Source organism: Falsochrobactrum shanghaiense, assembly GCF_003149535.1.
In the GTDB taxonomy this organism is placed as follows: domain Bacteria; phylum Pseudomonadota; class Alphaproteobacteria; order Rhizobiales; family Rhizobiaceae; genus Brucella; species Brucella shanghaiense.
The window spans coordinates 514,254-566,826 of the sequence record NZ_QGDB01000003.1 but is presented as its reverse complement, the minus strand read 5'-3'; the positions used below and the strand labels follow the sequence as shown (position 1 = coordinate 566,826).

Sequence of the window (52,573 nt, the reverse complement as noted above, 5' to 3'; positions counted from 1 at the left end):
TCAGATTGCGGATGGTCAAATCGACCGTAGGCAGAACGAAATAGCCACCATCCACATTGTTGTCGGATGCTGCGGCCTTCACTTCCACGTCAGAGCCGGTGCGGGCAAAGTGAGAAAGGGCCTTGCGTTCGATCTCGTTCTGCTCGTCCTTGTTGCCACCACCGCCGAGGCGGCCAGCCTTCTTCTCGATTTCATCAAGGCGATCATTCAGAGCTTTCAGATCAGGATTTTCGCCCTCGACCTTTTTGAGACGCTCGTCCAGTGACGCCCGCAGATCATCAAGCGATTTGGTGACGATGGAAACCGGATCGTCATCCTCGCCCTTGCGGGTGATGCTCACGCTGCCGAGCAGCGCTTCTTTCATGACATGCTGCATGTCAGTTCCTTCCAATCTGCGCGGCTGCGCGTTGAATGGCAGCGGCGATATTCAGCGCCAGAACTGCCGATTTGGCCGAAGTCACCTTCGCGCCGGGATGCATCGGGATCGTCACGAGAGACGCTTCCAGAAGCTCAAGAGATTTGATGGTGCGCCCGCCGCCGGTACGCGGGCTGGAGCTTTTTGTGATGAAGCCGATAGAGACACCGCGAACGGCACCGGACTTGACCAGCGCTTGCACTTCGCGGGCACGGATCACCTCATCGACCAGAAGCTTGCCGGTGAGGTGCAGGCCATCCGACTTTTCTTCGGCAATGTCCCACGTCCCCACAGGATCGTTCATGTCGTGGCCGAACAGGATCGGGATAGGCATCTTGGCGGATTTGAACGCGCCGGGTTCAATCCAATCGCCAATGCGATCAGGAGTGCCGAATTTCCAAGCCAGACCGGAAATCAGACCCGCGTCACCGGCGATCATCTTGGTTTCAACGAACAGCCGATCCATCACGCTACCTCACGGAAATGAGCGCGGTTGCTGGCGAAGGCATCAATCTGGGCTTCCACCCACGACACAGCCAGAAGACGCAGAACGTTCTTGTGATTGAACGGGAGGGATTTGCCGTCTTCGGTGATTTCCCACTTGGTCACGAGGCGAGCCAGACTGTTCAAACGGGCGCGCTCACGATCCTCGCCGGACACAGTGCCGTCAGAGCGGGTGCGCTCCATCAGTTCATCTGTCATGGCGATACGGGCGTCATGCGCCGTCTTGCTGTCCGGGCCGACGATCCATAGCTTGATCCCGGTCGGCTCTCCGGTGACAGGATTGACCAGCTCACATTCGCGGCCCCGGTCCTGATCGGTCACATTGTTGAGGATGTCATCAAGCGTCATCGGTCGGTTCTTCCTCGTCGGTTACTGAATTTTTAGTAGACGGGGTATCGTTCTCATGAACGGACCCTGGCTGGCTCGATCCAGTGTTCGGGTTTTCAAATGTGTCGCCATCCGCTACCGGCTCCAGATCAAGCCAATCTCTGGCCTCGTTGCGGGTCAGCACCATGGACGAACGCAACGAACTGATTGCAGTCGCACGGGCCGTCAGATCGACATTGGTGAAGTCGTCACGGTCGAAGCGGATGGCGTGGTTCTTGCGCTCGTCCTTGGTGAACAAGGCGCGGCGCAATGCGCCTTCCAGTGCTCGCAGCCATGGCTCAAGGCAAAGCTGGAGGAACTGGCGGTGCATCTCGGCACTATTCGACCAAGTGGCTTTCGTCAGATCGCCAAGAAGGGTCGCCGGGAGATTGAAGGCGCGGGCGATTTCTTGAAGCTGGAAAAGGCGAAGCTGCTGAAACTGCGCATCGACACTGGAAAGCTGCATCTGCTTCCACTGCGCGCCATCCCACAGAATGCCGGACTTGCCGGAATTATCGGCACCGTCCATCATCGTTCGCCACATGGCGATCATGTTCTTTGCGCCCTCATGACCGAGGGGCTTGGGCGTTTCGATCACACCGCCGGGACGCGCCCCGGTGCCGAATAGCTTGGCCGCGTGGCGTTCCATCACAATGGCAACGCCGATGGCTTCACGGCACAATGTCAGCGGGGATTTGTCAAATGTGCCGCGCAGATGAATGATTTCGCTGGCATCCTGCAGGACGCCATTCACACGATAACGCGGCTGCAAGGTATCGTCGGGATAATCGACATTGATGAAACCGGGACGATACCGGATCAGTTCAAGGGGCCGTCCATCCATGCTGCGGGAGACACGGGCAAGCCCGCCCTGATCCCGGCAAAGTGCATCGACCATGATCGAGCGGATGAATTCGAAACCGGAAGTCCACTCGTTCGCCTCGCTGCGCAGCAGATCAACGGCAGGATGACCGGGAACTTCCTTCTCCGATCCATCGGCGGCAATTTCCACCACCTTCACATTGAGGCTGGCAGCGGCTTCGGAAATGGTACGAACCGCAGTGGCAACGGCAGGGACGCGCAAGGCTATCTCGGTCGAAACCGCCACACCCGTTGCAGTCGGCGCACCCTGTCCAAGCATCTCAAGGATTTGCTCGTCAGTCAGTGCTTTTTTGCGGTAAAAGGGCCATATCTTCATGGCCCTTAATGTCGCTTGTAAAACCCGAAAATGTTATCGGATAGAATGGGTTAAACTATGTTTGTATGGGGCGCGCTCGAAAGAATGCCTCAAGGTCATCGGCATGGGCGCAATATCGTGTCCCCATCTTCTTTACCGGGCTTCCCTCCAGATTGACAAGAGTGTGTCTGACATAATCGGCAGATGTGCCGATCTGGGCGGCAATGGCTTCCGCCGTCCAGATGATCCGAGTTCGTGGCCGTGGTGGAGCCATCATCTTGTCCAGCTTCTCCGGGGTGAGTTGATATCTAGCAGCCGTCGTCATCTAGCATCTCCTCCGGCGTTTTGCTGGCCCACTGGATGATACGCCCTTCAGCTTCGTATTCACGAATAACCTGCCGATGATCGATAGTGGCAGGCGAACGGATAGACTTAAGATGAATGCGCTTACCGTCAGGAAGCAATGATGTGAATGTCACGACCCAACAGTCATCGCCGCCTTCCATAATAGGGATTTCTTTTGCCACGGCCTCGACAACCGGCACAGGCTTTTTTGGTGTCCGGCTCCTGCGTACCTCAACCACCGGACCTTTCCGCGCTTCCCTGCCAAACAGCTTTGCTGACATGCGGCGTTCAAGTTCTTCGTCGCTCATATCGCTCATAGCAGCGCCCCCGGTCCCTTTTCCTCTATCTCACGAATAAGCCTGTAGGCAGCTTCGCGCTGCGCCAGCCACTCAAGGGCCTGCTCCTGCAACTCGGCTGGGAATGTACTGACTGCCTCATGGAAGAGGTCTGCAATCTGGTCTTGTTCATTTTCCATCAATTCGACCTCGCACGGATAAGGCGGGCTTCAGTTGCCGCCAGACTGGCTTCGAGCGCAGTTAATGCGAACCGCTGGCGCAGTTCCTGGATAACAGGATGCGGCTTCATATGGTCGGGCGTGGTCGCCAGCCAACGAGCCGCTTCGGTCACGCGGGGGTTGGTCGGGGTCATTCCACCCCCTCCTGAACCTTGAATGATTGCAGATGGCCGGAAGCCCACTTGGCAAATTCTGCGACCTGCGCAAGATTTTTCATGTGCTTTTCAACCTGATCTGCGCGTAATGTCAGAGTGTAGAACTCAGCTTCAGCTTCCTTCTCCTCGTCACATGCATTTCGAAGTTCCATGAGCGTCAGTGTGTCTTGAATGCTTTCTTTCTCAATATCCACATAGCGCCCCAGCCAATTGTTCTCACGTTCAAGACACTCGGAAGCGCTATCGAGATAGCTAATGATGAGTGCCAATACTTCGGTGTATGTTGCGAGTGGTTCAGTGCTCATGCTGTCTTCCTTTCTTGGAAGCGGGCAACTGTTCCATCGCCCTTACGATTTGGAATGTTGTAGATGGCTTCTATCGCTGCCTTGCGGATCAGGTGCGGCATTGCATCGATCACGTTTGACGGCTTGGCTTCTGCCCATGCGAAAAGATCAAGCTGGCTCATGCGGCACCTCCGATTATCTTGCTGGCGATCCACTGCGATTTCTTCTCTGCCGGATTTATCGGATCGCCTGTCATCCGGTCCAATGCTCGCCATGCTTCCGCATGGGTTTCGAAAGGGCCAGCCAGCATCTGTGCGCCGCCTGCCACGTAGTATTTGCCGTCTGGCTGTTCGATCACGGTCATGCGCGATCCTCCATCCGATATTGGGACAACCATTTCGAGGCGAAGGAACAGAACTCGGACCCATTCCTGATGTTATCCATTACCTTCTGAATTCGCAGGTCATGAAACAGGACCGTGACGAATTCTCTTTCCTGTTGGGCGTCACTTTCGTCCATACCGCCGCGCTCAAGGCCCATCTTGATACTTTCCTCGCGATCCTCGCGACCTTCGGCTATTTCCCCTTCAAGCCATTTGAGATTCTTCTCAAGCACGGTGGCCAATAGAGCGAGGTTCTTCACCAAGTCAGAGAAGGCCTCCGCTTCGGTCATCGTCACATTCTCGGTCATGCTGCGCCTCCATTCCCGTTCTTGCGGCAGTCATCGAACGCCATGCGGTTCAGTTCCGCCTGCACGGCGCGGGCAAAACGATCAACCATTGCTCGACACTCCGCATCTGGAAAGCCGATGACAGTATATCTGGCATGTAACCGCCTGCACTCGGTTTGCCACCATTTGGCCGCGGACTTAGCGTCCCGACGATCCAAGTTTATTGCCGCGCGTTCAATCGCTGCAACTTCCGCCTCAACAGGAAACAGTATCACGTTCATGCTGCGTTCCTCCGTGCCTCTGGAATGGAATTATAACTATCGTCACTCCCATGAGGCGCTGCCTCTTGGAACTCCGCTGGGGGATGCTCCCCCAGACCCGCGCTACGTTCGCCGTTGGCGACCGAGAGGGGCTTCGAAATGCTGGAATTGTCGGCGTCAAGAATGCTGCCACTTGTGTTTGAGACAAGAGTGTCGCCACTTGTATATATATCTACTCGCGATTGTTCTGTCTCACACCGTCTCCGATACCAAGTAGCACGAGAAATCCCTTCGGCTTCCCATGGCTTCAGATGCGTGATTGTTGACGCGGCATGGGATTTCCGATCCTTGCTGCCACGCATACGACGAAGATGCTCTTGCCTTTCCCGATCTCTTTGACGTTTCCGCTCTTTCGCCAGCTTATTTCGTTCCTGCCGAGAAATGTCGCAGGCACCGATAGTGCTCAGTCCGATTGAAGTTCGCTCCTTGAAAGTGATCATAAGCAGACCGGCCACGCCATCGGCAGTGATCATCATCTTGCGTTTTGCTGCTTGGATTTCAGCATTCACTATTTCTGCCGTGCTGGCCCATGGTGCCCATTTCGCACACCAACTTGTCATGCACTGGCCTTCAACCTTGGAGAGGGATGCAGCCAGAATATAATTTAGGCAGAAATCCCTATCGTCTGTGTCAGAAGGGTCGGGGATCATTCCGCCATGTCGGGATCGAATGACCTTTTCAACTTCACGCAATCTCATAAGCTCACGCGAAGGCTTCCAGTCGTGACGGCGGGTCTTCGTGCGTCCGATCTGGCCTAATGCAAGCTTTTCCATACGGGTCAGTTGATCTAACCTGTTCTTCAAGGGGAGTTTTCCTGTCATCGGTCATACCTCCGCTCATAACGGTCCCAGAGACGATCTGCGCGGTTGCAGCACATGAGCGAAAGCTTCTGCCAGAAGCGGATACGGAGAATGGAAATCAGCCTCATCGTCCCGCCTCCAATGCTGATAGCCACTGATCTTTAATCCGGCTGCTGCGCTCTCGGACTTCGTTCATGATGAAGAACATGTCTTCAATGTCTTGCTTTCCGAGATACCAATAATCAGGCCGTCCGGTCACTTGGGTAGGCACGTGCGTGAAATTGTCTGTCAGCATCCTGTTCATGATTGAAACGGCGCTTTGCAAATCCAGAACTGGACTTTCCATATCCATGACTTGCTCATGCTGGGTGCGAGCGATTTTCTTGTCAGCCATCAGCTTGCCCTCCCGGCCTGATAGGCGATTGCTTCCCTCTGATTTTCGATGTTCCCGAACATGATCGGGTAGCCGTTGCCGCGTGTGGCTGGCAGGATGACCGCCATAAATTCACCGTCCATCCATTGGTTCAAAGCTTCCGAAAGCTCGCGGGACAATCGGTTAACTCGCATGACTGGCGATTCTGTTGCGCCCTCTGGGGAATTTGTGGTATTGCTATCCATGTTCTTCATACCTGTAGTTGGGTTTGAACCATGGCTCGGAGAGGTTGCCGCCTCTGCCGGGCCTTTTGCTTTCTGGGTTGCCTTCATCACGAAAGCCTTTCTGGAAGATTGTTCAGTACTGTCATTGCAGTGGGTGAAATATCGCCAGCGTGTGTACGGCAGACGCGGATCAATGCCTCTTTGGTGCGGCAGTAACTACGGCTATCGTATCTGGACTGGCCGTTCCTCTCTCCCGCACGGTATTGAAGTATCCACTGAATACCATCTCGACACGCAGTCACCCGCCAACGGTCATTCAGGACCGCAATAACACCGTGATAATTGGCATCGCTCTCGCGGTGGCTTGGTGTCTGGGTCATGCGGCTTTCCCCTTGAAGAAGGCGACCAGTTCGCCGCGCTCGATAACCCAGCGATCACCTATTTTTTGGGCAGGTAATTGGCCCTGTTTCAACATGTAAGCAGTGGCTGCGAAGCTCTGGCCAATGGCTTTTGATATGCCATCAATGCCCCAGATCAGTTCCAATGCTGTTTCTTTTGCCATAGAAAAGTTCTCCGATTGTTCATGAGTGCAACTTGCCATCACAAGACTTTATTAACCGAGATTGGCGATGAGTGCAAGTCGCCCTATTGCATTTTCTGGTGGCAAGTTGCACTCATTAAGAATGAACGAGAAAACAAAGTACCCAAGTGAACTCGCAGAACGTTTTCAAATCCGGCTCCCACCGGGATTAAGGGATCGCATCAAAGTGTATGCTGAAGCCCATGGCCGCTCCATGAACACAGAGATCGTACGAATACTCGAAAGAGAATTTCCAGAACCGTGGGATATGACAGGGCGCGTCAATGAGCTGGTAGAAATGCTGAAGGCCGTTAAGGCTGGCGATCAAAACGACGATAATGTGCAAAGAATTGCAATGCTCATTGAAGAAACGATCAATGGCATTGTCTCAGGCCGAATTCGCGGCGTTGACGAACATGCGAGAAATGCAATCGGCACGACATGGGGCGAATACCAAATGGATCTTGCACAAAATAACGATTTCAATACCAGCTTGGACCCTGAGGAAGCCGAATCGCTACACCATTCAGGAACTACCGCCAAGTACGTCTGGCCAGATGGCACAATCGGCCCAAAACCTGATGACCCATTTGGTAGCTCTGAACGCGTTTCAACGCGAAATCCCAAAGATTATGACGATCCAGATTTCCCGGACTAAGCCATGTCGATCCGCAAGCGTGAATGGACCACTCCCAAGGGTGAACTGAAAACGGCATGGGTTGTGGATTACAAGGATTTGCAGGGTAAGCGCCGACTGAAAACCTTTGCCCGGAAGAAAGAGGCAGACGCCTTTGCCGCCACCGCGTCAGTTGAAGTGCGCGAGGGTGTTCATGTCGCTGACAGTGCAACCGCGACCGTAGATGAAGCGACAAAGCTCTGGATAGCGAGCATCAGGGGTTCAGGCCTTGAGCGATCCACTGTTGAAGACTACGAGCGGACTCACCGACTGCACATATCCCCATTCATAGGATCATTGAAGCTTACCGCGCTGAACACCATTCGGCTGCGGGCTTTTGAGGATGAATTGCGCTTGGCTGAAAGATCAGCATTCACGATCAAGCGGACTATTACGAGTTTGGGGACGATGCTGGCCGACGCGCAGGAGAGGGGCCTTGTCATCAGGAATGCGGCCAGAGAAATGCAGTCCCGGCGCTCGACCAGTGCAAATCGGTCAGAGAAGCGCCAGAAGGGCCGTTTGAAGGTCGGGATTGATATTCCAGCCAGAGAAGAGATTTCAGCGCTCCTTGGTGCTGTTTCTGGTCGCTGGAGGCCTTTCATCATCACGGCGGTATTCACCGGGCTTCGGGCGTCTGAGCTTCGGGGCCTTCGCTGGCAAGATGTGGACTTTGATAAGCGCACTGTTCGGGTCCATCAGCGAGCAGATCGCTACGACAATATAGGCGCACCAAAATCGATTGCAGGCGAAAGAACCATGCCTGTTCCGCCATTACTGATTAATGCGCTGCGGGAATGGAAGCTTCAATGCCCGAAACGGAAAACCGCTAAGCTCGACGCCGAGGGCAATCCTGTCATGGTTCTTGATCTGGTTTTCCCGAATGGCGCTGGCAACGTGGAAGGCCTGCGGAATATCCTGCGGCGCGGAGTTCATCCAGCATGGATGGCGGCAGGCATCACGGTTGAGACCGGAGAAGTTGATAAAGACGGCAATCCGATCCTTGGTCCGAAATACACAGGAATGCACTGCTTGCGGCACTGGTATGCGTCGTGGTGTATCAATCGCAAGGAAGACGGCGGACTGGAATTGCCACCGAAATTGGTTCAGGAGCGCATGGGCCATTCCACAATTGCAATGACAATGGACACATATGGCCACCTTTTCCCGCGTAATGATGACGGGAAAGAACTTGAGCAAGCAGCCGATGCGATCTTTACAGGCGCAAATTGATGCGACATAGATGCAACATGGCGCTCTAAAAGCCCAGAAATAGGCGCGTCGCACTTCATTTGGGATCAGGGGGTCGGAGGTTCGAATCCTCTCGCTCCGACCATTTTTGAGATAATCCACCGACATTGATATATCCTGATCAGCAATCCATGGCGCGCCTCTTTATCGCGTTGACATGATGCGGCGTGTAAACTATTGCCTTGATGAAATTATCGCCTCTCAGGAGGTTAAAGCATGAACCAGGGTTCTTGAAATGGTTGCACGTATTTATCGTCCAGCTAAGACCGCGATGCAGTCTGGCAAGGCCAAAACCGATCGCTGGGTTCTGGAATATGAACCGGAAAAGCCCCGTGAAGTCGAGCCGCTGATGGGCTACACGTCTTCGCGCGATATGAGAAGCCAGATCCGCCTGTTCTTCGACACGCGTGAGGATGCTGTAGAATACGCGACCCGCAATGGTATCGCCTATCGGGTTTTTGAACCGCATGAAACCGAGCGGCGCAAGATTTCCTATTCCGATAACTTCCGTTTCGACCGCTCCCAGCCGTGGACGCATTAAAACTTCTTCCGCCTGAAAACTTATTCAGGCGGTGAATTTGATGCTGGCCGCATTTGTGGAATCTGGTTAAGAAATATTAATCGAGTTCACAGGCAAATGCCTCTGGATGAGAGGTCCCGTAGCTCAGCTGGATAGAGCACCGGCCTTCTAAGCCGACGGTCACAGGTTCGAATCCTGTCGGGATCGCCATCATCTTTTCTTTGCGACGACAGCCTGAATCGATGGATTCCAAACGCTCGATCTCTGCGCAAGAGGACTATCGGTTCCTCTGGATAATCCGGGATCTATACTCGTTCAGGATTGGATTTCCCGGTTCAGTGCTCCGGTTGACTTCGGGCCTTTTATCCCGGGGCATTTTATATTGAGGGCGATCACGCCCTCTCGTATTACGCTCTGCCTCGCGGGAGCGGTTCGAGGAACGCGCCTCGCGCCTGTCCCGCCGCGGACGGTCATCGCGGTAATAACGCCCGGATCGGTAGTGCTGGGAACGATAGCGTGGCCCGGTGCGGTAGATAACGGCGGAGCTTTCATAACGGCCATAGGCGGGGCCGTAGTCTCTATAGCCATCGTAATAATATGAATCGCTCACGCATCCGGACAGGACAAGCGACAGCAAAGCAACAGTTGCGGCTGAAACAAGAGCTTTGAGAGTCATGGGGATATTCCTGTTACTATTTCGGATGTAGCCGTATTTTGATCTTCCAACCGACCAATCGCAAATCACAATAAAAATCCGGGTGCTGCAAAAAGCCAGATGAGAGCGCATCCCGAAAACTGCGTAACGGTTTTTCAAAAGATGCGCATTTAAACAAACGCTTGGAACGCCTATTTGTTCCAATCAGATCGCAACGTGCTCCAAATGAATAAAGATAATATCGTAACTACGACCTAGAGCATGTCTCCCAAAAGTGGGTACCGGTTTTGGGATAAAGACATGCGTAAAAACAAAGAGTTAAAGCATGTTGTATGAATACGATAAAACGCAACACGCTTTAGCGGTGCTCGTCCGCGTTCTGTTCTATCCAGTTTCGCGCCGCCTCCCATGAAGGGAAAGCCTTGCGCTCGTCATGGAGGGCGTAAGCGACCCAGCGGCTATCCGGGTTTGCGGAGTCCTCCTTCATGATGGTGCCGATACGCCGTCCCCGAAGGTCATGAACCGGATAGATCATCATCGATGCTCCTCGTTGAAGCTGAATTCAACCGCGAAAACCCTCACAGAGCAAGCGTATTTCGTATAGGCAGGGACTTGCCATAAATGCGCTTCAACTTCGCTCGCTTGAACGCGTGATGTTGAACCCAGCCGGCAGATGATATTATCGCAGCGATCTTTTCATGATCAGTGGCCCGTCTGGCTGTGGGGCGGTGAACCGCATGATAATGCGGATCGTTCTTGATCTGACCTCGGTCTTGCTTGCACATTCTATCAGTGCCTGCTGCGCGCTGATGGCAAATTGCTCACCAGCCCGGCGCACGGGCTGATATTCGACAGCGACGATCTGGACCAGTTCGCCTTCGCTGTTATAGGTGACTTCGAATGTCGCGGACGCCCTTTGATAGTCGCCCCCGTCGGGCAATTGCCAGCATTTGCTCGCCATTTCCGTCACGATCTCGGCATCGGTGGCCGCGATCGAATGGGTGGCGGATAATATGAGTGCAAGAATGCCCAGCAGGCCGGTTTTATTCATGCGCTTTCCAGGTGAATCAGGTTTGCATATTCAATCATGTTCACAAGGTAAGGATGAATGGCCTTGATTGCCAGCAAGGAGGCGGGAATAGTATAAGTCCGGGCCTTTTCAAGCTGTACTGCATGAAAAGCCGCAGCATTGTGATGAAACTGCGGCATTGTCCGGAGCGACGACCTGCTACTCTGGCGTTGCTTCGCTTTGGGGCTGTTCTTTTTGCTTCGTTTTTGCCGTTTTATTGGAAGAGCTTTTTTTGCTCTTTTTTTCCGGCGTGCCCTTTAGTTCCGCGGCGAAATCAACGGAAGAAAGAGCGGAATTCGCCAGCACCTGATGGATGATTTCAATGAACTTCACTTCATCATCGATGAAGATCGATCCCTGCCGGGGTCTGGAGAAACGGTTAAGCCCTGTAAATGAAAGCGTTTTGCTTTCCGGATCGTAGGCGATGGTATTGATTTTCGCTATACGCATTGATCTGATCTCCATGCTTCTCGCTTAGGTGACCCGATAAGACTGTCATAATCAATAGGCACGATTATTATAATCGAATTGAAGATCAGCCAATGCGTCCGCTCAGGCCTTCTTGAGAAATTCGGTGCGCAGAACAAGCCCCTTGACCTGTTTGGTGTTGCAATCGACTTCCTCCGGATTGCCGGTCAGGCGAATGCCCTTGATCAATGTTCCGCGCTTGATCGTCGTCGAGGTGCCTTTCACCTTCAGATCTTTGATGAGGGTGACGGAATCTCCGTCGGAAAGCTGGGCGCCATTGCTGTCGCGTACAATTTCATCGGACATAGGTAAACTCGGCTTGTGATTGGTTGATGTTTCACCAAGCTTATACGAGGCGGGGCAGAGCGCTGCAAGGCTTCCCTGAAGTCGCATTGGCCCCGCCGCATTTTGCGGCGGGGCTATGATAGACCTGCAATACACGCGGTCAGTGCATATGACTTTACCGGTCACCGCCGCGCGAAGGGCGAAAATGGCGGTGGCCGCGATGGCGCGGGCGGTCCCAATGGCGGTCATGATGACGCCAATGACCACGATTCCAGTGGCGGCGATGCCAACGGTCGTCGCGGTCGTTAAGGGCTGCACCGATTGCAACACCGGCGATCAGCGGAATCCCGATAAGAGCGGCATTTCGCCCGAAATCATCGGAATATCGCCCTGACGTTCCTTCGCGCATAGCCAGATAACGGGACGAGGCCCAACCCGATAATCCGCCATAACTCACCTGACACCAGCTATAGCCGGTTGAGCAGCCATGCACCGTAAGAGGCGCGCGGTTGGGAATGCTGCCAATGACGCCGTAACCGGTTCCCGGCCCGGTGCGCACATTAAGATCGGCTGTGACAATTGCATTTGCAGCCTGGGCAGCACCGGCAGAGAACAAGCCGACTGCAACAATTGCGGCCTTGAAGTAGAGTTTCATAACGGTTCTCCCTGAAGAGCTTCATTCATGATAAACGAAGCAGCACGGTCCGAGGTTCCTTCAATGCGGCTTGAAGCATTGAACGCGCACCGAACGGCAGGGAAAGCAGCCTTACCGCCGCCGGTGGCGAATGATGACGACTATCGCGAAAATGGCAAGGCAGATTGCGATGACACCTTGCACGACAAATATCCAGCTCATAATGGCATTTCCTTCATGCGCCTGATCGCGCAACGGGCGGAAGGGTAAGTTCAGTCTTCCGGCCCGAAATACTTGCTTTTCAATGCGGCCATGTCACCATTTTCGTACATGCCGATAATTGCAATCGACGCGGGTTTGACAAGGTCGCTGCGGCGGGGGAAGGCCAGCCCATACTTGTCGGGGCTGAAACTGTTGCCAATGACCTCGATCGGTTCCTCGGGATGCTGGTGTTCATAATATTCGAGCACGGGACTATCGCCGACGATTGCGGCAATTTCATTATTGGTCAGCGCAGCTACCGCTTCCGGAAGATGATCGAAAGGGACGATGGCGATGGAACGATCCTTCATCAATTGCTCGGAGACGCTGCCGCTGCGTACGCCGACGGTCTTGTTCTGGAGATCGGCGAGGCTCGTAATGTTATTGGTTATATGGGCCACCGTCATGACACTGGTGACGGAGGAGGTGACATAGGCCACGACGGCTATGCCGAAGACCAGCCAGAAGGCTTGCCAGATACGGCCGATCCACCCAAACAGGTTCTTGCGCGAGCTCTTGCCGGTCGTCGCGATGGAGACGACATGGTAGAAGCTTTCCGCAAGGCCCTCATGCCATGATCTTGCGAAGCTGTTGTCGAAATGCCGGTCGAACAAAGTCAACAGAAGCGTTGCAACCAGAATAACGATGCCGATCCAGGCATAGGTGGCCAGATGGCCGGCATCTTCGAGATTGCTTATCAACTCGCCCCAGCTGTTGCCGGCATCGGTATGAACCATGATCCGCAGGCCCGCATCGAACCAGGGATGGGTGAAATCGACCTGTTCCGCCCGCTTTTCCGTAATCGTCAGATTGGTGACGCCTGCGTCGACCTCATTGTCGGATACAGCCTGAACCAGAGCGCCATAATTGGGATATTCAACGAATTGCGAAGCGAGATTGAGCCGGGATGCGATATTCTGCCATAGATCGATCGCCATGCCGCCAAAAACGCCGCCATCCTCGGTGACGAAGGGTTCGCTGACATATACCCCGACTTTTACCGACCGGGCAGGTGAATCCTGCGCGCTGGCAGGCAGGCCGGACAAGGCAAGGAAGAAGATTACACAAACGCAGCGTATCGCGAGGCGCAACAGGTTTCTATCTGAATTATTAGACAGCACTGCTCTATACCGACTCTCTATTGGATATTGGGGGCAAGTATAGATATTCTCAGCGTGCAGGGAAGTAGAGCCGTGCCTTTATTTGCTGTCGTTGGTTAATACTCGAGCGCATCCCGAAAAGTGTGAAAGGGTTTTCGGAATGCGCTGCGGATGCAGTTGTTCAGATTGCTGCAAATCCTTTTTCCAGATCGGCAATCAGGTCGGCTACATCCTCAAGGCCGATCTGCAGCCGGATGATCGGACCCGGATAATTGTTTTTTGCAATCGTGCGGTCGTTGACATTGACTTCATTGGCAAGACTTTCATAGCCGCCCCATGAATAGCCGAGCCCGAAAATTTCAAGGGCATTGAGGAATGCATGCGCTTGGGTGCGATCACCCTTCGCCAGAACGAAGGCGAACACGCCCGACGAGCCGCTAAAGTCGCGTTTCCAGATCGCATGTCCGGGATGGCTTTCAAGCGCGGGATGCAGAACGCGCTCCACTGCCGGATGGCCTTCCAGCCATTTGGCGATTTCCAGAGCACTCTTGCGGTGATGTTCCAGCCTTACGCCCATCGTACGCAGGCCACGCAATATCTGATACGTATCGTCCGGTGCGGCGCACAGGCCCAATGTGCCGTGGGTTTCCAGCAGTTGCGGCCAGCACTTTTCATTGGCGGAAATGGTTCCGAACAGGATGTCGGCATGGCCGGAAGGGTATTTGGTCGCGGCATGAATGCTGATGTCCACACCAAAATCGAGTGCCCTGAAATAGATCGGCGTCGCCCATGTGTTGTCCATCATGACGATGGCCCCGCCTTTGTGCGCGGCCTCCGCAATGGCTGGAATGTCCTGCACTTCGAAAGTGTTGGAGGCGGGGGATTCCGTAAAGACGACTTTCGTATTGGGCCGCATCAATCCGGCGATGGCCGCGCCGATTTCCGGGGCGTAATATTCCACCTCGATGCCCATGCGTTTGAGGATGGTATCGGCAAAATGGCGGGTCGGATTATAGATGGAGTCGACGAACAATACGTGGTCGCCGGGCGAAAGGAAGCCAAGCAGGGGAACCGTGACCGCAGCCAGCCCCGAAGGCACGCAGACCGTTCCGGCAGAGCCTTCGAGGGCGTCGATCGCCTTGCACAATGCATCGCTGGTCGGCGTTCCGCGGGTGCCATAGGTGTATTTCTGCCCGCCGCTGGCCATGGTCTGGGCATCGGGAAACAGAACGGTCGAAGCACGTACGACAGGCGGGTTGACGAAGCCGTGATAGTCCTGCGGCGCATAACCATCATGGGCAAGTCGTGTGTTTATACCCAGCTTTTCTGTCTTGTCCTGCTTGTTAGCCACGAAATTGCCTCCACGCCATGTTGCTTGCTCACCCGCCGGTCCATTCAGGGTCCGGCAGGATTACTGCTGCACGATCCTTAAACCGAAGTCAATTTGCGTTAAAATCGTGCAATTCCTGGAAGCCGCATTGAATTATTCAAAGAGGAGCGCCTGTGACAGAGACAAAAGCCAAGGACATTCTCCTCCATCCGCTTCGCGTGGCTTTGCAATTGATGCATGCGCTTTTAAAGCCTGCCTATAGAGGGGCGCCGCCGTCCTGGACGATCGAAATGACTGCGGTCATCGCGGTTTTGCCGTTCATTCTTCTTGTTCTTCACATCTGGGATGCTGAAATCATCCGCAGCGCCATGTCCAGTGAGTTCATGTTGATGAAATTGCTGCGCTCCACGACGGACCTGATTCGCACCCTTGTCTGGCTTGGCATCGCTCTTGCCGTCTGGCTTGCAACCGCATGGTTGCTTTCTCCATCGGTCCGCGTGGGTTTTAAGGAACGGCTCGTCCGATGGCATGGCTGGGCAACCTTGTTGCTCCTATCGATTGTCGTCGGAAGCATCCCGCTTGAAACAGGAAAATTCGTTATAGGGCGGGCGCGGCCCGTGCTTCTCGATGAAAAGGGGGCCGCCTCTTTCACTCCTTTTGCGGGTCAGCATGCTTATGAAAGCTTTCCGTCCGGCCATTCGATGATGGCGGGTATCCTGTTGGTATCGCTTTGGATATTCCTCCCCCGCTGGCGCATCGTTACCATGCCCGTCTGCCTGCTTTTTGCTGTCAGCAGACTTGCCGCCGGGGCGCATTATCCAACTGACATTGTCGCCGGGCTTGCGATCGGCATTCTCGCTGCATGGTGGGTGGCGCGGTTTCTGGCCACGCGAAATATTATTTTTTCTCTGGACGACGAGCAGGCTTTTCCAAAGGTCTGAATTGGCCTGGAATGAACGGACGCAAAAATGCACAAGCGTGCCGAAAAGCTTTTAAATCATTATTTTATTTACATTATTAGAAAGAGGGCAATTTCAGGCTTCAACTGCCTTTCTCATCGAACTTGTTTACCCGGAAATAGGGAAACCATGTAAAATCTTGCGGGTTGTGTTCGGTTTTTTCTTCGGAATCGGTGTTTTTCTCTGCGTTATTAGCTTGACCAAAGCCAAAATATCGCCTTCGATAGAGTTGTGAAGGCGGCAGGTATGTCACCATGCCCAAAATTAAACAATAAGGGCCGGTCCACGGTTCTGGGTGAGGGGAAATTGCCTGCATAAACAGAGGCTTGGGGGGATCACCAGATTCTTCTTATGCTCTTGCAAAAACAAGCAACAAGGACGTCGGGCCTGATCCGGTTCGGCGGCCTCCAGGGAACATAAAAGGTTGCAGGCCAGATGAAAAAAATTGTTTTGACGGGTGTAGTGGGTGTGGCGGCGCTGTTGGGCGCAGCATCGGGGGCATCGGCGGATACGCTTTCCGATGTAAAAGCAAAAGGGTTTCTGCAATGTGGCGTCAATACCGGCCTTCTGGGCTTTGCGTCACCGGACGACAAGGGCGAGTGGTCGGGTTTTGATGCCGATTATTGCCGCGCGGTGGCCGCTGCGATCTTCGGCGATCCGACCAAGGTGAAATTCACGCCGCTCAATGCCAAAGAACGCTTTACCGCGCTTCAGTCGGGCGAAGTGGATGTGTTGATCCGCAACACGACCTGGACCATTGGCCGCGATACTTCACTCGGTCTCGATTTCACCGGCGTGAATTATTATGACGGTCAGGGTTTCATGATCAATTCCAAGAAACTCTCGGGCATCAATTCCGCCTTGCAGCTTTCCGGTGCCTCGATCTGCGTGCAGGCCGGCACGACGACAGAGCTGAACATGGCCGACTATTTCCGCGCCAATAAGATGGAATATAATCCGGTGGTCTTCGAAAAGCTCGAAGAAGCCAATGCCGCCTATGATTCGGGCCGCTGCGATGCCTATACCACCGACCAGTCGGGCCTTTATGCAACCCGCCTGACGCTGGCCAATCCGGATGATCATGTCGTCCTGCCGGAAATCATCTCCAAGGAACCGCTTGGGCCAGCCGTACGGCAAGGCGACTCGCAATGGGCTGACGTCATCCGCTGGACGCATTTTGCGCTGCTCAATGCGGAGGAATTCGGCATCACCCAGGCCAATGTCGAGGAAATGAAGAATTCCGACAACCCTGAAATCAAACGCCTTCTGGGTTCCGAAGCGGATACCAAGATCGGCACCGACCTCGGACTGAGCAATGACTGGGTTGTGAACATTCTCAAGGGTGTCGGCAATTATGGCGAGGTTTTCGAGCGCAATCTGGGCAGCAGCAGTCCGCTCAAGATTGCCCGCGGCATCAATGCCCAGTGGACCAAGGGCGGCCTGCAATACGGGATGCCAATCCGTTAGAAAAGACCTCTTGACCAGCCGTTATCAGGCGGGCGCTTCATGCTCCCGCCGGATTTCGCGGCTCTGGAGCATGTCCGGCAAAAGCGTGAAACGGCTTTGCGTCCGGATAATGCGTCAACCGCTCTGCAGGTCTGTTAATCCGCACCTTGCGGCACGCTCTGCAAGGCAGAATGGTTCGGCATTACATGCATTCGCCTGATTGAGCCCATTCCGGCTTTTCCAGGCGATGCTGTAGCCGAAAGAAGACAGGAAACATATGGCTTCCTTTTCTGCACGCGAAAAACGCTACGAAAGTAGCCGAAGTTCACTCCTGTATGATCCGCGCATTCGCGGGATCTTCTATCAGGTTGTGGTTTTTGCTGCCGTGGTGGCGGTAATCTACTGGATCGTGGGCAATACGGTCACCAATCTTCATCGCGCCAACATTGCTTCCGGTTTCGGCTTTCTCAAAGGCCGCGCGGGTTTCGATGTCAGCCAGTCGCTGATCCCCTATTCGAGTGACTCCACCTATGGGCGGGCCATACTGGTTGGTCTTCTGAACACGCTTTATGTGGCAATTCTGGGCATTGTCACCGCCTCGATCATCGGCTTTCTGGTTGGTGTCGGACGGCTGTCCCAGAACTGGCTGATACGCAAGATCTGCATGGTTTACGTGGAGATTTTTCGCAATATCCCGCCGCTGCTGGTTATTTTCTTCTGGTATTTCGGCGTCTTGTCCGTCTTGCCGCAGGCGCGTGAAAGCCTGGCCCTGCCATTTGGCAGCTATCTCAACAATCGCGGCTTCTTCTTTCCCGCTCCTGTATGGGGCGAGGGGGCATGGCTGCTGCCGGTGGCCCTTCTGCTCGGCATCCTCGCTTCGCTGATCGTCGCAAGATGGGCCTATCGCCGGCAGATGGCGACCGGCCAGCCTTTTCACACATTGCGAGTATCCGCCGCATTGATTATTGGCCTGCCGCTGCTGGCACTGATAGCCACGGGCTTTCCCGTTTCCTTTGAATTTCCCACGCTTGGAACCTTCAATCTGACGGGCGGCACCCAGATCAAGCCGGAGTTTCTGGCATTGTTTCTGGCGCTCTCCTTTTACACTGCGGCATTCATCGCTGAAACGGTACGCGCAGGCGTGCTCGGGGTCAGCAAGGGGCAGAGCGAAGCGGCTTTCGCGCTTGGTCTTCGTCCTCGCGCGACCATGCGCCTCGTCATCGTGCCGCAGGCCTTGCGCATTATTATTCCTCCGCTTTCGAGCCAATATCTGAACCTGACCAAGAACTCTTCGCTGGCGATCGCCATTGGCTATCCGGATCTCGTTGCGATTGGCGGAACGATCCTCAATCAGACCGGACAATCCGTGGAGGTCGTGGCCATATGGATGGTGATCTATCTCGGCATCAGCCTGGTTACGTCCGGCCTGATGAACTGGTTCAACGCAAAAATGGCGCTGGTGGAGAGATAAGATGCAAACTGGCAATCTCCAATATGTCCGTACACAGATGGCCGACGAGGAAGCGCCGCCGCATTCGGTGCAAGGGATTTCGCACTGGCTGCGCGTCAATCTCTTCGCCACGCCGGTCGATGCGGCCATGTCGATACTGGCGCTTCTCGCATTGGCCTGGTTTCTGCCTTCCGCCATCGAATGGCTGTTCATCAATGCGGCATGGACGGGAAGTAACCGCGAAGCCTGTCTGACCGTTGCGCAAGGGGGCACCCAGCCGGAAGGATGGTCCGGCGCCTGCTGGGCTTTCGTGAACGCAAAATACCAGCAGTTTCTCTATGGGCGCTATCCGGTGGACGAGCGTTGGCGCGTCAATCTTACCGCGATCATATTCGTGGCCCTGCTGGTGCCGCTGCTCATTCCCAAAGTGCCTCGCAAGGGGCTTAATGCGATCCTGTTTTTCCTTGTGTTTCCGGTTGTCGCCTTCTTCCTTCTGGTCGGCGGCTGGTTCGGCCTGCGTTATGTCGAAACCCCGCTCTGGGGCGGTCTGCTCGTCACGCTGGTTCTCTCATTTGTTGGTATAGCGGTTTCGCTGCCATTGGGTATTTTGCTGGCGCTCGGCAGGCGTTCGCATCTGCCGGTCATCAAGAGCCTTTCCATTATCTTCATCGAAATGGTGCGCGGTGTACCGCTGGTGACGGTGTTGTTCATGGCCAGCGTGATGCTTCCGCTTTTTCTGCCGCCGGGGGTGACATTCGACAAGCTCATGCGTGCTCTGATCGGCGTGGCGCTGTTTGCCTCGGCCTATATGGCGGAAGTGGTGCGCGGCGGTCTTCAGGCGATCCCGCGCGGGCAATATGAAGGCGCGGATGCGCTGGGCCTGAGCTACTGGCAGAAAACCGGACTGATCGTCCTGCCGCAGGCGCTGAAGCTGGTGATTCCGGGGATCGTCAATACCTTCATCGGTCTCTTCAAGGATACCAGCCTCGTCTACATCATCGGCATGTTCGATCTGCTCGGCATCGTCCGGCAGAACTTCTCCGATGCCAATTGGGCTTCTCCGCAGACGCCCGCAACCGGTCTCATTTTCGCAGGCTTCGTTTTCTGGATATTTTGTTTCGCCATGTCGCGATACTCTATATTCATGGAACGACGGCTGGATACGGGCCACAAGCGTTAAAGGCATTTCCGTCAAAGCCGGAACCGGCTTTGTGTCAGGAAGTGCTAAACAGAACTGATAGAGTGGATTAGCCGCTCCAGAATAAGGAATAATGGCAATGAGTGCACAAGCAAGCACCGCCCAGCAATCTGGCATCGATCTGGATCGGTCCAAAATGGAAATCTCGAAGACCGACGTGTCGATCGAGATCACCAATATGCACAAATGGTACGGCGAGTTTCATGTGCTGCGCGACATTAATCTCAAGGTCATGCGCGGCGAGCGTATCGTGGTTGCCGGTCCCTCCGGTTCGGGCAAATCGACCATGATCCGCTGCATCAACCGCCTTGAAGAGCACCAGAAGGGCAAAATCGTTGTTGAGGGCGTCGAGCTGACCAACGACCTTAAAAAGATTGACGAAGTGCGCCGCGAAGTCGGAATGGTGTTTCAGCACTTCAACCTCTTTCCGCATCTCACCATTCTGGAAAACTGCACGCTGGCTCCGATCTGGGTGCGCAAGATGCCCAAGAAAAAGGCGGAAGAAGTCGCCATGCATTATCTGGAACGCGTCAAAATTCCGGAACAGGCGAACAAATATCCCGGCCAGCTCTCGGGTGGTCAGCAGCAGCGCGTGGCGATCGCGCGTGCGCTTTGCATGAACCCGAAGATCATGCTGTTCGATGAGCCGACCTCGGCGCTTGATCCTGAAATGGTCAAGGAAGTGCTGGATACGATGGTGGGCCTGGCTTCTGAAGGCATGACCATGATCTGCGTGACGCACGAAATGGGCTTCGCGCGGCAGGTTGCCAACCGGGTGATCTTCATGGATCAGGGGCAGATTGTAGAACAGAATTCGCCCAACGAATTCTTCGACAACCCGCAGCATGAACGCACGAAACTGTTCCTGAGCCAGATTCTGCATTGACCGGTCTGGAAGACTAGGCCTCGTTTAAAACACCCGCCAGATAAACAGGCGGGTGTTTTGATTTGGAGCGCATCCTAAACCGGTACCCCTTTTGGGATACATGCTCTAATCGTCCTGCGGACCTTCGCAAAACTGGATGCGATTGCCGAACGGGTCGATGACCCGCATCACCCGGCCCCAGGGTTCATCTTCGATGCCGGGCCGCATGAAGCGATAGCCGCGGCTGTTGATTTCCTGATGCAGCGCTTCGACGCCCTGCATCCTCACAAAAACATTCGCTCCGGGACTGCCATCGCCATGATGTTCGCTAAGATGAAGGATCAGCCCGTCGCGTGAAACCTGCATATAAAGCGGCATATGTGGCGCGAAGCGATGCTCCCAATCGAGCGTGAAGCCGAGGAAATCGAGATAAAACTCCCTTGCCTTGTCTATATCGAATATACGCAGGATCGGGCAGGTCTGCTCAAAGCTGATTTTCATTTTGCGCACCCTTGTGACTGGGCATAGGGAGAGGCAACATCGCCACCAGTCTTGCGATTTGTCTTTGGATCGCTGCCGTCAACCGTTCAGCGCCGCTATGGCATCATAACCATAAAGCCAGTCGAGATCTTTCATAAAGCTGTCGACATTGCGTGTGGCAAACAGCATGTTGCGGCCAAGTGCGAAGATGCCCGTCGCATGATAGGCAAAGCGATTAAGCTGGCCGCGCCTGGCAACCGCCGCAAGCCGCGCCTTGCGCACGGCATCGAAGCGCGCCAATGCGGCTTCTCGATCCCAGGCATCCAGCGCGTGAGCCAGTGCAGCTGCGTCTTCGATTGCCATCGCCGCTCCCTGTGCTGCAAAGGGTGTCACGGCATGCGCTGCATCGCCGAGCAGAATAGTGCGATCCTTGCAGACAAAATGCGTATCGGCCATTTCAAACAGCGGCCAGTAAGTCCATTCGGGTGCTGCGAGAATCACGTCGCGAACCGGCAGGCCCCAGTCACGGTAGATTGCCTGCAATTGCTCGCGCTGGCCTGTCTTCGACCAGACCTGACCCGGATTCCGGCCTGCGGTAATGGCGACGAAATTAAAATAGTCTCCACCCTTGACCGGATAGGCAATGAAATGGGCCTGCTTGCCCAGCCATGCGGAAACGGCCTTTTTCTGTGGCAGCGCATTGGTAAAAGACGGGGGCAGGGCGCTTGCGGCAATTGTGGTGCGCCAGGCAATATAGCCGCTGAAACGCGCATCGCCATGCCCTGCGCGCCTGCGCTCGACGGACCAAACGCCATCGCATCCCAAAAGATAATCGCCTTTGACCGCTTCGGTCCTGCCGCCGCGTCTTACCTCGGCCTCGATCTGGTCGTCGACGAGGTCATGCCGCAGGATTTCCGCATCAAGATTGAGCTGGATTGCGGGATTTTCGGCACAGGCCGAAAGCAGGGCCGCTTGAAGATCGGCCCTGTGGCAAACAAGATAGGGATACGCCCAACGTTCAAGCGCCTTGTCCCCAAGCGCCATGGGAAGCAGGGGGCGGGCAGTGCGGCCATCGACAAGAAACAGCGCTTGCGGTGTTACAGCGGAAAGGTCAAGCTTTTCGATGACCCCGAGGCGTTGCAGATGGCGTGTTGCATTGGGGGCCAGTTGCAGACCGGCTCCCACTTCCGAAAGAGTGAGAGCTTTCTCGAAAAGCTGCACCTGCCAGCCGCGTTGCGCAAGTTCCAGCGCGGCGCTTAATCCTGCAACACCGGCCCCGGCAATTAGAATGCGCCCTTTATTGCCCTTGCTCATATGTTCGACGGCCTCGGTGGCGCTGTGTGTGATCAGGCGGCTTTTTCGGCTGGTGCTTTGTAAATGCAGTCAGCCGGAGTGGTCTCATCGGCCTGCAATTGCGGATTGAAGCGATAAAGCGTGGAGCAGTAAGGGCAGACGATTTCGCTTTCATCGCCCATATCGAGATAGACATGCGGATGGTCGAATGGCGGAGTAGCGCCAACGCACTTGAATTCCTTCACGCCAATTTCGATGGCGTTATGGCCGGCGTTATTTTGAAAATGTGGGATAATATGATCGGACATGATAGGCTCCGTTACCTGTGGATCGCGACATTCTGTTTTGCGAGGGTGTAGCGCGAATGACTTGTTTCTGGAAGCGTTTTCAACAATTCTGGGGGTATTTCAAGCGCTTTGCTATCAAACTGTCATATGACAGCCATAGTGTTACCCTCGCGCCGGAGTGGGCCGGCAGGAGCCGGGACAGGAAAAATGAACGAAAACAGCATTATGGCAGCTCAGAGCGAAAACATCACCGCCGATACGGACAAGGATCATTCCGCGATGCAAAATCCGGGCGAGGCCATTATCGAACACAATGTGTTGAGCGATGAAGAATCCGCTGCGCTGATGCAGAGCCCGGATCGTTTTGTTAACCGCGAGTTTTCCTGGCTTCAGTTCAACCGCCGCGTTCTCGAAGAGGCGGGTAATGCGCGTCAGCCATTGCTTGAGCGTCTGCGCTTCCTGTCGATCTCTGCCGGAAACCTTGACGAATTCTTCATGGTCCGAATCGCGGGCCTTGCCGCGCAGGTGCGCGCAGGGGTGGCCTTGCGCAGCGCCGATGGGCATACGCCCGAAGAACAGCTTGATTTCGTGCTGGATGAAGTCGGCCGCCTGCAAGAAGAACAGCAGAAATGTCTGCGCGCGCTTCGCGACGAACTCATCAAGGAAAATATTGAGATAGTCCGCCCTTCAGCCCTGTCGAAACAGGAGAAGAATTGGCTGGAAGATCATTTCCTTGAGACGATTTTTCCGGTTCTGACGCCGCTGTCCATCGATCCGGCCCATCCTTTCCCCTTCATTCCCAATCTGGGATTCTCCATTGCGCTGCAACTGGCGCGCCGTCTGGATAGTCATCCGATGACGGCCTTGCTGCGTATTCCGGTGGCGCTCAGGCGCTTTATCCAGCTTCCGTCAGAACAGCAGAATGCCTTCCGTTTCATCCGTGTCGAGGACGTGGTGAGCCTGTTCATCGGCAGGCTGTTTCCCGGTTACGAGGTGCGCGGGGCGGGTACATTCCGCATCATTCGCGATAGCGATATTGAAGTCGAGGAAGAGGCGGAGGATCTGGTCCGCCTTTTCGAAACCGCGCTCAAGCGCCGCCGTCGCGGGCAGGTGATCCGCATTGAATTCGATGCGGAGATTCCGGAAGCATTGCGGGTTTTCGTCGCAACCGAACTGGGGGTCTCAGAGAACCGCATCAGCGTTCTTGAAGGTCTGCTGGCGCTCAGCATGATCTCCGAGATCGTTTCCATCCCGCGCGACGATCTGAAATTCGTGGCCTATAATCCGCGTTTTCCCGAACGTATCCGCGAGCATGGCGGTGATTGCTTTGCGGCGATTCGCGAAAAGGACATTGTCGTCCATCATCCTTACGAATCCTTCGATGTCGTCGTGCAGTTCCTGCGTCAGGCGGCGGCCGACCCGGATGTGCTGGCGATCAAGCAGACGCTTTATCGCACCTCCAATGACAGCCCCATCGTGCGTGCTCTGGTCGATGCCGCAGAGGCGGGCAAGTCGGTGACGGCGCTAGTGGAACTCAAGGCACGCTTCGATGAAGAGGCGAATATTCGCTGGGCGCGCGATCTGGAACGGGCGGGTGTGCAGGTGGTTTTCGGCTTTATCGAATTGAAAACGCACGCAAAAATGTCGCTGGTCGTGCGCCGCGAGGATCAGAAGCTGCGCTCTTACGTGCATCTTGGCACCGGCAATTATCATCCGATCACCGCGCGTATCTATACCGACCTGTCATTCTTCACGTCCGATCCGGAAATCGCCCATGACGTGGCGCATATCTTCAATTTCATTACCGGCTATGCGCAACCGGATGAGGAAATGAAGATCGCCATTTCGCCGCTGACTTTGCGTGCGCGAATCCTCAAGCATATCGAGGACGAAATCGCCCATGCGAAAGCCGGGCGGCCTGCGGCGATCTGGATGAAGATGAATTCACTCGTCGATCCACAGATTATTGATATGCTCTATACGGCAAGCCAGGCGGGGGTTCAGATCGATCTTGTCGTGCGCGGTATTTGCTGCCTGCGGCCCGGTGTTTCCGGCCTGTCGGACAATATCCGCGCAAAGTCGATTGTCGGGCGTTTTCTGGAGCATAGCCGTATTTTCTGCTTTGGAAACGGGGATGATCTGCCGTCCGACAAGGCCATTATCTATATCGCTTCCGCCGATATGATGCCGCGCAATCTCGACCGTCGCGTTGAGACTCTGGTGCCCATCACCAATGCCACGGTGCACCAGCAAATCCTGTCGCAAATCATGTTTGCCAATATAATTGATAACCAACAAAGCTATCAGCTACTTGCGGACGGCACCTCTCGCCGGATAGAAAAAGAACCTGGAGAGGAAGCTTTTAACGCGCAGGAATATTTCATGACAAATCCCAGCCTGTCTGGCCGCGGAAAATCGCTGAAGTCATCTGCCCCCCGCTTGATCGCGCATCGCAAACGTGTGCAGGCGGAAAGAAACACGACTTCATGAGTCCAGCGATAGCACAGGGCCGCCTCAAAGGCCTCAAACCCGTCGCGGTTATCGATATTGGTTCCAACTCGATCCGCGTCGTCGTTTATGAAGGCATCGTGCGTTCTCCGACGGTGCTGTTTAACGAGAAGCTTTTGTGCGGTCTTGGCAAAGGTTTGGTCAGGACCGGCAAGCTGAACGAGAAATCCGTCGAGGCGGCATTGCGCGCGCTCAAGCGCTTTCGTGTACTGGCCGAGCAGGCGGGCGCGATTTCCATTCATGCGCTGGCGACGGCTGCGGCGCGCGAGGCCAAAAACGGCCCTGACTTTATCGCACAGGCCGAAGCCATCCTTGGGCGGCATATCGAGGTGCTGTCCGGCAAGGAAGAAGCGCATTATTCGGCGCTTGGAATCATTTCGGGTTTTTACAAACCGCGAGGGATCGCTGCCGATCTGGGCGGCGGCAGTCTCGAACTGGTGGCGGTGCATGATCATGAAATCGGCGAAGGCATCACGCTGCCGCTGGGCGGTCTGCGTTTGCAGGACATGGCCAATGAGGACCTTGCCGAAGCCGCGAAAATTGCCCGCACCGAACTTGATCGCGCCACATTGCTTGAAAAGCATCAGGGCGAAATCTTCTATGCCGTGGGCGGCACCTGGCGAAATCTTGCCAAGCTGCATATGACGGCAAGCAATTATCCGCTTCATGTCATGCATGGCTATGAAATGGATCCGGTGAAGGTGCAGGATTTTCTCAAGCGCGTTGCGAAGGGCAATATCGATACCATGCCCGGCATCGAGGCTGTTTCGAAAAATCGTCGCCAATTGCTCGCTTATGGCGCAACGGTGCTGCTGGAAGCCATTCGTCGCATGAAGCCGTCGCGGATCGTGTTTTCGGCGCTCGGCGTGCGTGAGGGCTATCTTTATTCGCTGCTGCCCAAGAACGAACAGAAACTCGATCCTCTGCTGGCTTCCGCAGAAGAGCTTGCCATATTGCGCTCGCGCTCGCCCCGCCATGCGCGCGAACTGGCGGCCTGGACGACGCTTTCACTGCCGGTTCTGGGCTTTGACGAAACGGAAGATGAGGGACGTTATCGGCAGGCGGCCTGCCTTGTGGCCGATATTAGCTGGCGCGCCCATCCCGATTATCGCGGCCTGCAAGCGTTGAATATCATCGCTCACGGCTCTTTCGGTGGTATCGATCACCCGGGGCGCTCGTTCATGGCGCTGGCTAATTTTTACCGGCATGAAGGGCTGGTCGATGACGAGATCGCACCGGAGATCGTGCAGCTTTCCACTCCGCGCCTGCGTGAACGCGCGCGGCTGCTCGGCGCGCTTTTACGCGTGATCTATCTGCTCTCGGCGTCGATGCCGGGCGTAATCCCGCGCCTGTTCTGGCGGGTGGAAGAAAATGGCATCGCGCTCGTCATCCCTGGCGATCTGGCCGATCTGGTTTCGGATCGTCCGGAAGGACGCTTGCAACTGCTGGCGAAGATGACAGACAAGAATCTTTATTTCGCCGTCGGAGATGCGGCAATCGAGGGAATGAGTGAGTAGGGGAAAAGAAGAAGAAAAAAGCTGTTGCGGCAGCCCCGTCAAGAGATAATCCGCCCCTTATTACTCCCTTACTCCCCTAACGAAACCGCCTGAATACGGCGATTCTCGAACCTGATGCCGATCCTGCCTTCGATGAGATCGAGGGCTTTCTGGCCAAAAAGTTCACGACGCCAGCCTTGCAGCGCGGGGACATTCGCCTTTTCGCCTTCTGCTGCGATTTTCTCGATGTCGTCGGAAGTGGCGACGACTTTTGCCGCGACACCATGTTCTTCCGTCACCAGCTTGAGCAGGACCTTGAGAATATCAGTGGCGGCACCATTGCCTTCGGGCATTTGCACGGGCTTGGGCAGGCGCGGCAATTCTTCCTTGGGGATGGCCAGTGCTGACTGAACCGCGCCAAGCAGACCGGCGGCCTGCGATGATCGTTCCCAGCCCTTGGGAATGGAGCGCAGACGCCCCAGCGCTTCCGCATCGCGCGGCTGTTGCTGGGCAATTTCACCAATCGTATCATCCTTGATGATGCGCCCGCGCGGAACATTGCGTTCGCGCGCCTCGCGTTCACGCCAGGCGGCGACGGCCTGTACGATGGCAAGTTCGATCGGCTTGCGCATGCGTGTCTTCACCCGCTTCCACGCATCGTCAGGATGCAGGTCATAAGTTTCGCGCGCGCTGAGTACGGCCATTTCCTCGTTGACCCATTCGCTGCGCCCCTCTTTCTCAAGCTGTTCCTTGAGATGGAGATATACATCGCGCAGATAGGTGACATCGGCCAGTGCATAATCGAGCTGCTTTTCCGAAAGCGGGCGTCTGCGCCAGTCGGTGAAGCGTGATGATTTGTCGATATGCTTGCCCGTGACCTTCTGGACGAGCTGATCATAGGAGATCGCATCGCCAAACCCGCAGACCATGGCGGCGACCTGCGTATCGAAGATGGGCGCGGGGATGAGATCGCCCAGATGGAAGACGATTTCGATGTCCTGCCGGGCGGCATGGAAAACCTTGACGACTTTCTTATCGGCCATGAGCCGGAAAAACGGCGCGAGGTCGAGACCGGGCGCAAGCGCATCCACCAGTGCCGTATGGTCAGGCGACGCCATCTGGATGAGGCACAATTCCGGCCAGAAGGTCGTTTCCCGAATGAATTCGGTATCGACGGTCACGAAATCGGACTGGGCGAGGGCTTCTACGGCTTCTTCAAGAGCCTGCGTCGTGGTAATCAATTGCATGGTTTCCCTTTAGACAAAGCTTTGCTGCTTGTCGCGGGGCAATCAGCAAATATTCTTATAACAGTGCCTAAATTGTGTTTCTTGTCGACATCTTCTGTCAAGCTGGTCTAACAAATCCCTTATCGGGGTCGTGCAGGCTTGACAAAAGCGGGCCAAAATGCGCTTTTCCGCCCGAATTTGCAGCATGTCGGCTGCGCAATATCTATAGAGTTCCAAAAGGCAGAAATCATGCACCGTTATCGCAGCCATACCTGCGCAGCCCTTCGCAAGTCGGATGTCGGGTCCAATGTTCGTCTGTCGGGCTGGGTTCATCGCGTCCGCGACCATGGCGGCATTCTTTTCATTGATCTGCGCGACCATTACGGCCTGACCCAGATTGTGGCCGATCCTGATTCGCCCGCTTTCAAGATTGCCGAAACCGTTCGCGGCGAATGGGTCATCCGCGTGGATGGCGAAGTGAAGGCCCGCGCCGACGATGCCGTCAATCCAAATCTGCCGACCGGCGATGTCGAGATTTTCGCCACGGAAATCGAAGTGCTGGCCGCAGCCAAGGAATTGCCGCTGCCGGTTTTTGGCGAGCCGGATTATCCGGAAGATATTCGCCTGAAATATCGCTTCCTCGATCTGCGCCGCGAAACGCTGCACAAGAACATCATGAGCCGCACGAAGATCATCGCGGCCATGCGTCGCCGCATGACCGAGATCGGCTTCAACGAGTTCTCGACCCCCATTCTGACGGCTTCCTCGCCGGAAGGTGCGCGCGACTTCCTCGTGCCGAGCCGTATTCACCCCGGCAAGTTCTACGCGCTGCCGCAGGCGCCGCAGCAGTATAAGCAGCTTCTGATGGTTGCCGGTTTCGACCGCTATTTCCAGATCGCGCCCTGCTTCCGCGATGAAGACCCGCGTGCCGACCGCCTGCCGGGCGAGTTTTATCAGCTCGACCTCGAAATGAGCTTCGTGACCCAGGAAGAAATCTGGGAAACGATGGAACCGGTCATGCGCGGCATTTTTGAGGAATTCGCCGAAGGCAAGCCGGTGACGCAGAAATTCCGTCGTATCGCTTATGACGATGCGATCCGCACCTATGGCACGGACAAGCCCGACCTGCGCAATCCCATCGAAATGCAGGCCGTGACCGGGCATTTTGCAGGCTCCGGCTTCAAGGTCTTCGCCAATATGATTGCCAATGACCCCAAGGTCGAAGTCTGGGCCATTCCGGCCAAGACCGGTGGCAGCCGCGCATTCTGCGACCGCATGAATTCATGGGCGCAGAGCGAGGGCCAGCCGGGCCTTGGCTATATTTTCTGGCGCAAGGAAGGCGACAAGCTCGAAGGCGCAGGTCCCATTGCCAAGAATATTGGCGAGGAACGCACGGCTGCAATTGCTGCCCAATTGGGTCTTGAAGACGGCGATGCCTGCTTCTTCGTGGCAGGCCAGCCATCAAAATTCTACAAGTTTGCAGGTGATGCGCGCACCCGTGCCGGTGAGGAACTCAATCTCGTCGACCGCGACCGCTTCGAACTGGCATGGATCATCGACTTCCCCTTCTATGAATGGGACGAGGACAACAAGAAGCTCGACTTCGCGCATAACCCGTTCTCCATGCCGCAGGGCGGGATGGACGCGCTGGAAAATATGGACCCGCTGGCAATCAAGGCCTACCAGTATGATCTCGTCTGCAACGGCTTTGAAATCGCTTCCGGCTCGATCCGTAACCAGTTGCCGGAAGTCATGGTCAAGGCATTCGAGAAGGTCGGGCTGAGCCAGCAGGATGTGGAAGAGCGCTTCGGCGGGCTTTATCGTGCGTTCCAGTATGGTGCGCCGCCGCATGGCGGCATGGCCGCGGGCGTCGACCGCGTAATCATGCTGCTGGTGGGTGCCAAGAACCTGCGCGAAATCTCGCTTTTCCCGATGAACCAGCAGGCGCTTGATCTTCTGATGGGCGCACCTTCCGAGGTGACGCCAGCGCAATTGCGCGATCTGAATGTTCGCCTCGCGCCAGTGCAAAAGAGCTGACCAATCCGCCAGCTTCTGAAAAGAAATGAAAAACCCGGCCTTGCGCCGGGTTTTTGCATGTCATGATGGCCTGTTTTTTAATCATTGGCGGAAATGCTGACTTTTAAAAGCTGGATGAGTTTCGTCGGGTCCAGTGAGGCCGTCGCAGCGATGGACGCGAAATTAACCGGCTGATCCGGTGAAGCGGTGAGGGTCAGGGATTTTGGGTCGGAGAAATATTTGTCCGCTGCCGCTGCCAGTTGCTGGGCGAATTCCGGGTTCTTGAGTTGCGTCGCCATCAAGGGCACCAGCATTTTTATTTGCGTGCCGAGCATTTGCGCGTCGGAACCCTGCTGCTTCGCATAATATTCAAGCAGTTTTTGCGTCAGGGAATTATCATCGAAACGAATGGTCAGATTCCGAACGCTCAATTGCTGTGCAAGATTTAAAGCCGCAAGCTTTGCCGCTTCCCTGTCCGCATCCGCTTCGCTCATAACCTTTTGCGTGTCCTGAACCGCTTTCAGGAAGGCAAGGTCGTAACCGCCAATCGTGCCGGTAATATTGATCCTGCCCAGTTCCTCCGCATTGATTTCAAACTGCTCCATTATCATGTCGCCGGACTGCGGCAGCCAGGAGCCTCTTGAATTGAGCGATCCGTTGAAGCTATTTATATTGAGCGGCGCCAGCGGGTTCTTGCCGCCTTTCTCGAATGTGGCGTCGATATTGGCGATCGACCATGTATAATCCATCTTTTCGGTCTTGTTGGAGGTATCGAGCGTGACCTCCATATCCTTGAGCGTCGCGCCTTGCGTGCCGGGCGTGCTAAATGTGATCTCGTTGACCGTCATCCGCTCATAAAGAACCATCTGGTCGAGAGGGCTGCTTGCTGCCTCCGGCGGAATGATCAGATTCTCCATCACCATGCCCTTGAAAGCGGCCTGAGCGTTTTTCGCAGCTCCGTGTGCGGGAAAATCCATATCGGGGATGGTTACTCTTTCGACCTCATAGCCGCCTTCCGCCGTGTCCTGAACGTTTTCAAGCCTCACATCGCCGATACTCGTTTCCTTGCCGGAAATGCTCGGCAGCTTGATCGTGGTGCCTTCAAGGACGATGTCGGAGCCGCTGGCCTGTACATTGGAGAAGCTCAACACGCCGCCCTGCTTTGCGTAGAGCGACTTGATGCGCTCGGCGACGGCATTGGCATCTGCCGCCATCGCCGCGCAGCCCATAACGAGTGACAGGGCCGTGCTGGCGGCGAAAAGACGCGCCGGGTGGCTGGTAAAGACGAAAACCTGCATTTCAGGACTCCTGAATAGTTCGTAAGCGACGAGAGCTTTCAAAAACCTTTCCGAATGGAAAACCGCCAGCTTCGTTTGTGCCATGCTTGCCGCGAAGAAAACACCGCTAAACATCTATAGATGTGAAATGGCGGCATATTTGCGACAAATGTACTGGATTGGTTCTCATCGCCACTTGCTGACGAATCGCGCAATTGATACTGAGAACTATGGGAAAAAGTCTGATTCCGCCGGGTGACGGCGAAGAGCACATCGAACGGGTGGATCTCAAATCCGCCCTCGAAGAGCGCTACCTTGCTTATGCGCTTTCCACGATCATGCATCGTGCGCTGCCCGATGTGCGTGACGGGCTGAAGCCGGTGCACCGGCGCATCATGCATACAATGCGGCTTTTGCGCCTTAATCCCGATCAGGCCTATGCAAAATGCGCCCGTATCGTCGGTGACGTGATGGGCAAGTTCCATCCGCATGGCGATGCCTCCATCTATGATGCGCTGGTGCGTCTGGCGCAGGATTTCGCCGTGCGTTATCCGCTGGTCGACGGGCAGGGCAATTTCGGCAATATCGACGGCGATAATGCCGCCGCGATGCGTTACACCGAAGCGCGCATGACGGACGTCGCGACGCTGCTTCTGGAAGGCATCACCGAAAACGCCATCGATTTTCGCCCGACCTATAATGAGGAAGACGAAGAACCCATCGTGCTTCCCGGCGCTTTTCCCAATCTGCTTGCCAATGGTTCGGCTGGCATTGCGGTCGGCATGGCGACGAATATTCCGCCGCATAATCTGGCGGAGCTGTGCACAGCAGCCCTTTATCTGATCAATCATCCCGATGCGCCGGTCGAAGAATTGATCACCTCGCCGGAGCAATGGGAAGAACTCAGGCGCGAGGCGCAAACCGACCCTGCGGCTTTGCTCAAATGCAAGGTGCGCGGTCCCGATTTTCCGACTGGCGGCGTCATGGTCGAAGACCATGCCAATATTGTCGAGGCTTACCGCACCGGGCGCGGATCATTTCGTGTGCGGGCACGCTGGCACAAGGAAGAGGGCACGCGCGGCACCTGGGTGATCGTCGTCACTGAAATTCCCTATCAGGTGCAGAAATCGCGCCTGATCGAGAAGATCGCCGAACTGCTCCTGGCAAAAAAGCTGCCGCTGCTCGATGATATTCGCGATGAATCGGCGGAAGACATCCGCATCGTCCTTGAACCGAAGAATCGCAGCGTCGATCCTGAATTGCTGATGGAATCGCTTTTCAAGCTGACCGAGCTGGAAAGCCGCATTTCGCTCAATATGAATGTGCTCTCGCATGGCAAGGTGCCCAATGTGCTTTCGCTGGGCGGCGTCTTGCGCGAATGGCTGGAGCACCGCAAGGAGGTTCTGGTTCGCCGGGCTGAATTCCGGCTGGCTGAAATCGAAAAACGGCTGGAAATCCTCAGCGGCTTCCTCAAGGCCTATCTCAATCTCGATGAAGTCATCCGCATCATCCGGCAGGAGGATGAGCCGAAGCAGGAACTGATACGGACCTTCGATCTGACCGATGTTCAGGCGGAAGCCATTCTCAACATGCGCTTGCGGTCATTACGCAAGCTTGAAGAATTTGAAATCCGCAAGGAATTCGACACGCTGACCGCAGAGAAGGGCGAACTTGAGGCGCTGCTTGCTTCCGGCACCCGCCAGTGGAAAAAGATCAGCGCCGAGATCAAGGCGGTGCGCGAGAAATTCGGCCCTGAAAGCGCGCTTGGCAAGCGCCGCACCACCTTCGGGCAGGCATCCAGCCGCGATCTTGAGGAAATCCATCAGGCGATGATCGAGCGCGAGCCGGTCACGATTGTTGTTTCCGAAAAGGGCTGGTTGCGAGCCATGAAGGGCCATCTGGCCGATTTCTCGACGCTTTCCTTTAAGGAAGGCGACAAACTCAGGCTGGCCTTCCATGCCGAAACAACCGACAAATTGCTGTTCTTCACCACAGGCGGAAAATTCTTCACCATTGGCGCAAACACGCTGCCCGGCGGGCGCGGCCATGGTGAGCCTGTCCGCATTCTGGTCGATATGGAGAATGATCAGGATATTCTGACGGCCTTTGTGCACGACCCGGCAGCGAAACTGCTGCTCGTCAGCCACGAGGGCAATGGTTTCATCGTCGCCGAAAGCGAAGCGGTCGCCAATACCCGCAAGGGCAAGCAGGTGATGAATGTGAAGGCACCTGATGAAGCCAAGCTTTGCCTGCGTGTTTCGGGCGATCATGTTGCCGTTGTCGGTGAAAACCGGAAGATGCTCGTCTTCCCGCTTTCCGATATTCCGGAAATGACGCGCGGCAAGGGCGTGCGGCTGCAAAAATACAAGGATGGCGGGGTCTCCGACATTCGCACATTTGCGATTGCCGAGGGGCTTACATGGCAGGATTCAGCCGAACGGACCTTCACGCGCAACAAGGAAGAACTCATCGAATGGATCGGCGCGCGCGCTTCCGCAGGGCGCACAGTCCCGAAGGGTTTCCCGCGTTCAGGCAAGTTTTGAGGGCGGGCCTTTCAGCCTTCAAAACGTTGCCAGCCGCGCGGTCCAAGCTGCTCCTGCGGCTTGAAGCGCGTCTTGTACTGCATCTTGCGTGAGCCTTCGACCCAATAGCCCAGATAGACATGCGGCAGGCCGGCAGCGCATGCGCGCTGAATATGATCGAGGATCATGAAAGTCCCCAATGAACGGTCTTCCACCTGCGGTGAGAAGAAGGAATAAACCATTGAAAGCCCGTCGGCCATGACATCGGTCAGCGCGACAGCCACCAGTTCGCCATCGCCTTTCGGGTCGATAAAGCTGTCCGCCCCGCGTTTGCGATATTCGATGATCTGTGTGGTTACATGGGTGTCCTCAACCATCATCGCATAGTCGAGAACCGTCATGTCGGACATGCCGCCCGAATGGTGCCGGGCGTCGAGATATTCGCGAAACAGCGCATATTGCTCTGTGCTGGGCTGAGGTTTGTGAACACGCCCGATCAGGTCGCGATTATGGTTCCAGACCCTGCGCATGGTCCGGTTCATTTTGAATTCGTCGGCGAGAATGCGAACGGAAACGCAGGCCCGGCAGGCTTCGCAGGCAGGCCGGTAGGCGATATTCTGCGAGCGGCGAAAACCGCCTTGCGTCAGCAGATCATTGATCTCGGTTGCCTTGTCGCCAACGAGATGGGTAAAGACCTTGCGCTCCATCTGCCCGTCCAGATAGGGGCAGGGCGAGGGGGCGGTGAGAAAGAATTGCGGCGATTGCTGCGGCTGATGGGTCATTTAATATCCACGAAACGGCAATACCCGAACCATCACGGTAACTGCCAGAATCGGACTGGCAGCATGAAAGGTCAATAGGCAATTTTCCCATCGACCCTGAAACCGTGATGAAAGCATGGTTTACGCGGTCTGCTTGTCCATTTAGCGATCCGAGCGGACCACCGCGGTGCCAAGAAGGAGGTCATGGACCGTGCGTTTGCGGTCAAGAACCAGTGTCGCCAGCAGAATCAGCGGCGTCAATATGGCATTCAGACCCCAGAACAGCACCGAATGAACGATGGCGAGCATAGAATCCACCCTGCCGCCTTCAAGCTTGACGAGCTTGATGTTCATCATCTGCATGCCCATCGTGGCCTGCCTTGGGCCGCCCATGGTGCGCGCTATATAACACAGCGCCACGACCGGGAACATGATGGCATAGAGCATCCATCCTAGTCCGAGCGTGATAACGCCGAACAGGGCGATCAGGATGGCCACGGGAATGCAAAGTATAAAAACGATCAGGTAATCGATCAAAAAAGCCATGATACGACGTGTACGCACGCCTTCAAAAAACGCGCGGCTCTCGTAACGCGGTGTCAATATATCGCCGTTAAAAATTTGGTCGGACATGTTTCTTTCCAGTATTAAAAAGCGACGGATAATATGATCCATCCCGCTCAGTCTTTTGCCAAGCGGGGTTCAAAGTGGTGATAAATATCGGCCATTTCAAGGAAATATTGTGAGGAGAGCCGCTTGCTCCCTGCAATCAGCCTTGGTTTTGCAACTTTTGCGCGGCTTCCAGTGCAAAATAGGTCAATATGCCGTCACAGCCAGCGCGTTTGAAAGCAGTCAGACCTTCCATCATGACCTTTTCTTCATCGATCCAGCCATTGATCCCCGCAGCCTTGATCATCGCGTATTCTCCTGACACCTGATAGGCGAAGGTCGGCAGGCGGAACGTGTCTTTGAGCCGGTGAATGATGTCGAGATAGGGCATGCCGGGCTTGACCATCAGCATGTCCGCGCCCTCGATCACATCCTGTTCGGCTTCGCGCAAAGCCTCGTCCGAATTGGCAGGATCGAGATAATAGGTCTTTTTGTCCCCTTTCAGCACGCCCAGCGTGCCGATGGCATCGCGATAGGGGCCGTAAAAAGCGGAGGCGAATTTGGTTGCATAGGACATGATCGCGACATGGCTGAAGCCATTCTCGTCCAATGCCCGGCGGATGGCGCCGATGCGTCCGTCCATCATGTCGGACGGTGCGATGATGTCCGCCCCCGCTTCCGCCTGCGACAGCGCCCCGCGCACGATCATGGCGACCGATTCATCATTGATGATTTCGCCGTCGCGCAGGATGCCGTCATGGCCATGCGTGGTGAAGGGATCGAGTGCGGCATCGGTGATGATGCCGATTTCCGGCACTTCCTTCTTGATGGCGCGCACGGCGCGGTTGATGAGATTGTCGGGGCTGGCCACGAAGGAGCCGTCATCGGTCTTCACTTCGGCTCTCTCGCGCGGGAAGGGGGCAACCGCCGGAATGCCGAGCTTTGCCGCTTTTTCTGCCAGACGCACCGCCATGTCGACGGAATGACGCTCGACGCCGGGCATGGCATCGACCGGCTCGCTCACACCTTCTCCATAGGTAAGGAAGAAAGGCAGGATGAGATTGTCGACGCTCAGCCGCGTCTCCTGCACCAGCCTGCGCGACCAACTGGCCTTGCGCATGCGGCGCAGGCGTCTGCTGCCGGTCACATCGTCGATATGAGCCGTGATATTGGCGGAGGACAGTTTGGGCAGGTGATTGTTCATGAAAACTTCCCGACAAAGAATGCTTGGGAATCCATCGGTTCGAAAGCTTGTTATCAGATAGGGATGGTTTATCACGGTAAAAGTGGTGAAACCAAGCGCATTGGCCTGTGCAGGATTGACGCGGCGGCTTTCAGTTTCTACGCCTTTCATAAAAGGGAGAGACAATATGCAGATTGATTTTGGCGGCGGCAGCGAAATCAGCTTTGAACGCAAGGGCCGGGCTGGTCTGGTTCGGCTGACGCGTGCATCCGCGCTTAACGCTCTCACGCATAATATGATTCTGGCTCTCCACCGGGCGCTTGACGCCTGGGAAGCCGATCCTGCGGTGGCTTGTGTGATCGTCGAAGGCGAGGGCCGCGCCTTTTGTGCGGGCGGCGACGTGGTTGCGGCCTATAAGGCAGGGCGGGAAGGAGCGCCTAATTATGATTTTTTTCGTGATGAATATCGCATCAATGCGCGCATAGGACGTTTTTCCAAGCCTTATATTTCACTGCTCGATGGTATCGTCATGGGTGGGGGTGCGGGAATTTCCGTGCATGGATCGCACCGGATCGTGACCGAGAATACGCTTTTCGCAATGCCGGAAACCGCAATAGGCTTTTTTCCGGACGTGGGCGGCAGCGCTTTTCTTCCGCATCTGCATGATAATTTCGGATATTATCTGGCCCTGACCGGAAATCGAATCCGCTGGGGGGATTGCCTGCAAAGCGGTATAGCGACCCATGCCGTTGCCGTGAGCGATCTTGAGGATGTGCGCGAGGATCTCATTGCCGCGGCCAATTTCGACGCTCTGGCGGCGCGCAGCCAGTATCCCGATTTTGAAACCGCGCCGCAAGCCCGGCAGGTGATTGCTGAATGCTTTGCCCATGCGACGCTGGATGAATGTCTTGCCACGCTGCGCGGGCTTGCCGACAAGGGCAGCAAGCCCGCCACCGATATACTGACGGTTCTTGCAACCCGTTCGCCGACCAGTCTTGCGGTGACATTCCGCCAGATCGCGCAAGGGGGCTCGCTTGACCTCGATGATTGTATGCGGATGGAATATCGCATCGCATCGCGCATGATCGAAGGTCATGATTTTTATGAAGGCATACGCGCCGTTCTTATCGACAAGGATGGCGCACCGGTCTGGCAGCCTTCATCGCCCGATGCGGTGACGGCTGAAGCTGTGGATGCCTATTTTGCAAATATGGGCGAGAGGGAACTGAGCTTTTAATGCGCCAGGATGAATTGCAGCAGCATATAAAAATGAGCGGCACGGAATGGTCCTTCGTGTGGTTCATTCGGGCAGTCGCGCTCGTCGCACTGGCCAGCGGGGTCTATTACTGGATAAGGCTGATCGGTATTTATCCGGGTTTGTTGTGGCGCTTCGATCTGATGCCGTGGATGTGGCAGACGGCCACCGTTGCGCTGGCATTGCTGATGCCTGTCGCAGCGACCGGGCTTTGGATGCGCGCGCCCTGGGGGGCGGTCGTGTGGTTCGTGGCCGCGATTGGCGAAATTATGATCTATTCGGTTTTCTCGGACCATTTCGAACACAAGCCCTGGACCGTCGCGTTCAATGTGATTTGCATCATTATCTATGGCGTTTTCCGAATATTGCTGTTTCTGGAAAAAAGGCGCCAGTCACGCGCAAGCGCCGTCGACTGATCGTTGCCCGATAGGGCGCCGGTAAGCAAACATTAAGCCTGAAACATCAAACCCTTCGGTAAGTTACTGTTAAGTCTGACTTTTAAGTCGAATTTTATGCCTGTCGCCTAAAGTCCTCTCAGAACGGTGAGAAAATACACCGCCAAAACAGGTTAAAGAAAACAGCCTCATTGCAGGGTTGTTTCGACAGAGAGGCAAAAATGAACAACGCACAGTACAGGGCGGCAGCGTCCCCTTCACTTCGTAACCCTCATGCCGCCCTTCACACGCTTTATCTTGAATCCCTGCAATTGGTTGAGCGCCTGCATCGCCGCCTGCTTGACGTCGTCAAGGACGAGTTCGATCGTAGCGGACAGAGCGATATTAACGCCACGCAGGCCCTTTTGCTGTTCAACATCGGCAACTCCGAATTGACTGCGGGCGAATTGCGTTCGCGCGGCTATTATCTTGGCTCGAACGTTTCTTATAATCTCAAGAAACTGGTCGAGATGGGCTTCATTCATCATCAGCGCTCGCAGGCGGACCGCCGTTCCGTGCGCATCAGCCTTACCGACAGAGGCAATGAGATCGCCGATCAGGTCGCGGCCCTCTATCAGCGTCACATCGCTTCCATCGAGCAGGTTGGCGGCATTCAGGTCGAGGAATTTTCGGCGATGAACCGCTCATTGCAGCGCCTCGACCGTTTCTGGAACGATACGATTGCTTATCGCCTGTAATTGGCGAGAGCGGCATGTTGCAGAATGATCACTTTTGATTCGTTTTGACCATCATGGCCGCAAATTGCGTAAATGAAGATAGCTTCTCCCTTGAAATGGGGTGGGCGACATGAATAAGCCATAAAAACCCGGATAAGAAAATCAGGCTGTGCTTGGGTCGCGGCTATAATGCATTTGCGCGATTACTTTGCTTTTTGGGAACGAAAAAATGGCCAGAACTGACAAGTATGCCGAAGCTTTGAACGTGGACCGCCGCAGCTTTCTTCGTGGCATGGCAACGGCAGGTCTTTCTCTGGCCGCTTCAGGTCTTGCCTCTTCCGCGTTTGCCCAGCAGCAGGCGCTGACGGATATTCTGGCCGCGCCGCGCCGGGGCAATTGGGCCGACCAGTTCGATGCTCGGGCAACCGGCCGTCCGGCGGTCGCGACGAACCAGCCCGTTTTAAGCCAGCAGACGGTCGCCAGTCTTCAATCCTCCATCGCACAATATACCGATATTGCAGGACGCGGCGGCTGGCCTTCCGTTCCGGGCAATGCCAAGCTACGGCTGGGCATGAATGATCCCGCGGTTACGGTCTTGCGCCAGCGCCTTATCGTTTCCGGCGACCTTGCGCGCGAAGCGGGCGGCTCGACTGCCTTCGATACCTATGTGGATACGGCGGTCAAGCGCTTTCAGGCGCGTCATGGCCTGCCTGCCGATGGCGTAATGGGCCAGTTCACCTATGCGGCAATGAATGTGGACGCCAACACGCGGCTGGGCCAGTTGCACACCAATTTGCAGCGCCTGTCGCAGCTTGCGGGCACGACCCAGTCCGAGCACCGTTTTGTCATGGTCAATATCCCTGCTGCCCGCATCGAGGCGGTTGAAGGCGGCAGCATTGCCTCGCGTCACACCGCCGTTGTCGGCAAGATCGACCGGCAGACGCCGCTCCTCAATTCGAAGATTCATGAAGTCATTCTCAATCCTTACTGGACGGCGCCCAAGTCGATCATCCAGAAGGACATCATTCCGTTGATGCGCAAGGATCCGCAATATCTCGCCAACAACAAGATCCGTCTCTATAACCAGCAGGGGCAGGAAGTGGCGCCCGAAAGCGTGGACTGGAACACGGACGATGCAGTCAAGCTGATGTTCCGGCAGGACCCCGGCAAGATCAATGCAATGTCATCGACCAAGATCAATTTCCATAACCAGCACGCGGTCTATATGCACGATACGCCGCAGCAAAGCTATTTCAACAAGCTCATGCGCTTTGACTCGTCAGGTTGCGTCCGCGTGCAGAACGTGCGCGATCTCGATGTCTGGCTGTTGAAGAACACGCCGGGCTGGGACCGCCAGAATATCGAGAACACCATCAAGTCCGGCACCAACACGCCCATTCAGGTTGCCGATCCGGTGCCGCTGCATTTTGTCTATATCTCTGCCTGGGCGACGGGAGATGGCGTCGTGCAGTTCCGCGACGACATCTACAAGATGGACGGCGCAACCGCATTGGCGCTTGGCACCGACACCTGATCCAGCGTTAAAAGCCGCGCGTAACGCAAGAACCCGTCGCATCATTGCGTCGAGAGCGACGCGCTGCCGTATTTTGGCATATGCTTTTCGCTTTGCGGCCATTGGCCTCGGTCGATGAAATGTGATAATGCGCCTCGACCATATAGCTTTGACCGGCTCACCGGAGGGTATGAACATGTCGCAAGCCAATGCCGCTACGAATTCCGTTTCGGATAGTTTCTTCAATGCAAGCCTTGAGGAAATCGATGCCGATATTTTCGGCGCGATCCGCAACGAACTCGGACGCCAACGCCACGAAATCGAACTGATCGCTTCGGAGAACATCGTTTCCCGCGCAGTTCTCGAGGCTCAGGGCTCCATTCTCACCAACAAATATGCGGAAGGCTATCCCGGCAAGCGCTATTACGGCGGCTGCCAATTCGTCGACGTGGTCGAGGAACTGGCGATCGAACGCGCCAAGAAGCTTTTCGGTGCGGAATTCGCCAATGTTCAGCCCAATTCCGGCAGCCAGATGAATCAGGCCGTGTTCCTCGCGCTCCTGCAGCCGGGCGACACCTTCATGGGGCTTGACCTGAATTCCGGTGGCCACCTGACGCATGGCTCGCCCGTCAACATGTCGGGCAAATGGTTCAATGTCGTATCTTACGGCGTACGCGAGGACGACCATCTCATCGATATGGACGAGGTTGCCCGTCTTGCCCGCGAAAACAAGCCCAAGCTCATTCTCGCAGGCGGCACGGCCTATTCGCGCATCTGGGACTGGAAGCGTTTTCGTGAGATTGCTGACGAAGTCGGCGCTTATCTCATGGTCGATATGGCGCATATCGCCGGTCTGGTGGCCGGTGGCGTGCATCCTTCGCCGGTTCCGCATGCGCATGTCTGCACCACCACGACGCACAAATCGCTGCGCGGCCCGCGCGGCGGCATGATCCTCACCAATGATGCGGATATTGCCAAGAAGATCAATTCGGCGGTCTTCCCCGGCTTGCAGGGCGGTCCGCTGATGCATGTCATCGCCGGCAAGGCCGTGGCTTTCGCAGAGGCGCTCAAGCCCGAATTCAAGCTTTATGCCAAGAATGTCGTCGATAATGCGCGCGCACTTGCAGAAGAACTCAAGTCGCAGGGTCTCGATATTGTTTCGGGCGGCACCGACAACCACCTGATGCTGGTCGATCTTCGTCCGAAGAATGCGACGGGCAAGCGCGCTGAGACGGCGCTTGGCCGCGCCAATATCACCTGCAACAAGAACGGCATTCCCTTCGACCCCGAAAAGCCTTTTGTCACTTCCGGCATTCGTCTTGGCACGCCAGCCGGTACGACGCGCGGCTTCGGTGTGGCCGAATTCAAGGAAATCGGCTCGCTGATCGCCGAAGTTCTTGATGGCCTGAAAGTGGCCAATTCGGATGAAGGCAATGCAGCCGTTGAACAGGCGGTAAAGGAAAAGGTTATCGCCCTGACCGACCGCTTCCCGATGTATGGCTATCAGGGATAGAGCGTTTCCGGCGATTCCGTTTAAACAGGAACCGCGACAAGCCCGATGATGCTTCTTGATTTAGCCCCGTTCAACCCTGTTGAGCGGGGCTTTTTCGTTGCGGCTTTATTAGGCGCGGCGACGCGGATACGTTATCATTTGCGAGAATCAGTCGCCGTTGATGACGGACTTGCTTTTCAGCAGGTCGCAACACCACATAAATGACGGCTTTTCCGCCATAGTTTGATACCTGCGCAAACATTCGAGTTGAAAGAGTTCCATGCGTTGTCCCTATTGCCAGTATGAAGATACGCAGGTGAAAGATTCCCGGCCTGCGGAAGATGGTGCCGTTATTCGCAGGCGCCGTGTCTGTTCGGTTTGCGGCGGGCGTTTTACCACTTTCGAGCGTGTGCAGCTTCGCGAGATCATGGTGATCAAGAAGAGCGGACGCCGTGTGCCCTTTGACCGCGACAAGCTGACCCGGTCTATCGATGTGGCGCTGCGCAAGCGCGATGTGGATGCCGAGCGCGTGGAGCGCGCCATTTCCGGTATTGTTCGCCAGCTGGAAAGTTCGGGCGAGAGTGAAGTCGCTTCCGATGAAATCGGCCGTCTTGCCATGGACGCGCTCAAGGGCATCGACGATATTGCCTATATCCGGTTTGCCTCCGTCTATCGCAATTTCAGCCAGGCCATTGATTTCCATAATGTTATCGACGAGCTGACCGTCGATGAGACGGACAGCGATCTGGACGGGTGAAGATGAGCGGCTTGGAATTTCCGCAAACAGAACCGACCGCCGCCGACCGCCGCTATATGGAGGCGGTCATCCGTCTTGCCCGCTGCAACAAGGGCCTCACCGGCACCAACCCTTCTGTCGGCACGCTGATCGTCAAGGATGGAATTATTGTCGGGCGGGGCGTCACGGCACTTGGCGGCAGGCCGCATGCGGAGCCGCAGGCGCTGGCCGAAGCGGGCGAGGCGGCACGCGGCGCGACAGCCTATGTCTCGCTGGAGCCTTGCGCCCATCACGGCCGCACGCCGCCCTGCGCGGAAGCCCTGGTGCGGGCAGGCGTCGCCCGTGTCGTCGTTGCCGCGACCGACCCCGACGAACGGGTGAGCGGAAAGGGCTTCGCCATATTGCGCGCGGCGGGCATTGAAGTCGTGCCGGGTGTGCTTTCCGCGCAGGCTGCGGACGACCTTCGGGGCTATCTGAATCGATCTTCTAAGAAACGCCCGGAAGTGATTCTGAAGCTTGCGCTTTCTTCCGATGGGATGATCGGAAAAAGGGGTGAAGGACAGCTGGCGATCAGCGGTCCTGTCTCGCGTGCGCAGTCGCATATTCTGCGCGCGCAAAGCGATGTCATCCTCATCGGCATTGAAACTGCATTGGCGGACGATCCATTGCTCGATTGCCGCTTGCCGGGTCTTGCCCAGCGCTCGCCGGTTCGCATCGTGCTTGATGGTTCATTGCGCCTGCCGCTGGAATCAAGGCTTGTGCGCACGGCGCAGGCTTCGCCCCTGTGGCTTGCCTGCACTGAAGGTGCAGCGCAGCAAAAGCGCGAAGGATTGCAGGCTGCCGGTTGCCGCATTATCGCGACCGAAAGCGATGAGGGAAAAATTGCCCTGCCGGAACTGATGGACGACCTTGCGGCGCAAGGGATTTCTTCTGTTCTTGTTGAAGGCGGGGCAGGAATTGCCAGCAGCTTTCTGCAGGAAGGACTCGTGGATCGTCTCGTCATCTTCCGGTCGCCGCGCGAGATCGGAGAAAAGGACGGGATTGCTGTTGGCGGGCTTGAACCCCATATCGCCGAAGAATTCTCATTGCTGCGCGAGACGCGTTATGGCGATGACACCTGTTCCGAATATGTAAGGAAGATTTGATGTTTACAGGGATTGTTACCGATATTGGCAGGATCGAGCGGATCAAGCCTCTGAACGAAGGTGTGCTGCTGCGTATCGAGACCGCCTACGATCCCGAAACCATTGAACTGGGCGCATCGATTGCCTGTTCCGGTGTCTGCCTTACCGTCGTGGCGCTGCCGGAAAAAGGCACGAATGCGCGCTGGTTCGAGGTCGAGGCATGGGAAGAAGCCCTTCGGTTGACCACGATTTCCCGCTGGCAGAACGCAACGCGCATTAATCTCGAACGCTCGTTGAAGCTGGGCGATGAAATGGGCGGGCATCTGGTATCGGGCCATGTCGACGGGCAGGCGGAGATCGTCAGCCGCAAGGACGAGGGCGATGCTGTGCGCTTTACCCTGCGCGCGCCGCAGGAACTCGCGCCTTTCATCGCACAGAAGGGTTCGGTTGCGCTCGACGGCACATCACTGACGGTCAACGGCGTAAACGGCAATGAATTCGACGTCCTGCTCATTCGTCATTCGCTGGAAGTGACCACCTGGGGCGAGCGCAGGGCAGGCGATAAGGTCAATATCGAGATCGATCAGCTGGCCCGATACGCAGCAAGGCTTGCGCAATACCGGAAATAGGCTTAGAGCCTACAGTCCCTAAGTTTATTCCCCGTTTTAGCGTTGACTGTTATTTGCAGTCAGCGAATTCTGTCATGGAGTCTCTCATGTCGCAGCACGAGGCGCATTCGCCGCATATGCTTATTATCGAAGCGCGTTTCTACGATGATCTCGCCGATGCGCTTCTGGACGGCACAAAGGCTGCTCTTGATGAGGCAGGGGCGACTTATGACATCGTGACGGTCCCCGGAGCGCTGGAGGTTCCGGCAGTCATTTCTTTTGCACTGGACGGCGCTGACAATGGCGGGACGGAATATGACGGCTTTGTCGCTCTTGGCACCGTTATTCGCGGCGAAACCTATCATTTTGATATTGTCGCCAATGAATCCTGCCGCGCGCTGACCGATCTGGCCGTCGAAGAAAGCCTTGCTATCGGCAATGGTATTCTGACGGTCGAAAATGAGGAACAGGCCTGGGTTCGCGCGCGTCGCGAAGACAAGGACAAGGGCGGCTTTGCTGCCCGCGCGGCGCTGACCATGATTGGCCTGCGCAAGAAATTTGGAGCCTGATATTATGAATTCGTCGTCCGAAGGCCGCTCCACGCCCACCACTCCACGCTCTGCCAACAAGCGCGGCGTTGCCCGCCTGGCAGCTGTGCAGGCGCTTTACCAGATGGATGTGGCGGGTACTGGCGTCATGGAAGTCGTGGCCGAATATGAAGCGCATCGACTGGGCAAGGAAGTGGACGGAACGCAATATCTCGATGCCGATCCGCAATGGTTTCGTGCCATTGTTGCCGGTGTGGTCGATAATCAATTGACGCTTGATCCGATGATTCATCTGGCGCTGACGGAAGACTGGCCGCTGTCACGGCTCGATTCCACCTTGCGCGCCATCCTGCGCGCGGGAACCTGGGAGCTGAAAACCCGCAAGGACGTGCCCACGGCGGTCATCGTTTCGGAATATGTGGATATTGCCAAGGCGTTTTATACCGAAGACGAGCCGAAGCTCGTCAATGCGGTGCTGGATCGGCTTGCTTTCCAGCTTCGGGGTGAAAGCCGCGGTGCAAGGCCGCATGGCAGATAATGGCTGTTGCCGACCTGAAACATGAAGGGCTGCGAGAAATCGCAGCCTTTTTATTTCAGCGGGCCTATGTGCGGGATCAGCCGCCTATTACGCTGGCAAAGAACAGCTTGACCTTTGTTGAACCGTTCCGCATCTTGAGCGCGCGGCATAGAGAATGCTGAAATGCGGAAGCCTCGCCAATATGTTGATTTCCGGCGATGGTTTCCAGAAACAGAATAGACCGACGAAGCCCGGTTGAGATGTTTGGCTTCAGGCACTTCCATGCCGCTCATTTCGGCCCGGGGAGGGGTTTTCGGGCCTTTCATGCGCCAAGCGTGCTGGCAATCGCAATGCGGTCTGCCAGTGGCTGGTGCAAGCTCAATGGGAGTTGGCCTACATGCAAACTGGAGTGGCAGTACTTTATCTCGTTGTCGCCTGCGGACTGCTGTCTGTACTTTTCGCCATCTGGGCGACCCGTTCGATCCTCGCGGCCGATCAGGGGACGCAGCGTATGCAGGAAATCGCCGGTGCTATTCGCGAAGGCGCGCAAGCCTATCTCGCCCGGCAATATTCCACCATCGCCCTTGTTGGCATCGTAGTATTTGCGGCGGTCTGGTATCTGCTGTCGCTTACGGCGGCAATAGGTTTTCTCATCGGCGCGGTCTTGTCCGGCCTGACGGGTTTCATCGGCATGCATGTCTCGGTGCGCGCCAATGTGCGCACGGCGCAGGCGGCCTCGCTCAGCCTTGCGGGCGGGCTTGAACTGGCCTTTCGCTCTGGCGCGATCACCGGCCTGCTTGTGGCCGGGCTCGCGCTGCTGGGCGTATCCGTTTATTATCTGGTGCTTACCGTCTGGCTTGGTTATGCGCCATCGGACCGCATCGTGATCGACGCATTGGTGGCGCTCGGCTTCGGGGCTTCACTCATTTCGATCTTTGCGCGACTGGGCGGCGGCATCTTTACCAAGGGTGCGGATGTCGGCGGCGATCTGGTCGGCAAGGTCGAGGCCGGCATCCCCGAGGATGACCCGCGCAATCCGGCCACGATTGCCGATAATGTCGGCGACAATGTCGGCGACTGCGCAGGCATGGCGGCGGATCTGTTTGAAACCTATGCCGTGACTGTGGTTGCAACCATGGTGCTGGGCGCGATCTTCTTCAGCGGATCGGATATGCTTTCCAGCGTCATGCTTTACCCGCTGGTAATTTGCGGAGCCTGCGTGCTCACATCCATCGTCGGCACGTTCTTCGTCAAGCTGGGCGTCAATGGCTCCATTATGGGCGCGCTCTATAAGGGCCTGATTGCGACCGGCCTTTTGTCCATCGTGGGCATTGCCGTTGCCAATATGCTGACGATTGGCTGGGGAGAGATCGGAACGGTTTCAGGACAGGCCATCACCGGCACCAATCTTTTCATATGCGGCCTGATCGGCCTGATCGTCACCGGGCTGATCGTGGTGATTACCGAATATTACACCGGGACGAACAAGCGCCCGGTCAATTCCATTGCACAAGCCTCGGTGACGGGGCATGGCACCAACGTCATTCAAGGGCTGGCGGTATCGCTCGAATCAACCGCTCTGCCTGCCATCGTCATCATCGGCGGCATCATCAGCACCTATCAGCTTGCGGGCCTTTTCGGCACCGCAATCGCCGTTACCGCCATGCTGGGCATTGCGGGCATGATCGTGGCGCTCGATGCTTTCGGCCCTGTGACCGATAATGCGGGCGGCATCGCCGAAATGGCGGGTCTCGATCCTGAAGTGCGCAAGTCGACCGATGCGCTCGATGCCGTGGGCAACACGACCAAGGCCGTTACCAAGGGCTATGCCATCGGATCGGCGGGACTGGGTGCATTGGTTCTGTTTGCGGCCTATTCCAACGACCTGTCCTATTTTGCCGCCAACGGCCAGACCTATCCCTATTTCGCCGATATGGGGCCGGTTTCATTCGAGCTGTCCAACCCCTATGTGGTTGCAGGTCTTATCTTCGGCGGCCTGATCCCCTATCTTTTCGGCGGAATGGCGATGACCGCCGTGGGGCGCGCGGGTGGCGCGGTGGTGCAGGAAGTGCGACGGCAGTTTCGTGAAAAGCCCGGCATCATGGCCGGAACGGAACGCCCCGACTATGCGCGCGCGGTCGATCTTCTGACCAGAGCGGCGATCCGCGAAATGATTATCCCCTCGCTTTTGCCGGTGCTGGCGCCGATCGTGGTCTATTTTGGCGTATTGCTGCTTTCCGGCTCCAAGGCTGCGGCCTTCGCGGCTCTTGGCGCGTCGCTTCTTGGTGTTATCGTCAATGGGCTCTTTGTGGCGATTTCGATGACATCGGGCGGCGGTGCCTGGGATAATGCCAAGAAGAGCTTTGAGGATGGCTTTACCGATACGGACGGTGTGAAGCACATGAAGGGTTCGGAAGCGCACAAGGCTTCGGTGACGGGTGACACGGTGGGCGATCCCTATAAGGATACGGCTGGCCCTGCGGTCAATCCGGCAATCAAGATCACCAATATTGTAGCGCTTCTGCTGCTGGCGGTGCTGGCCCATATGGCCTGATACAAGGCGACCCGAAAAGAAAAGCCCGCCATGTGGCGGGCTTTTTGCATCTCTATAGAGCATTTTCAGCAAATACGTGAAACGCCCGTCAACCACCGCTGCCGGGCAGGGAGGTCGGTGCTTTGGAAACGCCCTGAATGACCTGGCCCAGGAAGGACTGGTCCTTGCCGCCCGTCGGCGTGGTGCGCGATACGAAATCGAACAGCTTGCCGTCTTTGAGGCCGTAATTGGCGATATTCTCGACCTGGCCGTCCTTGTTGAAATAGATAGCAAGAATCTGCCGGTCGATGATCTTCGGCTTCATGAACTGCACGGCGCGATAACGCTTCTGCGAAATGTAGTAGAACACTTCATTGTCGAAGATCGCGGTCGTGGAAGGCGTGCCGAGCGCCAGCAGCACTTGTTCGCGGCTGGAACCGACCGATACGGAATCGAGGGCTTCCTGATCGAGCACGTAACCTTCGGTGATCGTTTCCGACGGATTGAGCGTGGATGCGGTATTGCATCCGGCGAGAGCCGCCGAAAAGAGAATTGCCGTGCCGGCGAGAAGAGCACGCTGCCTTGGCGCGCTTGGGAAAATTCGCTGCAACAATGACCTCTCCATAAATTCAATAATCAGCCTGGCACTTTCGTCCTTGGGAGAACTTCGGTAAACCACCTTGGTTCTGGATGCAACAATTACGGTCGTACGGAAATGATTCTTCGCCTTTTTCGCCGCAAATCAAAAACAAATGAGGCTATTCTCATTCGCGTCTACGAGACGATCGTGGCGGCGGCGCGGCAAAAGCGCTTTTATGCACAGTTTCAGGCGCCTGATACGCCGCTTGGCCGCTATGAACTGCTTTCGGTGCATATTTTCCTCACCCTGCACCGGATGAAAGGCGGAGAGCCCGCTCTCAGGCAGCTGGCGCAGGATGTCGCGGACGAGTTTTTCAAGGATGTGGACCATTCGCTGCGCGAACTGGGCATCGGAGATCAGGGCGTGCCCAAGCGCATGAAGAAACTGGCGCGCATGTTCTATGGGCGCGTCAACTCCTATGGTGAAGCGCTCGATGCCGGTGACAGGCAGGCGCTTGCCGCAGCCCTGACAAGAAACATTCGCCCTGATCTCGAAATCTGGCCGCAGGCCCACTATCTGGCAGCCTATATGTTTGCCTGCCGTAACCGGCTTGCGCAAATCCCCGATGACACCCTGGCGGCAGGCGATATATCCTTTATCGATGCGGATGAAATATCCGGCGATAACGCAAAAGAGGCAAATGGCCATGACGGTTAAACCAGCGCTTACCTATCCGGTCGCAGTTGGCAATCTTCCCCAGAAGGGACTGAACGTAACCATCGGAACCACCGAAGGGGAGAGAGCGGCACTGGCGGGCGAACATGGGCTGGAAGCGGTGAAATCATTTGACGCCGAGCTGCTGCTGACGCGCTGGAAGAAGAATGGTATTCGCATTCGCGGCCATGTCGATGCGGAAATCGTGCAGGCTTGCGTCGTAACCCTCGATCCGGTCACAAGCAAGATAGCCGAGGAGATTGACACGATCTTCGTGCCGGAAAACTCGCGGCTGGCTAAAATCCGGCTCGATGAAAGCGGCGAATTGCTGCTGGATGCCGAAGGGGCGGATATTCCGGAAACCTTCACAGGAGACAAGATCGATCTGGGCACTGTGGTGGAGGAATTTTTCGAACTGGCTATCGACCCCTATCCGCGCAAGCCCGGAACCGCTCCCGATGGCGAGCCGATGGTTTACGGAAGCGGCGAGGAAGAAGAGAAGCCTGATTCGCCTTTCGCAAAGCTGTCGGATTGGCACAAGAAGCCGTGATTTCGCGGCGGCTTGCGAGAATCTTGTTGTACACGCCCGCAAAAACACTATTTTCGCGCCAGCCCCCTCTGGTTTTCCAAGGATGGGACGGCAACAGGGATCGTACAGGAATAATCAATAGTGATTAAAATTTCGATTGACGCCATGGGCGGTGATTTTGGCCCCGAAGTGGTCATCCCCGGCGCGGCGAAGGCGCTTGAGCGTCATCCTGATATTCGTTTTATTTTTTTCGGATTGGCCGGGCAGGTCGAGCCGGTGCTGGCGCGCTATCCGAAGCTTCAGGCCGCCTCCGAATTCCGCGCCAGCGAAATGGCCGTCGGCATGGACGACAAGCCTAGTCAGGCGCTGCGTGCCGGTCGCGGCAAGTCCTCGATGTGGCAGGCCATCGAGGCGGTCAAGCGCGGCGATGCCCATGCCTGCGTTTCGGCTGGCAATACCGGCGCGCTGATGGCCATGGCCAAATTCTGCCTGCGCATGCTGCCCGACATCGAGCGCCCGGCAATCGCCGGCATCTGGCCGAATTTGCGCGGCGAAAGCATCGTGCTCGACATTGGCGCGACTATTGGCGCGGACGCTCGCCAGCTTGTCGACTACGCAGTAATGGGTGCAGGCATGGCACGCGCCTTGTTTGAAATCCGCCGCCCCACAGTCGGGCTGCTCAATGTTGGGACGGAAGAGGTCAAAGGCCTTGATGAGATCAAGGAAGCGGGACAGATTCTGCGCGATACGGATCTTGCCGGTCTCGAATATGCCGGTTTTGTCGAAGGTAATGATATTGGCAAGGGTACGGTCGATGTCGTGGTGACGGAAGGCTTCATCGGCAATATAGCGCTCAAGACGGCGGAAGGCACAGCGCGCCAGCTTGCTGGCCTGATGCGCGAAGCCATGAGCCGCACATTGATGGCGCGGATCGGTTATGTCTTTGCCAAGGGCGCTTTTGATCACCTGCGCGAAAAAATGGACCCCAACAAGGTCAATGGCGGTGTGTTTCTCGGCTTGAGTGGAATTGTAATCAAAAGCCATGGCGGCGCGACCGCAGAAGGTTTTTGTTCGGCGGTCGAAGTCGCTTATGACATGGTGCGCAACCGGCTTCTGGAAAAGATTGAAGCTGATCTGGCGCATTTCCACCATAGTGATAGGCACACTGAATTTGATAATGGTGGCGAAGCAGCCAAATAATAATTATCCCTATGAACGGGCAAGGCTTTGACGGCGAACAAGCTCTTCGCGGCGGTCAATTCAGGACAGGAATAAATGATGATAAGGTCTGTCGTAAGAGGCATCGGTTCGGCGCTGCCGAAACGAATCATGAAAAACACCGATTTTGAAGGCGTCGTCGAGACCTCCGACGAATGGATCGTACAGCGTACCGGAATCCGCCAGCGTCATATAGCAGACGAAAGCGAGACGACAGTGTCGCTGGGTGCGCAGGCGGCGCGCGCGGCGCTGGAAAATGCCGGCTTGCAGGCGTCCGATATAGATCTCGTCCTCGTGGCGACATCCACTCCCAACAATACCTTTCCCGCAAGCGCCGTCGAAATCCAGCATGAACTCGGCATCACCCATGGTTTCGCTTTCGATATGCAGGCGGTTTGCAGCGGCTTCATCTATGCCGTGACGACTGCCGATCTTTACATTCGTGGCGGCATGGCTGAACGCGTTCTGGTGATCGGTGCGGAAACCTTCTCGCGCATTCTCGACTGGAACGACCGCACGACCTGCGTGCTTTTCGGTGACGGCGCAGGCGCGCTGATCCTTGAGGCGGCGGAAGGCAAGGGGCTGACCTCGGATCGTGGCGTTCTTGCGGCCAATCTCCGCTCGGATGGCAGCCATAAACAAAAGCTTTATGTGGATGGCGGCCCTTCGACAACGCAGACTGTCGGGCATTTGCGCATGGAAGGCCGCGAAGTTTTCAAGCACGCGGTCGGAATGATTACCGACGTGATCGAGGCTTCTTTCGAGGAAACCGGCCTGACGGCTGATGACATCGACTGGTTCGTGCCGCATCAGGCCAATAAGCGCATCATCGACGCCTCGGCAAAGAAGCTCAACATAGCGGAAGAAAAGGTCGTCATTACCGTTGACCGGCATGGCAACACGTCTGCGGCATCGGTTCCTTTGGCTCTGGCCACAGCCGTCGCCGACGGACGCATCAAAAAAGGCGACCTCGTTCTTCTTGAAGCCATGGGCGGCGGATTCACCTGGGGCGCGGTTTTGCTGCGCTGGTAATCGGGAAAATTGATTTGCCGCGAGGGAACTCGCGGCTTGACCGAACCGCGTTTATTTGTGTAACGTCCTGTCACGTAAGGATATTATCTGTTCAAACGCTAACCAGGCAGGTTCGGTTATGGGAGGTAAGACGGTCACACGCGCTGATCTGGCAGAGGCTGTTTACCGAAAGGTGGGCCTGTCCAGGACAGAATCGGCGGCTTTGGTCGAGATGATCCTCGATGAAGTCTGTGACGCCATCGTCAACGGCGAAACGGTAAAACTGTCATCATTTGCGACCTTTCAGGTCCGTGACAAGAATGAACGCATCGGCCGCAACCCAAAGACAGGCGAGGAAGTGCCAATTCTTCCTCGTCGTGTGATGACCTTCAAGGCCTCCAACGTTCTCAAGCAGCGCATTCTGCAAGCGCATCAGAAGCGAAAGGCTGAGGGCGACTGACAGTCTCCTCCGGTTAAAGAAAATTGCTGCCCTTCCTTTAATCGCCCATATCGGGCCGGTTTGCGCATTCCTGTCC

The 52,573-nt window shown here is 55.9% G+C and carries 65 protein-coding genes and 1 tRNA gene (1 of these 66 running past the window's edge); 32 read left to right on the top strand and 34 right to left on the bottom strand.

Annotated features, from left to right (window positions below; translation table 11 throughout):
* From DKP76_RS10505 to DKP76_RS10445, 18 genes are all read right to left on the bottom strand, one after another.
* Positions 1-376, bottom strand: partial view of a phage major capsid protein gene (locus tag DKP76_RS10505; protein WP_109706374.1) — the start only. The gene continues 833 nt to the left of window position 1, outside the view; only the first 376 of its 1,209 coding nucleotides appear in the window; its start codon is at positions 374-376; its stop codon lies beyond the left edge, outside the window.
* A gap of 1 nt (position 377) precedes the next feature.
* Positions 378-881 carry an HK97 family phage prohead protease gene (locus DKP76_RS10500; RefSeq protein ID WP_109706373.1) on the bottom strand — a complete coding sequence of 168 codons (504 nt, stop codon included), beginning with the start codon at positions 879-881 and terminating at the stop codon, positions 378-380.
* Positions 881-1,267 (bottom strand): hypothetical protein, encoded by a 387-nt coding sequence (locus tag DKP76_RS10495; RefSeq protein ID WP_109706372.1) that lies wholly within the window; start codon positions 1,265-1,267, stop codon positions 881-883. The genes DKP76_RS10500 and DKP76_RS10495 overlap by 1 nt, the downstream gene beginning before the upstream one ends.
* Entirely contained in the window at positions 1,257-2,426 is a 1,170-nt protein-coding gene (locus tag DKP76_RS10490; protein ID WP_245410196.1) for a phage portal protein, read from the bottom strand. The genes DKP76_RS10495 and DKP76_RS10490 overlap by 11 nt, the downstream gene beginning before the upstream one ends.
* Positions 2,427-2,538: 112 nt before the next feature.
* The gene (locus DKP76_RS10485; protein WP_109706370.1) at positions 2,539-2,787 is read right to left on the bottom strand and encodes a hypothetical protein; all 249 of its coding nucleotides are present in this window, start codon (positions 2,785-2,787) and stop codon (positions 2,539-2,541) included.
* Positions 2,771-3,115, bottom strand: a complete 345-nt coding sequence (locus tag DKP76_RS10480; protein ID WP_146198920.1) for a hypothetical protein — start codon at positions 3,113-3,115, stop codon at positions 2,771-2,773. The genes DKP76_RS10485 and DKP76_RS10480 overlap by 17 nt, the downstream gene beginning before the upstream one ends.
* Positions 3,116-3,120: 5 nt before the next feature.
* On the bottom strand, positions 3,121-3,282 hold the full coding sequence (locus DKP76_RS19200; protein ID WP_158279434.1) for a hypothetical protein: 162 nt from the start codon (positions 3,280-3,282) through the stop codon (positions 3,121-3,123).
* Positions 3,282-3,455 (bottom strand): hypothetical protein, encoded by a 174-nt coding sequence (locus DKP76_RS19370; RefSeq protein WP_199224791.1) that lies wholly within the window; start codon positions 3,453-3,455, stop codon positions 3,282-3,284. Before DKP76_RS19370 ends, DKP76_RS19200 begins: the two co-directional genes overlap by 1 nt.
* Positions 3,452-3,781: a hypothetical protein gene (locus DKP76_RS10475; RefSeq protein ID WP_109706368.1), complete on the bottom strand. Its 330-nt coding sequence runs from the start codon at positions 3,779-3,781 to the stop codon at positions 3,452-3,454. The genes DKP76_RS19370 and DKP76_RS10475 overlap by 4 nt, the downstream gene beginning before the upstream one ends.
* Positions 3,778-3,942, bottom strand: coding sequence for a hypothetical protein (locus tag DKP76_RS19365; protein WP_192799694.1), 165 nt, complete (start codon positions 3,940-3,942; stop codon positions 3,778-3,780). The genes DKP76_RS10475 and DKP76_RS19365 overlap by 4 nt, the downstream gene beginning before the upstream one ends.
* Complete coding sequence (locus DKP76_RS10470; protein WP_109706367.1) at positions 3,939-4,124, bottom strand: hypothetical protein; 186 nt, start codon at positions 4,122-4,124, stop codon at positions 3,939-3,941. Before DKP76_RS10470 ends, DKP76_RS19365 begins: the two co-directional genes overlap by 4 nt.
* Positions 4,121-4,450 carry a hypothetical protein gene (locus tag DKP76_RS10465; protein ID WP_109706366.1) on the bottom strand — a complete coding sequence of 110 codons (330 nt, stop codon included), beginning with the start codon at positions 4,448-4,450 and terminating at the stop codon, positions 4,121-4,123. The genes DKP76_RS10470 and DKP76_RS10465 overlap by 4 nt, the downstream gene beginning before the upstream one ends.
* The gene (locus DKP76_RS10460; protein WP_109706365.1) at positions 4,447-4,710 is read right to left on the bottom strand and encodes a DUF6074 family protein; all 264 of its coding nucleotides are present in this window, start codon (positions 4,708-4,710) and stop codon (positions 4,447-4,449) included. The genes DKP76_RS10465 and DKP76_RS10460 overlap by 4 nt, the downstream gene beginning before the upstream one ends.
* A complete protein-coding gene (locus tag DKP76_RS10455; protein WP_146198919.1) occupies positions 4,707-5,570 on the bottom strand; it encodes a hypothetical protein in 864 nt (287 codons plus the stop codon). Before DKP76_RS10455 ends, DKP76_RS10460 begins: the two co-directional genes overlap by 4 nt.
* 103 nt (positions 5,571-5,673) lie before the next feature.
* Positions 5,674-5,943: a hypothetical protein gene (locus DKP76_RS10450; RefSeq protein ID WP_109706363.1), complete on the bottom strand. Its 270-nt coding sequence runs from the start codon at positions 5,941-5,943 to the stop codon at positions 5,674-5,676.
* The gene (locus tag DKP76_RS19020; protein WP_146198918.1) at positions 5,943-6,254 is read right to left on the bottom strand and encodes a hypothetical protein; all 312 of its coding nucleotides are present in this window, start codon (positions 6,252-6,254) and stop codon (positions 5,943-5,945) included. The genes DKP76_RS10450 and DKP76_RS19020 overlap by 1 nt, the downstream gene beginning before the upstream one ends.
* On the bottom strand, positions 6,254-6,526 hold the full coding sequence (locus tag DKP76_RS19015) for a hypothetical protein (RefSeq protein ID WP_146198917.1): 273 nt from the start codon (positions 6,524-6,526) through the stop codon (positions 6,254-6,256). Before DKP76_RS19015 ends, DKP76_RS19020 begins: the two co-directional genes overlap by 1 nt.
* A complete protein-coding gene (locus tag DKP76_RS10445) occupies positions 6,523-6,708 on the bottom strand; it encodes a MerR family transcriptional regulator (protein ID WP_109706362.1) in 186 nt (61 codons plus the stop codon). Before DKP76_RS10445 ends, DKP76_RS19015 begins: the two co-directional genes overlap by 4 nt.
* 67 nt (positions 6,709-6,775) lie before the next feature.
* On the opposite strand from DKP76_RS10445, the gene DKP76_RS10440 reads away from it, so the two are divergent.
* From DKP76_RS10440 to DKP76_RS10425, 4 genes are all read left to right on the top strand, one after another.
* A complete protein-coding gene (locus DKP76_RS10440; RefSeq protein WP_109706361.1) occupies positions 6,776-7,384 on the top strand; it encodes an Arc family DNA-binding protein in 609 nt (202 codons plus the stop codon).
* Positions 7,385-7,387: 3 nt separating this feature from the next.
* Positions 7,388-8,632, top strand: a complete 1,245-nt coding sequence (locus DKP76_RS10435) for a tyrosine-type recombinase/integrase (RefSeq protein WP_109706360.1) — start codon at positions 7,388-7,390, stop codon at positions 8,630-8,632.
* A gap of 253 nt (positions 8,633-8,885) precedes the next feature.
* Entirely contained in the window at positions 8,886-9,191 is a 306-nt protein-coding gene (locus DKP76_RS10430) for an ETC complex I subunit (RefSeq protein ID WP_109706359.1), read from the top strand.
* Positions 9,192-9,303: 112 nt separating this feature from the next.
* Positions 9,304-9,380: transfer RNA gene (locus DKP76_RS10425), tRNA-Arg, on the top strand.
* An 803-nt stretch (positions 9,381-10,183) separates the two neighbouring features.
* Here DKP76_RS10425 and DKP76_RS10420 read toward each other — a convergent pair.
* The 5 genes from DKP76_RS10420 to DKP76_RS10400 form a co-directional block, all read right to left on the bottom strand.
* The gene (locus DKP76_RS10420; protein ID WP_109706358.1) at positions 10,184-10,363 is read right to left on the bottom strand and encodes a hypothetical protein; all 180 of its coding nucleotides are present in this window, start codon (positions 10,361-10,363) and stop codon (positions 10,184-10,186) included.
* Positions 10,364-10,504: 141 nt separating this feature from the next.
* Positions 10,505-10,876, bottom strand: coding sequence for a hypothetical protein (locus tag DKP76_RS10415; protein WP_109706357.1), 372 nt, complete (start codon positions 10,874-10,876; stop codon positions 10,505-10,507).
* Between the two features lie 177 nt (positions 10,877-11,053).
* Positions 11,054-11,344 carry a hypothetical protein gene (locus tag DKP76_RS10410; RefSeq protein ID WP_109706356.1) on the bottom strand — a complete coding sequence of 97 codons (291 nt, stop codon included), beginning with the start codon at positions 11,342-11,344 and terminating at the stop codon, positions 11,054-11,056.
* 102 nt (positions 11,345-11,446) lie between these two features.
* Positions 11,447-11,668 carry an alkylphosphonate utilization protein gene (locus DKP76_RS10405; RefSeq protein ID WP_109706355.1) on the bottom strand — a complete coding sequence of 74 codons (222 nt, stop codon included), beginning with the start codon at positions 11,666-11,668 and terminating at the stop codon, positions 11,447-11,449.
* 154 nt (positions 11,669-11,822) lie between these two features.
* A complete protein-coding gene (locus DKP76_RS10400; protein WP_109706354.1) occupies positions 11,823-12,302 on the bottom strand; it encodes an SH3 domain-containing protein in 480 nt (159 codons plus the stop codon).
* A gap of 27 nt (positions 12,303-12,329) precedes the next feature.
* On the opposite strand from DKP76_RS10400, the gene DKP76_RS19195 reads away from it, so the two are divergent.
* A complete protein-coding gene (locus tag DKP76_RS19195) occupies positions 12,330-12,551 on the top strand; it encodes a hypothetical protein (RefSeq protein WP_158279433.1) in 222 nt (73 codons plus the stop codon).
* Between the two features lie 2 nt (positions 12,552-12,553).
* On the opposite strand, the gene DKP76_RS10395 is transcribed toward DKP76_RS19195, so the two are convergent.
* Both DKP76_RS10395 and DKP76_RS10390 read right to left on the bottom strand, forming a co-directional pair.
* Positions 12,554-13,633 carry a transporter substrate-binding domain-containing protein gene (locus DKP76_RS10395; RefSeq protein WP_109706353.1) on the bottom strand — a complete coding sequence of 360 codons (1,080 nt, stop codon included), beginning with the start codon at positions 13,631-13,633 and terminating at the stop codon, positions 12,554-12,556.
* A 190-nt stretch (positions 13,634-13,823) separates the two neighbouring features.
* Positions 13,824-14,993 carry a cystathionine beta-lyase gene (locus DKP76_RS10390; RefSeq protein WP_109706352.1) on the bottom strand — a complete coding sequence of 390 codons (1,170 nt, stop codon included), beginning with the start codon at positions 14,991-14,993 and terminating at the stop codon, positions 13,824-13,826.
* A gap of 212 nt (positions 14,994-15,205) precedes the next feature.
* On the opposite strand from DKP76_RS10390, the gene lpxE reads away from it, so the two are divergent.
* The 5 genes from lpxE (at position 15,206) to DKP76_RS10365 (ending at position 20,911) form a co-directional block, all read left to right on the top strand.
* Entirely contained in the window at positions 15,206-15,913 is a 708-nt protein-coding gene (gene lpxE / locus DKP76_RS10385) for a lipid A 1-phosphatase LpxE (protein WP_280953524.1), read from the top strand.
* Between the two features lie 453 nt (positions 15,914-16,366).
* On the top strand, positions 16,367-17,398 hold the full coding sequence (locus DKP76_RS10380; protein WP_109706350.1) for an amino acid ABC transporter substrate-binding protein: 1,032 nt from the start codon (positions 16,367-16,369) through the stop codon (positions 17,396-17,398).
* Positions 17,399-17,654: 256 nt separating this feature from the next.
* Positions 17,655-18,848 (top strand): amino acid ABC transporter permease, encoded by a 1,194-nt coding sequence (locus tag DKP76_RS10375; RefSeq protein ID WP_109706349.1) that lies wholly within the window; start codon positions 17,655-17,657, stop codon positions 18,846-18,848.
* 1 nt (position 18,849) lies between these two features.
* The gene (locus tag DKP76_RS10370) at positions 18,850-20,007 is read left to right on the top strand and encodes an amino acid ABC transporter permease (protein WP_109706348.1); all 1,158 of its coding nucleotides are present in this window, start codon (positions 18,850-18,852) and stop codon (positions 20,005-20,007) included.
* Positions 20,008-20,098: 91 nt separating this feature from the next.
* Positions 20,099-20,911 (top strand): amino acid ABC transporter ATP-binding protein, encoded by an 813-nt coding sequence (locus DKP76_RS10365; protein ID WP_425349385.1) that lies wholly within the window; start codon positions 20,099-20,101, stop codon positions 20,909-20,911.
* Between the two features lie 105 nt (positions 20,912-21,016).
* Here the strand turns inward: DKP76_RS10365 and DKP76_RS10360 are convergent, their stop codons facing one another.
* The 3 genes from DKP76_RS10360 to DKP76_RS10350 form a co-directional block, all read right to left on the bottom strand.
* A complete protein-coding gene (locus DKP76_RS10360; RefSeq protein ID WP_109706581.1) occupies positions 21,017-21,391 on the bottom strand; it encodes a glyoxalase superfamily protein in 375 nt (124 codons plus the stop codon).
* A gap of 78 nt (positions 21,392-21,469) precedes the next feature.
* On the bottom strand, positions 21,470-22,684 hold the full coding sequence (locus DKP76_RS10355; protein ID WP_109706346.1) for an FAD-binding protein: 1,215 nt from the start codon (positions 22,682-22,684) through the stop codon (positions 21,470-21,472).
* Between the two features lie 32 nt (positions 22,685-22,716).
* Positions 22,717-22,971 (bottom strand): zinc-finger domain-containing protein, encoded by a 255-nt coding sequence (locus DKP76_RS10350; protein WP_109706345.1) that lies wholly within the window; start codon positions 22,969-22,971, stop codon positions 22,717-22,719.
* Between the two features lie 258 nt (positions 22,972-23,229).
* Between DKP76_RS10350 and DKP76_RS10345 the strand changes: the two genes are divergently transcribed.
* Together DKP76_RS10345 and ppx are read left to right on the top strand one after the other, a co-directional pair.
* Entirely contained in the window at positions 23,230-25,440 is a 2,211-nt protein-coding gene (locus DKP76_RS10345; RefSeq protein ID WP_425349392.1) for an RNA degradosome polyphosphate kinase, read from the top strand.
* Positions 25,437-26,975 carry an exopolyphosphatase gene (ppx, locus tag DKP76_RS10340; protein WP_109706343.1) on the top strand — a complete coding sequence of 513 codons (1,539 nt, stop codon included), beginning with the start codon at positions 25,437-25,439 and terminating at the stop codon, positions 26,973-26,975. The genes DKP76_RS10345 and ppx overlap by 4 nt, the downstream gene beginning before the upstream one ends.
* 68 nt (positions 26,976-27,043) lie before the next feature.
* Here the strand turns inward: ppx and rnd are convergent, their stop codons facing one another.
* Positions 27,044-28,201: a ribonuclease D gene (gene rnd / locus DKP76_RS10335; protein ID WP_109706342.1), complete on the bottom strand. Its 1,158-nt coding sequence runs from the start codon at positions 28,199-28,201 to the stop codon at positions 27,044-27,046.
* A 228-nt stretch (positions 28,202-28,429) separates the two neighbouring features.
* Between rnd and aspS the strand changes: the two genes are divergently transcribed.
* Positions 28,430-30,217, top strand: coding sequence for an aspartate--tRNA ligase (gene aspS, locus DKP76_RS10330; RefSeq protein ID WP_109706341.1), 1,788 nt, complete (start codon positions 28,430-28,432; stop codon positions 30,215-30,217).
* Positions 30,218-30,294: 77 nt separating this feature from the next.
* Here aspS and DKP76_RS10325 read toward each other — a convergent pair whose 3' ends face one another.
* Positions 30,295-31,494 (bottom strand): hypothetical protein, encoded by a 1,200-nt coding sequence (locus DKP76_RS10325; RefSeq protein ID WP_109706579.1) that lies wholly within the window; start codon positions 31,492-31,494, stop codon positions 30,295-30,297.
* 209 nt (positions 31,495-31,703) lie between these two features.
* Here DKP76_RS10325 and DKP76_RS10320 point away from each other — a divergent pair, with 209 nt between their 5' ends.
* Positions 31,704-34,016, top strand: coding sequence for a DNA topoisomerase IV subunit A (locus tag DKP76_RS10320; protein ID WP_109706340.1), 2,313 nt, complete (start codon positions 31,704-31,706; stop codon positions 34,014-34,016).
* A gap of 11 nt (positions 34,017-34,027) precedes the next feature.
* Here DKP76_RS10320 and DKP76_RS10315 read toward each other — a convergent pair whose 3' ends face one another.
* From DKP76_RS10315 to hemB, 3 genes are all read right to left on the bottom strand, one after another.
* Positions 34,028-34,777, bottom strand: coding sequence for an arginyltransferase (locus tag DKP76_RS10315; protein WP_109706339.1), 750 nt, complete (start codon positions 34,775-34,777; stop codon positions 34,028-34,030).
* Positions 34,778-34,918: 141 nt separating this feature from the next.
* The gene (locus DKP76_RS10310; protein ID WP_109706338.1) at positions 34,919-35,389 is read right to left on the bottom strand and encodes an RDD family protein; all 471 of its coding nucleotides are present in this window, start codon (positions 35,387-35,389) and stop codon (positions 34,919-34,921) included.
* Positions 35,390-35,525: 136 nt separating this feature from the next.
* Entirely contained in the window at positions 35,526-36,569 is a 1,044-nt protein-coding gene (hemB, locus tag DKP76_RS10305) for a porphobilinogen synthase (protein ID WP_109706577.1), read from the bottom strand.
* Positions 36,570-36,735: 166 nt separating this feature from the next.
* Between hemB and DKP76_RS10300 the strand changes: the two genes are divergently transcribed.
* From DKP76_RS10300 to DKP76_RS10250, 13 genes are all read left to right on the top strand, one after another.
* A complete protein-coding gene (locus DKP76_RS10300) occupies positions 36,736-37,785 on the top strand; it encodes an enoyl-CoA hydratase/isomerase family protein (RefSeq protein ID WP_109706337.1) in 1,050 nt (349 codons plus the stop codon).
* Complete coding sequence (locus DKP76_RS10295) at positions 37,785-38,219, top strand: DUF6163 family protein (RefSeq protein WP_109706336.1); 435 nt, start codon at positions 37,785-37,787, stop codon at positions 38,217-38,219. Before DKP76_RS10300 ends, DKP76_RS10295 begins: the two co-directional genes overlap by 1 nt.
* A gap of 200 nt (positions 38,220-38,419) precedes the next feature.
* The gene (gene ldtR / locus DKP76_RS10290; RefSeq protein ID WP_109706335.1) at positions 38,420-38,935 is read left to right on the top strand and encodes a transcriptional regulator LdtR; all 516 of its coding nucleotides are present in this window, start codon (positions 38,420-38,422) and stop codon (positions 38,933-38,935) included.
* Between the two features lie 208 nt (positions 38,936-39,143).
* Positions 39,144-40,448: a L,D-transpeptidase family protein gene (locus DKP76_RS10285; protein ID WP_109706334.1), complete on the top strand. Its 1,305-nt coding sequence runs from the start codon at positions 39,144-39,146 to the stop codon at positions 40,446-40,448.
* Between the two features lie 175 nt (positions 40,449-40,623).
* Positions 40,624-41,940, top strand: a complete 1,317-nt coding sequence (glyA, locus tag DKP76_RS10280) for a serine hydroxymethyltransferase (protein ID WP_109706576.1) — start codon at positions 40,624-40,626, stop codon at positions 41,938-41,940.
* A gap of 45 nt (positions 41,941-41,985) precedes the next feature.
* Positions 41,986-42,144: a hypothetical protein gene (locus DKP76_RS19190; RefSeq protein WP_158279432.1), complete on the top strand. Its 159-nt coding sequence runs from the start codon at positions 41,986-41,988 to the stop codon at positions 42,142-42,144.
* 55 nt (positions 42,145-42,199) lie between these two features.
* Positions 42,200-42,676: a transcriptional regulator NrdR gene (gene nrdR / locus DKP76_RS10275; protein ID WP_109706333.1), complete on the top strand. Its 477-nt coding sequence runs from the start codon at positions 42,200-42,202 to the stop codon at positions 42,674-42,676.
* A gap of 2 nt (positions 42,677-42,678) precedes the next feature.
* The gene (ribD, locus tag DKP76_RS10270) at positions 42,679-43,800 is read left to right on the top strand and encodes a bifunctional diaminohydroxyphosphoribosylaminopyrimidine deaminase/5-amino-6-(5-phosphoribosylamino)uracil reductase RibD (RefSeq protein ID WP_109706332.1); all 1,122 of its coding nucleotides are present in this window, start codon (positions 42,679-42,681) and stop codon (positions 43,798-43,800) included.
* Entirely contained in the window at positions 43,800-44,408 is a 609-nt protein-coding gene (locus DKP76_RS10265) for a riboflavin synthase (RefSeq protein WP_109706331.1), read from the top strand. Before ribD ends, DKP76_RS10265 begins: the two co-directional genes overlap by 1 nt.
* Before the next feature lie 86 nt (positions 44,409-44,494).
* Positions 44,495-44,956, top strand: a complete 462-nt coding sequence (gene ribH / locus DKP76_RS10260; RefSeq protein ID WP_109706330.1) for a 6,7-dimethyl-8-ribityllumazine synthase — start codon at positions 44,495-44,497, stop codon at positions 44,954-44,956.
* Between the two features lie 4 nt (positions 44,957-44,960).
* Positions 44,961-45,473 (top strand): transcription antitermination factor NusB, encoded by a 513-nt coding sequence (gene nusB / locus DKP76_RS10255; RefSeq protein WP_109706329.1) that lies wholly within the window; start codon positions 44,961-44,963, stop codon positions 45,471-45,473.
* Complete coding sequence (locus tag DKP76_RS19185) at positions 45,473-45,634, top strand: hypothetical protein (protein ID WP_158279431.1); 162 nt, start codon at positions 45,473-45,475, stop codon at positions 45,632-45,634. Before nusB ends, DKP76_RS19185 begins: the two co-directional genes overlap by 1 nt.
* Before the next feature lie 215 nt (positions 45,635-45,849).
* Positions 45,850-48,006, top strand: a complete 2,157-nt coding sequence (locus tag DKP76_RS10250) for a sodium-translocating pyrophosphatase (RefSeq protein WP_109706328.1) — start codon at positions 45,850-45,852, stop codon at positions 48,004-48,006.
* A gap of 88 nt (positions 48,007-48,094) precedes the next feature.
* Here the strand turns inward: DKP76_RS10250 and DKP76_RS10245 are convergent, their stop codons facing one another.
* Positions 48,095-48,598, bottom strand: a complete 504-nt coding sequence (locus DKP76_RS10245) for an outer membrane protein assembly factor BamE (protein ID WP_109706327.1) — start codon at positions 48,596-48,598, stop codon at positions 48,095-48,097.
* A gap of 102 nt (positions 48,599-48,700) precedes the next feature.
* On the opposite strand from DKP76_RS10245, the gene DKP76_RS10240 reads away from it, so the two are divergent.
* The 5 genes from DKP76_RS10240 (at position 48,701) to DKP76_RS10220 (ending at position 52,497) form a co-directional block, all read left to right on the top strand.
* Positions 48,701-49,282, top strand: coding sequence for a ubiquinol-cytochrome C chaperone family protein (locus tag DKP76_RS10240; protein ID WP_109706326.1), 582 nt, complete (start codon positions 48,701-48,703; stop codon positions 49,280-49,282).
* Entirely contained in the window at positions 49,272-49,829 is a 558-nt protein-coding gene (locus DKP76_RS10235; protein WP_109706574.1) for a YceD family protein, read from the top strand. The genes DKP76_RS10240 and DKP76_RS10235 overlap by 11 nt, the downstream gene beginning before the upstream one ends.
* A gap of 120 nt (positions 49,830-49,949) precedes the next feature.
* On the top strand, positions 49,950-51,008 hold the full coding sequence (gene plsX, locus DKP76_RS10230) for a phosphate acyltransferase PlsX (RefSeq protein ID WP_109706325.1): 1,059 nt from the start codon (positions 49,950-49,952) through the stop codon (positions 51,006-51,008).
* Between the two features lie 78 nt (positions 51,009-51,086).
* A complete protein-coding gene (locus DKP76_RS10225) occupies positions 51,087-52,058 on the top strand; it encodes a beta-ketoacyl-ACP synthase III (RefSeq protein WP_109706324.1) in 972 nt (323 codons plus the stop codon).
* A gap of 118 nt (positions 52,059-52,176) precedes the next feature.
* Positions 52,177-52,497, top strand: a complete 321-nt coding sequence (locus DKP76_RS10220) for an integration host factor subunit alpha (protein ID WP_109706323.1) — start codon at positions 52,177-52,179, stop codon at positions 52,495-52,497.
* The last annotated feature ends 76 nt before the right edge of the window (positions 52,498-52,573 follow it).

What these genes read in the sequence shown, in the direction of transcription:
- DKP76_RS10500 (WP_109706373.1), bottom strand. Translation starts at nt 881, where the DNA reads ATGGATCGGCTGTTCGTTGAAACCAAGATGATCGCCGGTGACGCGGGT.
- DKP76_RS10495 (WP_109706372.1), bottom strand. Translation starts at nt 1,267, where the DNA reads ATGACGCTTGATGACATCCTCAACAATGTGACCGATCAGGACCGGGGC.
- DKP76_RS10490 (WP_245410196.1), bottom strand. Translation starts at nt 2,426, where the DNA reads ATGCTTGGACAGGGTGCGCCGACTGCAACGGGTGTGGCGGTTTCGACC.
- DKP76_RS10485 (WP_109706370.1), bottom strand. Translation starts at nt 2,787, where the DNA reads ATGACGACGGCTGCTAGATATCAACTCACCCCGGAGAAGCTGGACAAG.
- DKP76_RS10480 (WP_146198920.1), bottom strand. Translation starts at nt 3,115, where the DNA reads ATGAGCGACGAAGAACTTGAACGCCGCATGTCAGCAAAGCTGTTTGGC.
- DKP76_RS19200 (WP_158279434.1), bottom strand. Translation starts at nt 3,282, where the DNA reads ATGGAAAATGAACAAGACCAGATTGCAGACCTCTTCCATGAGGCAGTC.
- DKP76_RS19370 (WP_199224791.1), bottom strand. Translation starts at nt 3,455, where the DNA reads ATGACCCCGACCAACCCCCGCGTGACCGAAGCGGCTCGTTGGCTGGCG.
- DKP76_RS10475 (WP_109706368.1), bottom strand. Translation starts at nt 3,781, where the DNA reads ATGAGCACTGAACCACTCGCAACATACACCGAAGTATTGGCACTCATC.
- DKP76_RS19365 (WP_192799694.1), bottom strand. Translation starts at nt 3,942, where the DNA reads ATGAGCCAGCTTGATCTTTTCGCATGGGCAGAAGCCAAGCCGTCAAAC.
- DKP76_RS10470 (WP_109706367.1), bottom strand. Translation starts at nt 4,124, where the DNA reads ATGACCGTGATCGAACAGCCAGACGGCAAATACTACGTGGCAGGCGGC.
- DKP76_RS10465 (WP_109706366.1), bottom strand. Translation starts at nt 4,450, where the DNA reads ATGACCGAGAATGTGACGATGACCGAAGCGGAGGCCTTCTCTGACTTG.
- DKP76_RS10460 (WP_109706365.1), bottom strand. Translation starts at nt 4,710, where the DNA reads ATGAACGTGATACTGTTTCCTGTTGAGGCGGAAGTTGCAGCGATTGAA.
- DKP76_RS10455 (WP_146198919.1), bottom strand. Translation starts at nt 5,570, where the DNA reads ATGACAGGAAAACTCCCCTTGAAGAACAGGTTAGATCAACTGACCCGT.
- DKP76_RS10450 (WP_109706363.1), bottom strand. Translation starts at nt 5,943, where the DNA reads ATGGCTGACAAGAAAATCGCTCGCACCCAGCATGAGCAAGTCATGGAT.
- DKP76_RS19020 (WP_146198918.1), bottom strand. Translation starts at nt 6,254, where the DNA reads ATGAAGGCAACCCAGAAAGCAAAAGGCCCGGCAGAGGCGGCAACCTCT.
- DKP76_RS19015 (WP_146198917.1), bottom strand. Translation starts at nt 6,526, where the DNA reads ATGACCCAGACACCAAGCCACCGCGAGAGCGATGCCAATTATCACGGT.
- DKP76_RS10445 (WP_109706362.1), bottom strand. Translation starts at nt 6,708, where the DNA reads ATGGCAAAAGAAACAGCATTGGAACTGATCTGGGGCATTGATGGCATA.
- DKP76_RS10440 (WP_109706361.1), top strand. Translation starts at nt 6,776, where the DNA reads ATGAGTGCAAGTCGCCCTATTGCATTTTCTGGTGGCAAGTTGCACTCA.
- DKP76_RS10435 (WP_109706360.1), top strand. Translation starts at nt 7,388, where the DNA reads ATGTCGATCCGCAAGCGTGAATGGACCACTCCCAAGGGTGAACTGAAA.
- DKP76_RS10430 (WP_109706359.1), top strand. Translation starts at nt 8,886, where the DNA reads ATGGTTGCACGTATTTATCGTCCAGCTAAGACCGCGATGCAGTCTGGC.
- DKP76_RS10420 (WP_109706358.1), bottom strand. Translation starts at nt 10,363, where the DNA reads ATGATGATCTATCCGGTTCATGACCTTCGGGGACGGCGTATCGGCACC.
- DKP76_RS10415 (WP_109706357.1), bottom strand. Translation starts at nt 10,876, where the DNA reads ATGAATAAAACCGGCCTGCTGGGCATTCTTGCACTCATATTATCCGCC.
- DKP76_RS10410 (WP_109706356.1), bottom strand. Translation starts at nt 11,344, where the DNA reads ATGCGTATAGCGAAAATCAATACCATCGCCTACGATCCGGAAAGCAAA.
- DKP76_RS10405 (WP_109706355.1), bottom strand. Translation starts at nt 11,668, where the DNA reads ATGTCCGATGAAATTGTACGCGACAGCAATGGCGCCCAGCTTTCCGAC.
- DKP76_RS10400 (WP_109706354.1), bottom strand. Translation starts at nt 12,302, where the DNA reads ATGAAACTCTACTTCAAGGCCGCAATTGTTGCAGTCGGCTTGTTCTCT.
- DKP76_RS19195 (WP_158279433.1), top strand. Translation starts at nt 12,330, where the DNA reads ATGATAAACGAAGCAGCACGGTCCGAGGTTCCTTCAATGCGGCTTGAA.
- lpxE (WP_280953524.1), top strand. Translation starts at nt 15,206, where the DNA reads ATGCATGCGCTTTTAAAGCCTGCCTATAGAGGGGCGCCGCCGTCCTGG.
- DKP76_RS10380 (WP_109706350.1), top strand. Translation starts at nt 16,367, where the DNA reads ATGAAAAAAATTGTTTTGACGGGTGTAGTGGGTGTGGCGGCGCTGTTG.
- DKP76_RS10375 (WP_109706349.1), top strand. Translation starts at nt 17,655, where the DNA reads ATGGCTTCCTTTTCTGCACGCGAAAAACGCTACGAAAGTAGCCGAAGT.
- DKP76_RS10370 (WP_109706348.1), top strand. Translation starts at nt 18,850, where the DNA reads ATGCAAACTGGCAATCTCCAATATGTCCGTACACAGATGGCCGACGAG.
- DKP76_RS10365 (WP_425349385.1), top strand. Translation starts at nt 20,099, where the DNA reads ATGGCAATGAGTGCACAAGCAAGCACCGCCCAGCAATCTGGCATCGAT.
- DKP76_RS10360 (WP_109706581.1), bottom strand. Translation starts at nt 21,391, where the DNA reads ATGAAAATCAGCTTTGAGCAGACCTGCCCGATCCTGCGTATATTCGAT.
- DKP76_RS10355 (WP_109706346.1), bottom strand. Translation starts at nt 22,684, where the DNA reads ATGAGCAAGGGCAATAAAGGGCGCATTCTAATTGCCGGGGCCGGTGTT.
- DKP76_RS10350 (WP_109706345.1), bottom strand. Translation starts at nt 22,971, where the DNA reads ATGTCCGATCATATTATCCCACATTTTCAAAATAACGCCGGCCATAAC.
- DKP76_RS10345 (WP_425349392.1), top strand. Translation starts at nt 23,230, where the DNA reads ATGCAAAATCCGGGCGAGGCCATTATCGAACACAATGTGTTGAGCGAT.
- ppx (WP_109706343.1), top strand. Translation starts at nt 25,437, where the DNA reads ATGAGTCCAGCGATAGCACAGGGCCGCCTCAAAGGCCTCAAACCCGTC.
- rnd (WP_109706342.1), bottom strand. Translation starts at nt 28,201, where the DNA reads ATGCAATTGATTACCACGACGCAGGCTCTTGAAGAAGCCGTAGAAGCC.
- aspS (WP_109706341.1), top strand. Translation starts at nt 28,430, where the DNA reads ATGCACCGTTATCGCAGCCATACCTGCGCAGCCCTTCGCAAGTCGGAT.
- DKP76_RS10325 (WP_109706579.1), bottom strand. Translation starts at nt 31,494, where the DNA reads ATGCAGGTTTTCGTCTTTACCAGCCACCCGGCGCGTCTTTTCGCCGCC.
- DKP76_RS10320 (WP_109706340.1), top strand. Translation starts at nt 31,704, where the DNA reads ATGGGAAAAAGTCTGATTCCGCCGGGTGACGGCGAAGAGCACATCGAA.
- DKP76_RS10315 (WP_109706339.1), bottom strand. Translation starts at nt 34,777, where the DNA reads ATGACCCATCAGCCGCAGCAATCGCCGCAATTCTTTCTCACCGCCCCC.
- DKP76_RS10310 (WP_109706338.1), bottom strand. Translation starts at nt 35,389, where the DNA reads ATGTCCGACCAAATTTTTAACGGCGATATATTGACACCGCGTTACGAG.
- hemB (WP_109706577.1), bottom strand. Translation starts at nt 36,569, where the DNA reads ATGAACAATCACCTGCCCAAACTGTCCTCCGCCAATATCACGGCTCAT.
- DKP76_RS10300 (WP_109706337.1), top strand. Translation starts at nt 36,736, where the DNA reads ATGCAGATTGATTTTGGCGGCGGCAGCGAAATCAGCTTTGAACGCAAG.
- DKP76_RS10295 (WP_109706336.1), top strand. Translation starts at nt 37,785, where the DNA reads ATGCGCCAGGATGAATTGCAGCAGCATATAAAAATGAGCGGCACGGAA.
- ldtR (WP_109706335.1), top strand. Translation starts at nt 38,420, where the DNA reads ATGAACAACGCACAGTACAGGGCGGCAGCGTCCCCTTCACTTCGTAAC.
- DKP76_RS10285 (WP_109706334.1), top strand. Translation starts at nt 39,144, where the DNA reads ATGGCCAGAACTGACAAGTATGCCGAAGCTTTGAACGTGGACCGCCGC.
- glyA (WP_109706576.1), top strand. Translation starts at nt 40,624, where the DNA reads ATGTCGCAAGCCAATGCCGCTACGAATTCCGTTTCGGATAGTTTCTTC.
- DKP76_RS19190 (WP_158279432.1), top strand. Translation starts at nt 41,986, where the DNA reads ATGATGCTTCTTGATTTAGCCCCGTTCAACCCTGTTGAGCGGGGCTTT.
- nrdR (WP_109706333.1), top strand. Translation starts at nt 42,200, where the DNA reads ATGCGTTGTCCCTATTGCCAGTATGAAGATACGCAGGTGAAAGATTCC.
- ribD (WP_109706332.1), top strand. Translation starts at nt 42,679, where the DNA reads ATGAGCGGCTTGGAATTTCCGCAAACAGAACCGACCGCCGCCGACCGC.
- DKP76_RS10265 (WP_109706331.1), top strand. Translation starts at nt 43,800, where the DNA reads ATGTTTACAGGGATTGTTACCGATATTGGCAGGATCGAGCGGATCAAG.
- ribH (WP_109706330.1), top strand. Translation starts at nt 44,495, where the DNA reads ATGTCGCAGCACGAGGCGCATTCGCCGCATATGCTTATTATCGAAGCG.
- nusB (WP_109706329.1), top strand. Translation starts at nt 44,961, where the DNA reads ATGAATTCGTCGTCCGAAGGCCGCTCCACGCCCACCACTCCACGCTCT.
- DKP76_RS19185 (WP_158279431.1), top strand. Translation starts at nt 45,473, where the DNA reads ATGGCTGTTGCCGACCTGAAACATGAAGGGCTGCGAGAAATCGCAGCC.
- DKP76_RS10250 (WP_109706328.1), top strand. Translation starts at nt 45,850, where the DNA reads ATGCAAACTGGAGTGGCAGTACTTTATCTCGTTGTCGCCTGCGGACTG.
- DKP76_RS10240 (WP_109706326.1), top strand. Translation starts at nt 48,701, where the DNA reads ATGATTCTTCGCCTTTTTCGCCGCAAATCAAAAACAAATGAGGCTATT.
- DKP76_RS10235 (WP_109706574.1), top strand. Translation starts at nt 49,272, where the DNA reads ATGACGGTTAAACCAGCGCTTACCTATCCGGTCGCAGTTGGCAATCTT.
- DKP76_RS10225 (WP_109706324.1), top strand. Translation starts at nt 51,087, where the DNA reads ATGATAAGGTCTGTCGTAAGAGGCATCGGTTCGGCGCTGCCGAAACGA.
- DKP76_RS10220 (WP_109706323.1), top strand. Translation starts at nt 52,177, where the DNA reads ATGGGAGGTAAGACGGTCACACGCGCTGATCTGGCAGAGGCTGTTTAC.